Annotated in this window: 55 protein-coding genes (1 of these 55 running past the window's edge); 36 read left to right on the top strand and 19 right to left on the bottom strand. The window is 40.1% G+C overall.

Annotation, left to right across the window (positions count from 1 at the left end):
- The 4 genes from QNI22_RS35750 to QNI22_RS35735 form a co-directional block, all read right to left on the bottom strand.
- A protein-coding gene (locus QNI22_RS35750) for an epoxide hydrolase family protein (protein ID WP_314518858.1) crosses the window boundary here: on the bottom strand, positions 1-267 show its 5' portion. The gene continues 981 nt to the left of window position 1, outside the view; the window shows 267 of its 1,248 coding nt (coding positions 1-267); the start codon lies at positions 265-267; the stop codon falls past the left edge of the window.
- Positions 268-414: 147 nt separating this feature from the next.
- Positions 415-1,719, bottom strand: a complete 1,305-nt coding sequence (locus QNI22_RS35745; RefSeq protein ID WP_314518857.1) for a spondin domain-containing protein — start codon at positions 1,717-1,719, stop codon at positions 415-417.
- A 276-nt stretch (positions 1,720-1,995) separates the two neighbouring features.
- Positions 1,996-2,919: a helix-turn-helix domain-containing protein gene (locus tag QNI22_RS35740; RefSeq protein ID WP_314518855.1), complete on the bottom strand. Its 924-nt coding sequence runs from the start codon at positions 2,917-2,919 to the stop codon at positions 1,996-1,998.
- 4 nt (positions 2,920-2,923) lie between these two features.
- On the bottom strand, positions 2,924-3,442 hold the full coding sequence (locus tag QNI22_RS35735) for a YceI family protein (RefSeq protein ID WP_314518853.1): 519 nt from the start codon (positions 3,440-3,442) through the stop codon (positions 2,924-2,926).
- A 597-nt stretch (positions 3,443-4,039) separates the two neighbouring features.
- Here QNI22_RS35735 and QNI22_RS35730 point away from each other — a divergent pair.
- From QNI22_RS35730 to QNI22_RS35685, 10 genes are all read left to right on the top strand, one after another.
- A complete protein-coding gene (locus tag QNI22_RS35730; protein ID WP_314518851.1) occupies positions 4,040-4,450 on the top strand; it encodes a PAS domain-containing protein in 411 nt (136 codons plus the stop codon).
- Complete coding sequence (locus QNI22_RS35725; protein WP_314518849.1) at positions 4,447-5,208, top strand: sensor histidine kinase; 762 nt, start codon at positions 4,447-4,449, stop codon at positions 5,206-5,208. The genes QNI22_RS35730 and QNI22_RS35725 overlap by 4 nt, the downstream gene beginning before the upstream one ends.
- Positions 5,209-5,782: 574 nt before the next feature.
- Complete coding sequence (locus QNI22_RS35720; protein ID WP_314518847.1) at positions 5,783-6,757, top strand: sensor histidine kinase; 975 nt, start codon at positions 5,783-5,785, stop codon at positions 6,755-6,757.
- Positions 6,748-7,521, top strand: coding sequence for a LytR/AlgR family response regulator transcription factor (locus tag QNI22_RS35715; RefSeq protein ID WP_314518845.1), 774 nt, complete (start codon positions 6,748-6,750; stop codon positions 7,519-7,521). Before QNI22_RS35720 ends, QNI22_RS35715 begins: the two co-directional genes overlap by 10 nt.
- A 96-nt stretch (positions 7,522-7,617) precedes the next feature.
- A complete protein-coding gene (locus tag QNI22_RS35710; protein ID WP_314518844.1) occupies positions 7,618-8,004 on the top strand; it encodes a hypothetical protein in 387 nt (128 codons plus the stop codon).
- Entirely contained in the window at positions 8,001-9,305 is a 1,305-nt protein-coding gene (locus QNI22_RS35705) for a TolC family protein (protein ID WP_314518843.1), read from the top strand. The genes QNI22_RS35710 and QNI22_RS35705 overlap by 4 nt, the downstream gene beginning before the upstream one ends.
- Positions 9,302-10,411, top strand: coding sequence for an efflux RND transporter periplasmic adaptor subunit (locus tag QNI22_RS35700; RefSeq protein WP_314518842.1), 1,110 nt, complete (start codon positions 9,302-9,304; stop codon positions 10,409-10,411). Before QNI22_RS35705 ends, QNI22_RS35700 begins: the two co-directional genes overlap by 4 nt.
- Positions 10,408-11,643: an ABC transporter permease gene (locus QNI22_RS35695; RefSeq protein WP_314518841.1), complete on the top strand. Its 1,236-nt coding sequence runs from the start codon at positions 10,408-10,410 to the stop codon at positions 11,641-11,643. The genes QNI22_RS35700 and QNI22_RS35695 overlap by 4 nt, the downstream gene beginning before the upstream one ends.
- 16 nt (positions 11,644-11,659) lie before the next feature.
- On the top strand, positions 11,660-12,352 hold the full coding sequence (locus tag QNI22_RS35690; RefSeq protein ID WP_314518839.1) for an ABC transporter ATP-binding protein: 693 nt from the start codon (positions 11,660-11,662) through the stop codon (positions 12,350-12,352).
- Positions 12,353-12,657: 305 nt separating this feature from the next.
- A complete protein-coding gene (locus QNI22_RS35685; protein ID WP_314518837.1) occupies positions 12,658-14,169 on the top strand; it encodes a serine hydrolase in 1,512 nt (503 codons plus the stop codon).
- A gap of 222 nt (positions 14,170-14,391) precedes the next feature.
- On the opposite strand, the gene QNI22_RS35680 is transcribed toward QNI22_RS35685, so the two are convergent.
- Positions 14,392-17,991 (bottom strand): fibronectin type III domain-containing protein, encoded by a 3,600-nt coding sequence (locus QNI22_RS35680; protein WP_314518836.1) that lies wholly within the window; start codon positions 17,989-17,991, stop codon positions 14,392-14,394.
- 290 nt (positions 17,992-18,281) lie between these two features.
- Here QNI22_RS35680 and QNI22_RS35675 point away from each other — a divergent pair, with 290 nt between their 5' ends.
- From QNI22_RS35675 to QNI22_RS35655, 5 genes are all read left to right on the top strand, one after another.
- Positions 18,282-18,965, top strand: a complete 684-nt coding sequence (locus QNI22_RS35675; protein ID WP_314518834.1) for a TlpA family protein disulfide reductase — start codon at positions 18,282-18,284, stop codon at positions 18,963-18,965.
- Positions 18,966-19,059: 94 nt separating this feature from the next.
- The gene (locus QNI22_RS35670) at positions 19,060-19,617 is read left to right on the top strand and encodes a hypothetical protein (protein ID WP_314518832.1); all 558 of its coding nucleotides are present in this window, start codon (positions 19,060-19,062) and stop codon (positions 19,615-19,617) included.
- Between the two features lie 239 nt (positions 19,618-19,856).
- Entirely contained in the window at positions 19,857-20,462 is a 606-nt protein-coding gene (locus tag QNI22_RS35665) for a hypothetical protein (protein ID WP_314518830.1), read from the top strand.
- 602 nt (positions 20,463-21,064) lie between these two features.
- On the top strand, positions 21,065-21,424 hold the full coding sequence (locus QNI22_RS35660) for a hypothetical protein (protein WP_314518828.1): 360 nt from the start codon (positions 21,065-21,067) through the stop codon (positions 21,422-21,424).
- A 408-nt stretch (positions 21,425-21,832) separates the two neighbouring features.
- Entirely contained in the window at positions 21,833-22,381 is a 549-nt protein-coding gene (locus tag QNI22_RS35655; protein WP_314518827.1) for a hypothetical protein, read from the top strand.
- Positions 22,382-22,383: 2 nt separating this feature from the next.
- Here the strand turns inward: QNI22_RS35655 and QNI22_RS35650 are convergent, their stop codons facing one another.
- Positions 22,384-22,548, bottom strand: coding sequence for a hypothetical protein (locus QNI22_RS35650; RefSeq protein WP_314518825.1), 165 nt, complete (start codon positions 22,546-22,548; stop codon positions 22,384-22,386).
- A gap of 27 nt (positions 22,549-22,575) precedes the next feature.
- Complete coding sequence (locus tag QNI22_RS35645; RefSeq protein ID WP_314518823.1) at positions 22,576-23,205, bottom strand: hypothetical protein; 630 nt, start codon at positions 23,203-23,205, stop codon at positions 22,576-22,578.
- A gap of 823 nt (positions 23,206-24,028) precedes the next feature.
- On the opposite strand from QNI22_RS35645, the gene QNI22_RS35640 reads away from it, so the two are divergent.
- The 5 genes from QNI22_RS35640 to QNI22_RS35620 all read left to right on the top strand — a co-directional run bounded on the left by QNI22_RS35640 (position 24,029) and on the right by QNI22_RS35620 (position 30,217).
- Positions 24,029-24,343 (top strand): hypothetical protein, encoded by a 315-nt coding sequence (locus tag QNI22_RS35640; RefSeq protein ID WP_314518822.1) that lies wholly within the window; start codon positions 24,029-24,031, stop codon positions 24,341-24,343.
- 155 nt (positions 24,344-24,498) lie between these two features.
- The gene (locus QNI22_RS35635; protein ID WP_314518821.1) at positions 24,499-25,917 is read left to right on the top strand and encodes a hypothetical protein; all 1,419 of its coding nucleotides are present in this window, start codon (positions 24,499-24,501) and stop codon (positions 25,915-25,917) included.
- A 430-nt stretch (positions 25,918-26,347) separates the two neighbouring features.
- Positions 26,348-27,358, top strand: coding sequence for a hypothetical protein (locus QNI22_RS35630; RefSeq protein ID WP_314518819.1), 1,011 nt, complete (start codon positions 26,348-26,350; stop codon positions 27,356-27,358).
- Between the two features lie 843 nt (positions 27,359-28,201).
- Positions 28,202-28,441 (top strand): helix-turn-helix domain-containing protein, encoded by a 240-nt coding sequence (locus QNI22_RS35625; RefSeq protein ID WP_314518817.1) that lies wholly within the window; start codon positions 28,202-28,204, stop codon positions 28,439-28,441.
- A 267-nt stretch (positions 28,442-28,708) separates the two neighbouring features.
- On the top strand, positions 28,709-30,217 hold the full coding sequence (locus QNI22_RS35620) for a choice-of-anchor I family protein (RefSeq protein ID WP_314518815.1): 1,509 nt from the start codon (positions 28,709-28,711) through the stop codon (positions 30,215-30,217).
- Between the two features lie 152 nt (positions 30,218-30,369).
- Here QNI22_RS35620 and QNI22_RS35615 read toward each other — a convergent pair whose 3' ends face one another.
- Positions 30,370-30,708 carry an acyl-CoA thioester hydrolase/BAAT C-terminal domain-containing protein gene (locus QNI22_RS35615; RefSeq protein WP_314518814.1) on the bottom strand — a complete coding sequence of 113 codons (339 nt, stop codon included), beginning with the start codon at positions 30,706-30,708 and terminating at the stop codon, positions 30,370-30,372.
- A gap of 125 nt (positions 30,709-30,833) precedes the next feature.
- Between QNI22_RS35615 and QNI22_RS35610 the strand changes: the two genes are divergently transcribed.
- Positions 30,834-31,652 (top strand): oxidoreductase, encoded by an 819-nt coding sequence (locus QNI22_RS35610; RefSeq protein ID WP_314518811.1) that lies wholly within the window; start codon positions 30,834-30,836, stop codon positions 31,650-31,652.
- A 22-nt stretch (positions 31,653-31,674) separates the two neighbouring features.
- Positions 31,675-32,583, top strand: coding sequence for a helix-turn-helix domain-containing protein (locus QNI22_RS35605; protein ID WP_314518808.1), 909 nt, complete (start codon positions 31,675-31,677; stop codon positions 32,581-32,583).
- Between the two features lie 372 nt (positions 32,584-32,955).
- On the opposite strand, the gene QNI22_RS35600 is transcribed toward QNI22_RS35605, so the two are convergent.
- The 6 genes from QNI22_RS35600 to QNI22_RS35575 form a co-directional block, all read right to left on the bottom strand.
- Positions 32,956-33,156 carry a hypothetical protein gene (locus tag QNI22_RS35600; protein WP_314518806.1) on the bottom strand — a complete coding sequence of 67 codons (201 nt, stop codon included), beginning with the start codon at positions 33,154-33,156 and terminating at the stop codon, positions 32,956-32,958.
- Positions 33,157-33,207: 51 nt separating this feature from the next.
- Positions 33,208-33,912 (bottom strand): hypothetical protein, encoded by a 705-nt coding sequence (locus tag QNI22_RS35595; RefSeq protein WP_314518803.1) that lies wholly within the window; start codon positions 33,910-33,912, stop codon positions 33,208-33,210.
- 97 nt (positions 33,913-34,009) lie between these two features.
- Entirely contained in the window at positions 34,010-34,432 is a 423-nt protein-coding gene (locus QNI22_RS35590) for a hypothetical protein (protein WP_314518800.1), read from the bottom strand.
- 333 nt (positions 34,433-34,765) lie between these two features.
- The gene (locus QNI22_RS35585) at positions 34,766-36,016 is read right to left on the bottom strand and encodes a leucine-rich repeat domain-containing protein (protein ID WP_314518797.1); all 1,251 of its coding nucleotides are present in this window, start codon (positions 36,014-36,016) and stop codon (positions 34,766-34,768) included.
- Positions 36,017-36,249: 233 nt separating this feature from the next.
- Complete coding sequence (locus QNI22_RS35580; RefSeq protein ID WP_314518796.1) at positions 36,250-37,683, bottom strand: type II CBASS E2 protein; 1,434 nt, start codon at positions 37,681-37,683, stop codon at positions 36,250-36,252.
- Positions 37,676-38,770, bottom strand: a complete 1,095-nt coding sequence (locus QNI22_RS35575; RefSeq protein ID WP_314518795.1) for a CBASS cGAMP-activated phospholipase — start codon at positions 38,768-38,770, stop codon at positions 37,676-37,678. Before QNI22_RS35575 ends, QNI22_RS35580 begins: the two co-directional genes overlap by 8 nt.
- Before the next feature lie 901 nt (positions 38,771-39,671).
- Here QNI22_RS35575 and QNI22_RS35570 point away from each other — a divergent pair.
- Together QNI22_RS35570 and QNI22_RS35565 are read left to right on the top strand one after the other, a co-directional pair.
- Complete coding sequence (locus tag QNI22_RS35570) at positions 39,672-40,322, top strand: hypothetical protein (protein ID WP_314518793.1); 651 nt, start codon at positions 39,672-39,674, stop codon at positions 40,320-40,322.
- 131 nt (positions 40,323-40,453) lie between these two features.
- Complete coding sequence (locus QNI22_RS35565; protein ID WP_314518791.1) at positions 40,454-40,759, top strand: hypothetical protein; 306 nt, start codon at positions 40,454-40,456, stop codon at positions 40,757-40,759.
- A gap of 117 nt (positions 40,760-40,876) precedes the next feature.
- Here the strand turns inward: QNI22_RS35565 and QNI22_RS35560 are convergent, their stop codons facing one another.
- Complete coding sequence (locus QNI22_RS35560; RefSeq protein ID WP_314518789.1) at positions 40,877-41,710, bottom strand: hypothetical protein; 834 nt, start codon at positions 41,708-41,710, stop codon at positions 40,877-40,879.
- Between the two features lie 818 nt (positions 41,711-42,528).
- Between QNI22_RS35560 and QNI22_RS35555 the strand changes: the two genes are divergently transcribed.
- The 6 genes from QNI22_RS35555 to QNI22_RS35530 all read left to right on the top strand — a co-directional run bounded on the left by QNI22_RS35555 (position 42,529) and on the right by QNI22_RS35530 (position 46,546).
- Positions 42,529-43,614 (top strand): aldo/keto reductase, encoded by a 1,086-nt coding sequence (locus QNI22_RS35555; RefSeq protein WP_314518787.1) that lies wholly within the window; start codon positions 42,529-42,531, stop codon positions 43,612-43,614.
- A gap of 272 nt (positions 43,615-43,886) precedes the next feature.
- Positions 43,887-44,306, top strand: a complete 420-nt coding sequence (locus QNI22_RS35550) for a hypothetical protein (protein ID WP_314518785.1) — start codon at positions 43,887-43,889, stop codon at positions 44,304-44,306.
- A 148-nt stretch (positions 44,307-44,454) separates the two neighbouring features.
- Positions 44,455-44,709 carry a hypothetical protein gene (locus QNI22_RS35545; protein ID WP_314518784.1) on the top strand — a complete coding sequence of 85 codons (255 nt, stop codon included), beginning with the start codon at positions 44,455-44,457 and terminating at the stop codon, positions 44,707-44,709.
- Positions 44,710-45,073: 364 nt separating this feature from the next.
- Positions 45,074-45,376: a hypothetical protein gene (locus tag QNI22_RS35540; protein WP_314518781.1), complete on the top strand. Its 303-nt coding sequence runs from the start codon at positions 45,074-45,076 to the stop codon at positions 45,374-45,376.
- Between the two features lie 172 nt (positions 45,377-45,548).
- Entirely contained in the window at positions 45,549-45,839 is a 291-nt protein-coding gene (locus QNI22_RS35535; RefSeq protein WP_314518780.1) for a hypothetical protein, read from the top strand.
- A gap of 185 nt (positions 45,840-46,024) precedes the next feature.
- Positions 46,025-46,546: a peptidoglycan recognition protein family protein gene (locus QNI22_RS35530; RefSeq protein ID WP_314518778.1), complete on the top strand. Its 522-nt coding sequence runs from the start codon at positions 46,025-46,027 to the stop codon at positions 46,544-46,546.
- Between the two features lie 70 nt (positions 46,547-46,616).
- Here the strand turns inward: QNI22_RS35530 and QNI22_RS35525 are convergent, their stop codons facing one another.
- Together QNI22_RS35525 and QNI22_RS35520 are read right to left on the bottom strand one after the other, a co-directional pair.
- Positions 46,617-47,861 (bottom strand): cystathionine gamma-synthase family protein, encoded by a 1,245-nt coding sequence (locus QNI22_RS35525; RefSeq protein ID WP_314518776.1) that lies wholly within the window; start codon positions 47,859-47,861, stop codon positions 46,617-46,619.
- Positions 47,862-47,911: 50 nt separating this feature from the next.
- Positions 47,912-48,334 carry a winged helix-turn-helix transcriptional regulator gene (locus QNI22_RS35520; protein ID WP_314518774.1) on the bottom strand — a complete coding sequence of 141 codons (423 nt, stop codon included), beginning with the start codon at positions 48,332-48,334 and terminating at the stop codon, positions 47,912-47,914.
- Positions 48,335-48,440: 106 nt separating this feature from the next.
- On the opposite strand from QNI22_RS35520, the gene QNI22_RS35515 reads away from it, so the two are divergent.
- From QNI22_RS35515 to QNI22_RS35500, 4 genes are all read left to right on the top strand, one after another.
- On the top strand, positions 48,441-49,070 hold the full coding sequence (locus QNI22_RS35515) for a nitroreductase family protein (protein WP_314518772.1): 630 nt from the start codon (positions 48,441-48,443) through the stop codon (positions 49,068-49,070).
- A 40-nt stretch (positions 49,071-49,110) separates the two neighbouring features.
- Positions 49,111-49,407 carry a putative quinol monooxygenase gene (locus QNI22_RS35510; RefSeq protein ID WP_314518771.1) on the top strand — a complete coding sequence of 99 codons (297 nt, stop codon included), beginning with the start codon at positions 49,111-49,113 and terminating at the stop codon, positions 49,405-49,407.
- Positions 49,408-49,552: 145 nt separating this feature from the next.
- Positions 49,553-50,293: an SDR family oxidoreductase gene (locus tag QNI22_RS35505; protein WP_314518770.1), complete on the top strand. Its 741-nt coding sequence runs from the start codon at positions 49,553-49,555 to the stop codon at positions 50,291-50,293.
- Positions 50,294-50,851: 558 nt separating this feature from the next.
- A complete protein-coding gene (locus QNI22_RS35500; protein ID WP_313977878.1) occupies positions 50,852-51,610 on the top strand; it encodes a manganese catalase family protein in 759 nt (252 codons plus the stop codon).
- Positions 51,611-52,164: 554 nt separating this feature from the next.
- Here the strand turns inward: QNI22_RS35500 and QNI22_RS35495 are convergent.
- Positions 52,165-53,631 carry a S41 family peptidase gene (locus QNI22_RS35495; RefSeq protein WP_314518768.1) on the bottom strand — a complete coding sequence of 489 codons (1,467 nt, stop codon included), beginning with the start codon at positions 53,629-53,631 and terminating at the stop codon, positions 52,165-52,167.
- Positions 53,632-53,824: 193 nt separating this feature from the next.
- Here QNI22_RS35495 and QNI22_RS35490 point away from each other — a divergent pair, with 193 nt between their 5' ends.
- Entirely contained in the window at positions 53,825-54,118 is a 294-nt protein-coding gene (locus QNI22_RS35490; RefSeq protein WP_314518766.1) for a peptidoglycan recognition protein family protein, read from the top strand.
- Between the two features lie 75 nt (positions 54,119-54,193).
- Here QNI22_RS35490 and QNI22_RS35485 read toward each other — a convergent pair whose 3' ends face one another.
- The gene (locus tag QNI22_RS35485) at positions 54,194-54,982 is read right to left on the bottom strand and encodes a hypothetical protein (protein WP_314518765.1); all 789 of its coding nucleotides are present in this window, start codon (positions 54,980-54,982) and stop codon (positions 54,194-54,196) included.
- Between the two features lie 444 nt (positions 54,983-55,426).
- Here QNI22_RS35485 and QNI22_RS35480 point away from each other — a divergent pair.
- Positions 55,427-57,671, top strand: a 2,245-nt coding sequence (locus QNI22_RS35480) for a PAS domain-containing protein (RefSeq protein ID WP_314518763.1), incomplete at its 3' end; no start/stop codon positions are given.

Below are 57,671 nucleotides of genomic sequence, written 5' to 3'. Positions count from 1 at the left end.
CTGTATAGTTACTTTGTAGTGAGAAAACTGATTCATCTGCTGTTCTACTTCACGCCAGTTATAGGAGGTAATCCAATAATTTACAAGCGTTTTCAGATACCTGCCATTGACGCCATATTTCCAGTCTTGATTGTCTGGATCATCCGGCCATTGAGTATGTTGCAATCTGTATTTCAAATCAGTAAGCTGGTCCTCACTAAAGTTAATTTGAAATCGAAATAGTTCTGGAGTGTGGCTGGACTGTTGCATACTGTATACCTGTTTCATTGTAAAGTAATAGTCTCTTATTCTGCACAGTTAAAATGTGCAAATGGCTAATGTCTGATCAGTGAGTTACTAACGCAAAAAAAGACTGGTCTTGAAGACCAATCTTTTTTTCTAAAACTGTATTTTCAGCTATTCCTGTATTAAAGCCTATTGAAGCGTTACTTTAATCATTGCTGTAATATCAGGCAGTGTTGTAAACGCATTGGGATTCGGCACTTCGGCAATGGCTTGGGACTCTTTTAAAGGAGTACCTGCCAGATTAAACTGAGTGATTCCAGCTCCTGGGAACTGATTAATGGCTGTGCCATCATCATAGAGTTTGATTGTGGAGGTAATATCTCCTTTTGTGGTGGCATCCACTCCATTATCAGCCGACGCAAAGAACCAGTCGTTGGAAAAGCCATACATCGTGGCAATAGCTATTCTATCTCCCGCTGAAACAGAGATCTGCTGTGAAACCATTCCACCCTGTTGATTGCCAATAACAGGAAGCAAGACTTTGGTACTGGGAGCTGGCAATACATACACAGCTTTAATCCCAGGCTTTCCTTTCAGATAAGCCGCTAGTGTATCTGCGTTGCCTTGCTGAGCCAATGGTCTTAAACCTTGTCCCCGATCCACTTCACCTGTCTTATAGATAGGATTATCTATCCCATTATAAACCACTACCAGCACAGGTGAAAGAGGCGTGAAAATACCTGTCATATCTTTGATATAGGCACTCAATACAGAATTGTCACCAGCCTCTGCAATATTGGTCAACCCATTGGCCGTAGGCTGTCCGCTGGTGTAGAGAGGATTCGCATCCAACAGGTTTCCCCCAACTATATACGAAACCGCCCATACACCAGGACTAAGAGGTGTTTCGTTGGCTGTGCCACCAGAGATGTTTTCAAGGGTAAGTGTAAACTGAGAATTACCTTTGTATTGCAGGGTAGCTTTTACCAGTTTGGATGCAGGAGTATATGCATTGCCTTGTGCATCCGAACCGTTTACTTCTGTAACAGACTGGCTGTCTACAGTGCCCGGATGGTTCACTGTAGATCCTGGCTTTTGATTGATTCGTGTACCATTGTCCCATAATTTAATCTGTGCAGAAACATCCCCTTCTATTGGCATTCCATTGGAGTCATATAGCAAAATACCTGGGTTTGCTGGGGCAAAAAACAAGTCATTGGACCATCCATACATGGTAGCAAATGTAATAGCCTCTCCTTTGGCTGCTGAAAACGAAATGCTAACCATCTGTCCCGGAAGAATCACAGCCGGAGAGCCCGTTCCCTGAAAAGTACCTGACTCTACCAATGGTTTTGAGTTGAGCACATTCTCTACAGTGATAGTTGTTTGCTGTGATGGTGTTACAGCATTGTCCTTATCATCTTTACAAGCTGAAAGATTACATGCTAAAAATGCCACTACTGCCCAGCGGCTGATGTTTTGAAAATGGTTCATAAGGAAAGTTTTTCCTTCTTTGTCGGGATAGAGTTGTTTTCCTTACAAATCTTCTGTCAAAAAATGTAAAGATGATTACAGGTGAGGATAGTGAGAGGATTTGTATTTATTTTTTGTATTTTCTATTTCTTAAAAATAACAACAGAAAACAAAAGTTACGATTAGTTTTTCTGCACATGATAGACATGTAGATACAGGGTTGTTTACAAAAAAATCGAGTCTATTTCTGGTCCTTAGTTGAATATCTTAACTATCCTACAAACTACAAGGAGAGGTTTAATCAAATGAAGCCCTAAACTCCAGCGGAGACATGTCTGTTTTGGACTTAAACAGTTTGCTGAATGATTGTGAATATTCAAATCCTAACTGATAGGCAATTTCACTGACAGATAATTCAGTGGTAGACAGCTTTTCTTTTGCTTTTTCAATCAGCATGTTATGTATGTGCTGTTGGGTGTTTTGTCCTGTCAGCATTTTGAGCAGGCTACGCAAATAAGAGGGAGATATAGCAAGTTCTTTTGAAATATACTGAGCTGTAGGCAATCCTCTACTTATCAGGTTCTCATTATTGAAATAATCGGTAAGCAATATAGTTACGCGTTCCAAAATCTGATGGTTCGTTTTTTCACGGGTAACAAACTGACGATGGTAAAATCTTTCAGCATAACTAAGCAATGTTTCAATTTGTGAAATAATAATCTGTTTGCTGAATTTATCGATGTTTGTGTGGTACTCCTGCTGAATGTTTTGAATGATACCAGTGATTAGTATTTCTTCCTTTTCAGAAAGAAACAGTGCCTCATTCACGGAATAGGTAAAATATTCATACTGTCTGATGTTTTTAGCTAATGGCGTATTCCACAAAAAATCAGGATGAATAAGCAATGCCCAACCTGACTTTTCCGGCTCCTCATTTTCAGTATCAGGAGCGATACTAAAAATCTGGTTGGGCGACATAAATGAGAGGATGCCTTTGTTGAAATCATAAAGCTGTTGTCCATACCTTACTTTTACATTGGAAGATCTTTTCAATGCAATCCAATAAAAATCCAATGTCAGGGTTGTATATCCATCTATATGTAAATGCCTGAGACATTCCAGGTCGATGATACTGATCAATGGATGTTCAGGGGCAGACAACCGTCTGAGTTGATGAAACTCGCTGATGGTTTTAATGCTATAAAATTTCTGGCTTGTCATCAGACTACATTTGCTTCACAATCTGTATGCTGCTGTAGAGTTTTATCTCATCACCTAAACCTGGATTTACAGGACCTACACCAAAGTCATGACGGTTGATCTTTGTATTTATTGTAAAGCCGACTTTTTTGTTTCCAAAACGATCCTTTTCGACAATGCCACCATGTTCGACATCGATCACTATTGATTTGCTAATGCCTTTTATCACAAGACTGCCATGTAATTTATAGCTTTCCTCATCGATTCTTTCCATTCTGGTACTTTCAAACGTAATTGTAGGGAAGTGTGCGGAATCAAAAAACTCTACTGCCTGCAAGTGCTTCTCACGTTCGGGATTATTTGTATCAATAGAATGTACATCTGCTATAAAATTAATTGTTGCATTGGTAAAGTCATCCCCATGTGATTCGACCATTACTTCAAACTTTTTAATAGATCCTGTAACTGTTGAAATCATCAAATGCTTGATTTTAAATTGTAGTTCGCTGTGAGCAGAGTCTGAAATCCATTTTGTTGTTGCCATAATTTTGTTTATTTCCTGATGATGCAAAATTGCCATACTGTCAGAAAAAAGATGTAGCTCAAACGACTGTTGTTGTATTCCAAACGACTCTTATAAGTACCAAAAAGTTATATTCTTTCTGTTCACAAGTAAGCTGCACAATCAGCCTCTTTAAGAAAGATGGTATTTTCCCCATCGTTGGTTTTGCGACTCTGGATGAAAGTGGCTATGTAATCCGTCATTGATTTTCAACATACCTATTGTCTTTCCCAGATTGATGTTATCCCCAAGCTAAACGATGGTGAAAATTCATCTGTAGTTGGCAGGATACTTTCATTTTCAACCGATGCATTTCCAGGAACGGTTTCTTTGCACAAACTCTGTCAATGTCCTCCCAATGTCCTCCCATTCCTCGCAGAGCGGAAACTAATCTTGCCAGCTGAATGTTCCAAAAGCTAAGCGTACTATTGCCAGGCATTACAACGGCAATGCCATTATAACTTTGTAACTATCATTTTGTAATTTCATTTTCCTCTTCTTCTCAAAGGTTGTGTCACACTAGCCAACGTGCTGTACTCACAACATCAAGTCGATCTGGATACAAACCCAATCGACGCTATGGACGCACCCTTGGATTTTTACTCTGCTGCCTTTTTATCTCAACTGGCACAACAAAGCAGCTTTATTGTTTTCGCTTTCGATCCGGATCTTCAGCAGTTTTCCTATTTGAATCCGGCATTTGAACAGGTATTTAACTGTAGCCGCCAACAATTGAAACTCAGCCAGTTGTGGGACCTGGTTCATCCCGAAGACCGATCCTATGTAAGCGATATCTACCAGCAACTGCTTAACCAGCCAGCTACTGGTCAACAAACGCCGGATAAAGAGACTAGCCGGCAGGAGGAAGCTATCCGGCAACCCATTGAGTTTCGTATTCAGCTTGAAGACCGGACAATTAAATGGCTGCGTCTGCTGCCCTTGTCTATTCCGGTTGGCTTAGATAAAACAAACGCCTGCTGGGTGGTATGATAGAAGATATCACTAAATTAAAATACTACCTGGATGTAGAAACCAAGTATTCCAACAAGAAAAATGCTATTCTCCATATACTTTCCCATGAACTGGCCGGACCGTTGGGCACAATTCAGTCGCTATCCTCACTGACGATCAGTCGTTTGAAAGAATACAATGATGAGGATCTGATACGGGTAGTCAGCCTGATTTCCCAGACCAGCAAACATTCACTCAAGCTGATCCGCGACTTTGTCGAACAAGAATTTTTAGAATCTTCCGAGGTAGATGTAGTCAAAGGGCGTGTGGATCTGGTGCAGAAGACACGTGAGTTGATAGAGCAGTTTCAGCATACCCCCCAGCAAAAGCTACTCACCTTTCAGTTTACCAGTTCAGACCCGTCAATCTATGTAGCGATTGACGAAGTTAAGTTTATACTGGCAATTACCAACCTGGTTTCCAACTCCATTAAGTTTACTCCTGAAGGCGGACTGATTGCTGTTCATATCGAAGACCAGCCCGAGTCAGATTCGGTATTGGTACGTGTGGAAGATAACGGCATCGGTATACCAGAAAAGTACCACAGTTCACTGTTTGACAAGTTTACCAAAGCCCGCCGGCCGGGCCTGCACAACGAGCCAACCACCGGTCTGGGCATGTCAATCATCAAGACCATTGTAGAGTGGCATCAGGGCAAGATCTGGTTTGAAAGCCAGGAAGGTAAGGGAACCACTTTCTTTGTGCAGATTCCCCGTTATATAGAGAGCAAGCCGTGAAAGCGTATTCTATTCCATCTCTTTTCCGGAAGTAAAGGAAGTCTCTGGCACAAGCATCCGCTCAATGATGTCAAGCAACGCTGTCAAGCTAAGAGAGTTTGTTTCTTTTTCTCTGTTTATTTTTTGCCTTTCTGAAAGAAAATTTTTCTTCCTGTTCAAAAACACTATACCCTTTTTTGTTCTTCAGAAGGACAGGGAGGAAAGTTCCCTACAGGTAGTATAAAAGGGAAGTGACAGCCATTCAGAAGACGAAAAAGAGAGATTGCGATGGGAATAAAATGGGAGACAGAGCAACAAAACAAACTAGCTACCATTTTTAAAGCTTTAACCTTCAGGCATGCATAGCGATCCTTTTAGGATAAGACACTCTCTGGATTGCCTACATGATCAGCTGAAACAACTGTGGTCATTCCCTTGGTTTGCTCGTAGTAAAAGAAAGAATAAATTTGCAATCAACTCATATAAATTATGGAGTTTTTCAGGTAATCCCTCAACCTGTCAAACAAAAAAAGAAGGTGCTATATGTGTAATAGTTATCTCTGTATGGCTTTATTTGTGTAGTAATCAAATCTGTATGGCGATTAATAAAGAATATAAATTACTACTACTTGCCTCACCATTGATTGCCTTCTATGGTATTGCTCCGGTGTATCTCTTTGCACACATTAAACCAGCATACATTGTTGTGAGCTATCTGGCACTGACGCTAATGATTATGTTTTTTTGGTTAGCCAACAGTATGTTATTCAAAACATCTTTAACACAGGTAACCAAATACATTATCAGCTACTCAGGATCATTGGTATTTCATCTGGGTATTTTGTTATTTATTCCTATCCTATCTGAAAATCTACAGACATTATCTTTCTTTATCTATCCATTGATTTCAACTTTAGCCATCAATAGCATCATTTTAATCATCCTTCGGTTGCAACGGCTAAAAGAAGACAAAGTATCAGTTGAAGTAGAACTAGACAAAGTGAAACTGGAAAATCTGGAAGCTCAGAAAAAAGCACTCACACAACAGTTGCAGCCCCATTTTTTATTCAACGCCTTAAGCACCCTCAAATCCCTCATTACCCTCGATCAAGATAGAGCAGTACAGTATACCCTTAGCTTATCTGAGTTTTTACGTTATACCAATCAGGCCGGTAATACACAGATAGTGTCCCTCAAAGAAGAAATTGCGTTTACACAGGAGTACTTACACCTTCAGGTAACTCGTTTTGGAGAGGCACTCCAGTATTCGGTTCAGATTGCCCATCCGCTGCTGCAATGTCATGTCCCTGCATTTGCGGTACAGTCACTTGTAGAGAATGCCATTAAACACAATGCCTTGTCAGTCAAAAAGCCATTGCTGATTCAGATCTTTTCAGAAGATAAACATGTTGTCATTACCAACCCAAAACAGCCCAAACACTTGCAAGTTACCTCAGGAACCGGTTTGGCCAATCTCAGCAACCGTTATAAGCTTATGTTTCAAACATCTATAGAGGTTACCGATCAAAAGGATACATTTACTGTTAAAGTTCCTGTTGTATGTCTATAAGGGTCCTTATCATAGAAGATGAACGGCTGACTGCCAGAGACCTGGCAACAACCATCCGTTCAGTGGATGATAGCATTGAACTATTACCTTTTCTACATTCAGTAGATGAGGCCATCTATTTTTTTGAACAAAAGCCCATCGTTGATCTCATCTTCTCAGATATAGACCTGGGAGATGGTTTATCCTTTGAAATTTTTAAAAAATGTGCTGTTGCGGTACCGGTTATCTTCTGTACCGCATTCGACCAATACCTGTTGGAAGCCTTCCAAACCAATGGAATCGAGTACATTTTAAAACCATTCAAACGAGCGGATGTCGAACGCTCTCTTGCCAAATACCAACTCCTGAAAGAAAAATTCACCCGCTCAGGTGTAACCTTACCCCAAACCATAACTCCCTTACCTGAGTTTACTCCAACTTCAGAGCAATCACTGATTATTCAGCGGGGCGATAAAATTCTGCCAATACCCTTTACAGATATTGCTTATTTTGCGATTGAAAATGAAGTAGTCTGTGCGTATACGTTTGCCAATGAACATTATAAGCTCACCCATACCTTAGACGCCCTCGAAAGTCGTTGCTTTCCTCAGTTTTACCGTGCCAACAGACAAATTCTTGTCAACCGAAAGACGATCAAAAGTGCTTCCCGTTACTTCAATCGCAAACTTTTATTGCATCTATTGCTGCCCTACAAGGAAAATGTTTTAGTAGGTAAGTTAAAAGTGACCGAGTTTTTGATGTGGCTTCAGAACACACACGCCTAGTCCGGTCCAATTGGCAGATCATTTGGTCCATTTCGCCTGGTCTACATTTCTTTCCAGTACAGTTCACTGCATTTTTGTATCCTAACCTATGGAATTATGATACAAAAACTTCTCACATCTATGCTGCCGGCTCTGGGGCTTTACCTGACTCTAATGCCTTGTTTGCGGGCACAATCTCATCCCTCTCTTTTGGGCATTTGGCAGGATGAAACGCATCCGGATAAATTGGTACAATTTTTCCCACACAATGGAGGCATTCAAGGTAAGGCTGTTTCGAATGATCCTGCACAAAATGGAAAGCTTGTATTGAAAGATCTGGTCTGGAACAACAATACACGGTCTTATCAGGGAGTGCTTATTAGTCCCGATGATGACAGGCAATTTCTGGTTTCACTCACAGTCAAAGATGTCGATCATTTTTACTTTAAAGTGAAGGTATTGCTGTTCTCCAAATTTTTTCACTTCAAACGAGTCAACGGATGAGACGATTAACATTATTTATTGTGGGTTGGCTAGGAATACTTTCGCATGCCAGGGCCCAGATTATCCTTTCATCTTTTGCTGATGTGGTGTCTGTGCTGGAGCAAAAAAGTTATCTGATTAAAAACGGTAAGCTGGAAGAGGAAAAAGCCAAAAAGTCCAGACTTGCTGGTATCCTAAGCATTCCAGAGCCGACAGGAAGTATTTCGTTAGGCTATACAAACAATACCCGATTGCCTGTTACTGTTTTTCCTGCTGAAATTCTGGGAGGTACACCCGGTACATATGAAAAAGTAGCTTTGGGTGTCCAGTACAATACTAATTTTAACAGTACCATCGACATTAGGCTGATTAACCCAACCGGAATCCAGAACTTTAAGCTGAGCCAGATCAACAGTCAGTTGGTGGTGACAGAAAATGCCCTTCAGAAAAAAAGCCTGTACGAAAATGCCGCTACTGTCTATTATAACATTCTTATTCTGCAGGAACAAAAAAATGCTACTATGCAATTCATAGAAAATGCAGAACAGTTGCTTCAGGCAGTCACCAATCAGTTTGCCAACGGATTAGCTACTCAACAACAGGTAAACGAGGCCACCATTTCCCGACTCACACAGCAAGATAATCTGAAACAGATTCAATATCAGATAGAGCTTCAGATCAATACACTGCAATCATGGATGGATATTCGTGAGCCGCTGGAATTTGTCCCAAATCCTCCTCCCGTTGTATCTGCATCAGCTGAACCGTTGAGCCGAAACCTGCATCAGCGAAATGCCCTGTTGTCTTATGAATTTGCCAGGACAGAATTCAGAAAGGAAGCATATACAAACCTGCCTTACTTATCGCTGATTCTGAGTAATCAGAGACAATTGTTTGATACCCAGGCTAATCCATTTACTTCAAGCCAGTCATGGGTTCCCAGTAGCTATTACGGTTTTCGTGTGTCTATACCTATTCCGGGTAATGCCAGTGTAAGTGGCTATTATCGCCAGAAGTATCAGGTCAAAATTAATCAGTTTAACCTGGAAAAAGCCATAATTCAGGATGAACTGGAAGTACGCAAGTTGGAAACCAACCTGCGTAAGGCACAGAGTGAGCATGCATCTGCCCTTGAAATCGAACGACTACGAAAAGAAACCTATGATAAGAATTTGCTCAACTACCAGGTGGGTCTGGTGACACTGGAAGATACAATTAATAGCTTGAACGCCAGTATAGATGCTCAGTATACACGTATAGCATCCGCACAAAAAGTAAAACTTCAGGAACAATTCATTCTCATTCATAACTCCATAAAATGAAGACCCGATTTCTTTATTCAGCTATCATTGCTGTGCTGTTTCTTCTCTTGTCTTGTTCCCGGCCACAGGAAGAAACCAAGCCAATCCGAAAAGATGTCGTCGAATATGTGTTTGCATCCGGTACGTTGGAAGCTGAAAACGAGTATACACTTACTGCCTTAACTGATGGATACCTCACAGAAATCTATGTGCACGAAAATGATCAGGTAACTGTCGGTCAGCTCATTGCTGCTATACGTAACCCACAGAATGATATCAACACAATCTATGCAGAAAAACTGCTGATACTGGCTGCGAACAATACACGGTCCAATGCTCCGGCTCTCCAGCAGGCACGCGCCAGGCTGGAACAGGCCAGATCTACAGTAGCTTACGACTCGATAAATCAGATTCGTCACCAAAACCTGCTGGAATCCAACAGTATATCCCTAGATACCTATGAGAAGGCAGAACTACAGCTTAAAAAAAGTACATTTGAGTTAATGGCGGCTTCACAGAACTACACTCAGTTGCTTAATGAAGCACGGGAAAATGTGGTAGTTAACCAATCCCAGCAAGCTTTGTATCAATCCCTGCAATCTCAGAATCAGGTCAAGGCCCTTGCGGCAGGTAGAGTCCTGCAAAAGTTAAAGAATACAGGTGATTTTGTCCGGAAAGGTGATGCCATTGCTGTGATCGGAAGCATCGACCAGTTGTATGTACAAACCGATGTAGACGAAACCAGTATTCAAAAAGTAAAAGTAGGCCAAAAGGTGCTCATTCGCCTCAATACTGTTTCTGATTCGGTTTACCAGGGAAGAGTATCCCAAATTATGCCCACCTACAACGAAGAAAAGCAATCATTTACTATACACATAAAACCAGAAGGCGAGCTGGATTTTAAAGTAGTCAAAACCCAGGTACAAGTCAACATTCAGGTTGATACTGCTAAAAACGCCTTACTCATTCCTAAGAAATATATAAACTATGCCAACCAGGTATACCTTAAAGGCCACAAAGAACCTTTATCTGTGAAAGTAAGCTATGTAAGTAACGAATGGGTGCAGGTTCTCTCTGGCCTGACCGAAGAGTCAGCTCTTGTCTTACCTAATTATGACTCCCAATGAAACTAAGTGTCAACTATCAGATTGCCCTTACTCACATACTCACCCGCAAAAAACAAACCCTGGTGGCAGCGTTGGGGGTAACTGTGGGTATTGCTTTGTATATTTTCTCCAATTCCATTGTGGTTGGCGTAAGTACATATTCCAAAAAAAGCTTGTTCAAGTCTGCTCCACATATCCGGATTTATAGTGAAGATCAACTAAGTCTGCCTCTGGCCACAAGTAAACATCCACAGCAGATACCAGTTCTTATCAATCCACAATTTGCCAATCGCTCCCGCCTGATCCTAAACTCAGAGGAGTTGGCTAAAGATATTGCATCCCTAGACTTTGTCGAGCAGGTAGCTCCGTACGTCAAGGTTGATCTTTTTTTGAAAAATGGCAAAACGCAGGTAAAAGGAGTAGCGGATGGGATTGTAGTCGCCGAAGCAGATGCAATGTTTAATATTGCAGGCACCTTGCTGGCAGGCTCCGTCCAACCCATCAGCTATGCTCCTAATGCCATTGTGATTGGCAAAGGAATTGCCGAAAAATTAAACCTCAGACTCAACGACCAGGTGACTGTTGTGTCTTCTGAAGGGGTTTCGCGGCGATTAAAAGTAGTCGGCATTTTCAGTACAGATACCAAGGATTTGGATGATTCGAAAGCATACATGCATATTGGCACAGCACAAAAGCTGCTTAGAAAAAGCCCATCAGAAATTACTGATCTGTATGTTAAAGTTCGTAACCCCGACTCAGCCGGTTACTTTTCGACACAGATTCAACAATACACGAAATACAAGGTAGAAGATTGGCAAACCTCCAATGCCGAACAACTGGCCCAGAACAAAATGCTGGGTACGATGACCCCGCTGATCTCCTTTTCAATCCTATTGGTTGCTGCTTTTGGTATTTACAATATCATCAATATGACCATCAGCCAGAAGATGAACGATATTGCCATCTTGAAAGCCAATGGATTCAATACAGGAGATATCATAAAGATATTCGTGTCCGAATCATTGATCATGGGGAGTGCAGGTACATTGGCAGGACTATTGATCGGTACAATACTCGTCACGCTTCTGCGAAATGTGTATATAGGGCCTCCAGTAGGTTACTTTCCTGTTCAGTTGGAGGGTGGTTTGTTGATCAGCGGATCGGCATTTGGCATGTTGGTTTCAGTAGGCGCAGGCTATTTTCCAGCCCGCAAAGCTGGAAAAGTAGATCCGGTCACCATTTTCAGAAAATAATACTATGTATCAGCCAATGAAAAATAATGTAGTGTTAGCCACTCGGTCTTTAGAAAAATACTTTCACGATCCGGTTCGGTTTAAGGTATTGGACGATATCTCTTTTGAGATACACACCGGAGAGTTTGTTACTATTGTTGGTAAGAGTGGCAGTGGCAAATCCACACTGTTGTATTGCCTCAGTACAATGGATACTAATTACAGTGGAGAGCTATATATCCAGCAGCAAAAGGTTACGGGGCAGAAGCTGGATACTCTCGCCCAAATCCGCAATCAATCGATTGGGTTTGTCTTTCAGTTTCACTACTTGCTGCCCGAATTTTCCTGTCTGAAAAATGTGATGATTCCGGCATTGAAACTGGGCAGATTATCCTATCCGGAAATTGAAGCCAAAGCCTATGACAAACTACGCATGTTGGGTATTGCCGATCAGGCACTAAAAGACGCCTCCAAGCTATCGGGTGGACAGCAACAGCGAGTAGCTATTGCCCGGGCTTTAATCAATGATCCGGCGATTGTTATGGGAGATGAACCGACTGGCAATCTGGACAGCAAAAATACTGCAATCGTGTTGGATATGTTCAGACAATTGTCTGAGGAATTTGGGCAAACGATTGTCGCTGTAACCCACGATAACGACTTTGCCAAGGCCAGCCAACGCACCATTGAAATGGCTGATGGAAGAATTGTCCAGGTGTTAAATAATTAATAACTCTTGACCAAAACAAACTCCTGTAGTTTCCCTGAACTTTGTATTATCAATATCAGGAAATAAAGAAAAAGGCTTTCCCATCAAAATTGACATTCGGGATGAACCCTGGGGCAACAGGCATTTTGCTATTCAGGACTCTAACAAATCTTTAGTAGCTGTTCAGAAATGAATACCACGTGTTCGAATCTGAACACGTGTAAGAGTAATAGTAAGCCTTAATGATAAATAAAGCCCTGTTTTCAGTTATGGCACAAGCCTTGTTGAGAAAATCTACGAAATATTTCGTACTATATCACTACCTTATGAAAACATTGATTTATCTACTGACCTTTACTTGTTTTATGTATGCAAATACGCTCTGTGCTCAGCCTGATCTGCAACAGATTGATAGCTTAGTAGCAAGACAATTTGCTAATTATGAGCTTTCGGGTAATATTCTGATCGCCCAAAAAGGAGCCATCATCTACCAGAAGTCACTAGGGTTGGCGGATGTGAGAAATCACGTGCCTGTGGATGAGCACTCTGCTTTTCAATTAGCCTCAGTCTCTAAACTATTTACCTCGGTGGCTATTCTTCAGTTGAAGCAGAAAGGAAAACTCAAGCTGGATGATCCAGTGAAAACGTATCTTCCCACTTTCAGGTATTCGGATATAACCATTCGGCATTTACTTTCTCATACGTCCGGATTAACCGACTTTCAAATGTTGGAAAAACCCTATGCGGCCGACACTGCTAAACAATTTACCATTGCTGATTTAGTGCCTGCCATTAATCAGGATGATAAAGCCATTCTATCTAAACCCGGAGAGAAGTGGAGTTATTCCAACAGTGGCTATGGTTTGCTGGCTTTAATCGTGGAAAAGGTGAGTGGTATTTCCTTTCCGTCCTACCTGACCAAGTACATATTTCAACCAGCGGGTATGAGACATACCTATGTCAATACTCCACTTCTGAAGGTGGCAGACTCGCATCGGGTGAAAGGATATGATTATCCTTCCTATGCTCCCTGGATTCGGTATCGGGTTGATTCACTACCCCACAACCGAATTGAGTTGTATAACTTGGGTGGAATAATCGGGCCGGGCAATGTGATTAGTACTACCAGCGACTTGCTCTTATTTGATCGGGCGCTGTATGATTCTAAATTACTCAAGCCTTCCACCTTACAGGAAGCCTTGACACCCACCCGACTCGCTAATCAGGAGCTAGCCACAGCCGGTTGGGGGAAAACGGACGCTTATTATGGGCTGGGTTGGATGATTTTAAAAGATACAACATATGGTAAAGTAGTTTTTCATAGTGGAGGTATGCCTGGAGCTGTTACGCTGTTTTTACGTAATATCACCAAAGACCAAACGGTGATTCTGCTCAACAATGTAACGCATCGTGGCACTCATCCTATTGGGGTTTATTTGTTTGAGGTGTTAAATGGTGGCTCTCCGACAGGGAACAAACAATCTCTGGCAAACCTATATACCCGAACGCTGTTCAAGACCAATGCTGAAGAGGCTCTGGCTAAACTCAACATACATAAAACCGATACAGCGCATTATTATCTGAATGAACAAGAGATGAATCGGCAGGGACTCCAACTGTTCTATACTGGGTATCAACCGGCAGGCTTGGAAGTCTTGCGATTAAATACGATTTTGTATCCTTCTAGCTGGAACGTTTACGATAGTTACGCCCAAGTGTTAAAAGCCGTTGGACGACGGCAAGAATCTATTCTGATGTACCATAAATCACTAGAACTAAACCCGAAAAATAAAGGGGCTGAACGAGCATTGGCAGAGTTATTACCGGATAAAAAGTAGACTTGTACAAGCTTTCGTTTGTCTTTATTTGTCTCCCGCCGTTAGTGATAACGCCAACGACAGGAGACAAATAAGTTGGAAAGATTCGATGCCTTACAAGCTCTTTTTTTAGAAGGCTTATTGCTTTTTAGACCCTTTTTCTATAACTCATTTTCCACTGATTGCCAATAAAAATGCCCGACCTTACGGACGGGCAAAATTCGGGATGACTCATGTTATTCATTACTGAATTACTATTTTTTGCTGGCTTATCGTACCATTTTCTTGTACAGAAAGTATATAAACTCCAGCTTTAATTCCCTCCAATGATATATCCGTTGTGCCATTAAGTAGTGAAGACGTAGTGTTGTATACGACTCTTCCTGTTAAATCAACAATTTTGATTACTACAGGGTTATTCTTGTTGCCATACACAATAGATAGTGACTTATTAGAAGTAGGGTTCGGATATACCGTTAGAGAGTTTTTACTAACATCACCATTCTCTAAACTTTTACGAGCTGCTGGCAGATTCTTAAAGAGAATCGTTTGCGGTATAAGATAAGGAGCCTGAGTAGTGCCACGTCCTGGGTTCTGTGTTCCTGCAATACTGCTGTACAACTCAACAGCAGCATGATTCCAGGGAATAGTATTGAAAACTTCTATTGGATAAAATCCTGCTGATGGGAAACTCACACGAGCTGAAGCTGATGAAAACGTCCAGTTGGCTTCATTGATAATAACCTGGCTTCCATTGATGGTTAATGCAGCCAGTCCCTGAGTAGCTAACAAAAAGTCTACTTCAATAGTGTTGTTTCCTGCAAGCACATCGTTTTCTGCTTTAATCTGTATGTATCCTGAAAGACGGATCGTAGAAGTTTGTACCTCTTGTAAAGGTGCAGTAGGTCCATCCACCCCAAGGAAGCTTCTCCATGAACTATCCAGTTGAGTTACAGTGGCTGTTCCATTTGGATAGTCAACAAGTGTAGAAGAGAAAGTATATAAAGGAGTTTGTCCGCTAATCTTAGATCTGCCATCTGCAACAGAAACACCAAATTGCGAATACATTTCGCCTGATAATCCATTAGAAAGTGTAGTAACAGTTAAGGCTGTGCTGGCAGCAGAAACATTATTAGCTGCATCTTTGGCCTTTACTGTCATTACATAACTTGTACCAGAAGCTAAACCAGTTAGAGTAAAGGTAGTAGAGGAAGTTGTACCTATTGAGATACCATTACGAAATACTTCATAACTACTTACTCCAACATTGTCAATAGATGCGTTCCAGGATAATGTAAAGCTTGTTCCTGTAATAGCAGATGCAGTTACGTTTGTAGGAACGCTAGGTGCTTGAGTATCCACTGCTGGTAGACTCTTAAAGAGAACTGCTTGAGGTACAAGATAAGGAGCCTGAGTAGTGCCACGTCCTGGGTTCTGTGTTCCTGCAATACTGCTGTACAACTCAACAGCAGCATGATTCCAGGGGATGGTATTGAAAACTTCTATTGGATAAAATCCTGCTGATGGGAAACTCACACGAGCTGAAGCTGATGAAAACGTCCAGTTGGCTTCATTGATAATAACCTGGCTTCCATTGATGGTTAATGCAGCCAGTCCCTGAGTAGCTAACAAAAAGTCTACTTCAATAGTGTTGTTTCCTGCAAGCACATCGTTTTCTGCTTTAATCTGTATGTATCCTGAAAGACGGATCGTAGAAGTTTGTACCTCTTGTAAAGGTGCAGTAGGTCCATCCACCCCAAGGAAGCTTCTCCATGAACTATCCAGTTGAGTTACAGTAGCTGTTCCATTTGGATAGTCAACAAGTGTAGAAGAGAAAGTATATAAAGGAGTTTGTCCGCTAATCTTAGATCTGCCATCTGCAACAGAAACACCAAATTGTGAATACATTTCGCCTGATAATCCGTTACTTACTGAAGGGGTGCCAGATGTGGTAGTAACCGCTAAAGCTGTGCTGGCAGCAGAAACATTATTAGCTGCATCTTTGGCTTTTACGGTAAAGCTATACGTTGTATTTGCTGTTAATCCTGAAACTGTATAAGAAGTAGTATTACTAGTTCCTACCACTACAGATCCGTTGTAAATATCATATCCAGTCACACCTACATTATCTGTTGACGCTGTCCAGGACAAGTTTACAGTCGTTTCGGTTTTGCTTACTACACTCAGATTAGTAGGGACACTTGGTGATTGAGTATCACTTGGAGATGCATCATTGTATTCAAAAGCGCCTATATCAGGTGAACTACCCGCATATGTCATTGCTATATAACTAGTTGGCAAGGTGCTGGTTCCGGCATTTATTAAGGCACTACCTGTTGTTGTAGATAAATAAGGTAATGGCAATGCCCCGGTATGTAGTACAGCAGGAGTAGTTTGTAAATTATTTGATACTACAGCACCAGTAGGGATATTTGCTATTGGCTTACTGTAGTGATTATAGATAAAATTAGTATTGGTAGGTTGTGGCAGACTCGCACTATTAGATTGATAACTTATTAATGAGAAAGTTCCTGTTGTGGATAGATCAAAAACATTATTAATAGCCTTTAGATTTGTGCTTACTGCTGTACCTTGCGCAAGTCTTATCTCAAAAATAGATGGGTTACCAGTACCCGTAATGGTATTATTGTAGAAATACACACCATTTACAGGACTTTCTAATGACCAGATTATAGGAGAGCGATCACCCAGTAAAAAATAATTTTTACGTACGTGAATATTGCTTCCTCCCTGTGATTTATGGTTATATTCACCCAACACATTCCATGCATTGGTAGTATTACGACAATCAAATGTGTTTTTTTCAATAATAGCATTACTTGCTGCAATCTCAAGAGACTGTTCACGACCTACAACAAATCTATTATCATGTACCCAAAAAGAATAACTTCCTTTTAATACAGGAGGTTCATACTCTAGTGAAAGCTGAGTTGTAAAGTCACAATTATAGATTTCTACTTCTTCTCCGGCAATGCTCCAGAATTCAACACCTAGGTTATTTTTAGATCTTAACTGTCCATTACTCTCCGTCCATTCAACAGCAGGCTTACCATATTCTTTTACATTAAAGATTTTTGAATGGCTGATGTAATCATTTTTATTATAGGTTGAATTATCTGATAGCAAAGATGGTACAAATTTAATCGCATATCCGGATGCATTAAATCCTCCTAATGCAGGAGTATTTGTTTGATGATAAATGGTTCCATCATGAATGAAGACCCTATCCATAGATCCATTCATTCGAATATTTCCTTCAGAAGATACATACGCTGATTCACGAGAAGACTCTCTAATATCAAAATTATATATTTCAATATCATGAATACTATTTTGGTACGTAGATAAAACTTCGATTGCTGCCTGATAAAAAGAAACTATTTTGATATTAAATATTTTCACATTATTGCGATTTTCGATACGAATACCATCAAAACTGGATTGACTCATCCCATCCATTGTAAAGTCGCTTAGGGTTTGATTCCCATCTGTTACGCTAGAGCTATACAAGCGGATAGCTCCATTATACCAGACAAAATCACCATGTTTGATAATTGTTTGATCAACACCTGCTCCTTTTAAAGATACACCTGGAGCAACAGCCATGTGTGTTGTTTCTATATATGTCCCCGAAGCTATATTAATAGTATGTGCTCCTTGTGGTACTACTGTTGTGGCTCTTGCTATTGTTTTAAAAGCGCCAGTTGAGGTATTGGTTTTGCCATCATTATTGTCATTTCCATCTGGACGAACATAATATTCTGTTGCATAGCTGTAAATAGTTAACATAAAGAACAAAATTCCTAAAAAACTTTTTTTCATTGTCATTAACTGGTAAAAGTGAAAGAATAAATTTTGTAAGGGTTATTTGATGTATAAAAATCCTTGTTTTGAACAAGTTACTTTAATAACAAATGAAAGATAAAGTGAACATGTATAAACTTTATATTTTTGTATTATATATTAATGCACAGATTATATTCTATTATACCTATGTTAATTTATAATTTACAAACACCAAAGTTTTACACAAAAATTATATACTATAAAACATATAAATTATTATATTTTAGAGGTTTTATATAATAGATAGTAAACTACCAAAATAGGAAATGAACAAAATAGCATTGCTAACACTTCTGGTTATATGCATTAGTATAGTAGAATCTTCTGCTCAAAAACCTAAAGTAAACAACTCAACTGTTTTTATAGATAGTAATGGAAAGTCCATTTCTAAAAAAGAATTTCGAGACAAGTTAAAAACAGGTCAATACGTTGTGGGAGACTATAAAGCCAGTGGGTTGTCAATCACAGAAATATCTTTGAGAGGAATTAACGAACCGGAGAAAGAAAAGCTTGAATCTAATTCTCCCAAAAGACAATATCATATGCAAGCCCCTTCATTTATAACAACAGATATAAATGGCATAACCTATTCTACAGATCAGCTAAAAGGAAAGATAGTAGTAGTGAACTTTTGGTTTATAAAGTGTCCTTTTTGTATAGAAGAAATGCCTGAATTAAAAAGACTAGCTGAGAAGTACAAGAACGACCCAACTATTGTGTTCATTTCCTTTGCCCGGGAAAAGGCAGATAAATTAAAAAAATATGTACAAGAGAAAGGCGATTTTGGATTTGCCATTATCCCCCAGACAGAGCAAATAGCCACTCAATATGATATCAATAGTTACCCTACAACCATTGTAATTAATCAGAAAGGAGAATTCGTCTATGATTTTGAAGGGTATCCAGGCAATATCAATGGGTTAGAAAAAGCCATCTACAAGCTCAGGTAGAAACTTTTAGTCCATTGTGGTGACCTTTTAACATTTTACACATTTTATCCCATCGTTGGTGTTATCCCCAAGCTCAACGATAGTAAAAAATACTTTGAAGAAATTTCTGACTCTTATTTTGATAGTTGTAATTGCCTCGCTAATTGGCGGACTTTATGGCATTTTACATGACCAGTTGACGTATACAATTTCACCTGAGTATTACACAAAGTTTAAGTTCTATCAATTCGGGCTTATGGACTTAGGTACAGAAGCTATATTCCCATCCCCAAGAATTGAAGTTTCTGTTGTTGGTTTTATGGCAACCTGGTGGATGGGATTACTTATCGGACTTATTCTTGGGCTTGTTGGGTTAGTACACAAAAACAACAAACAAATGTTTCGTGCCACAATGGGAGCAATTAGTGTGACCATACTCATTGCATTTGTAACTGGTCTTATTGGGCTTGTATACGGTAGACTTTTTTTGGCAGATACAGACATAAATTGGTGGATCCCTGAAGAAAACCTGGTTGACAAAAAAAGTTTTATTGCAGTTGGTTCCATGCACAACTTCAGTTATGCAGGCGGGCTGATTGGATTACTAGCAGGAATAGTTTATAGTATCAGCCAAAAGCGAAAACATGTATCTGCTGATGGAGAAGCTCAGTAATCTCATATTTTTCTGCCGTTGACGTTATCACCAATCTGAACGACAGGAAAATCAAAAAACATAGCATTGATATATAACAGATCAAGGATACATTGAAGTTATTTAGTATTAATTAAAAGGTTAAATTTTACATTAAACGAATAGAGAAGGCTATATATACTAGAGCATTCTATATATGAGCCTTTATCACTTTTAGCTTTGAGTTTGTCAGATACAATTATATATAACTTATGGATGATATGAATTTCTCACCTGGACTTGGAATTATCGTTCTGATAATGACTATACTTTTACCTATTCTAAAAACAGTGCTTATTGTTTTTTTATGTTATTATTTTTCTCAGCTTTTCACTCCTGTAATGGCTCGTCAGCTTAAGTATGAGCATAAATTAACAGGATCTTCTTTGTATGATGTATTTACCTTCCAATTGACATGGTTGCTTGTATCTGCATTGGTAATTGGGGTAAGTGATATACTTTTTTTTAAGGCTCTTTCTTTGATAAAAGATTCCTATTCCGGCAGTTTTCCTGCTTATGTAAACTATTGTCTTTTTAGTCTGACATTGTGGTATTATGATCAGGAATTAAAAGAGTTTGAACTTAAATCTTTTCGTATTGCACTGATACAATGGGGCTGGTATATAGCGATAATTGTAGTAGCATCCATTCTGAGGTTTAATGGGTCATCATTTGGCTGGATGCTATCTGGAATTAGTTATCCTGTTATTACAGTAATACTGACAATCTATCTTATCAGTAGAAATCAAAGAAGCTCAATAGGCTATGACTCTTCATCTCAAGCTGTTGACTCTGAAACACACACCATAGATTCAGAAGAGTCGTAATGGATTAAAATACTTAGCGAAATGGTAGAATTATACTAGCACTAAACCTTCTTCAATAAAAGAGCTAAAAGTTATCCTTGAAAAGGAATCAATAGGAGAAGATTCTTACGAACATTTTTAACTTGTTCCAATTTTGAGGTGAGTTAAAATCTATAAAGAGGTAAGTCGAGTCGCAAAAGCAAAATCCTTGCTGATACATATGGAAAACTTACCCTTAAACAACAGAACGAATGAAATTCAAACGGATATTTCTCAGATATTGTGATGTGGCAGCTTTTGGTATAACTTTTCTTTTTCTTCTATCTATAGTAACAAAGCTTTTACATACTGATCCTTTTTCAATTTTTGAAACCAGCTCTTCAGGGTTTAATACCCTAATTGCATTTTCAGTAATGATTCTGTTTACTTTATCCTATTTCAATGTTTTTATCCTCTTTTTCGGCTTAATTATGAGTTGGTTTGAGAAAAAATTCGGAAAATTTATATTTTATATACTAGCTATTATTTTTGAAATGGGTATAATCAAGCTATTTACTGACTCAAATTTACCATAGGCTCATTGAGAGGAGTCACCCATTGTTTAATTCACTATATGTTGCGGTATGGTATGCCATAGAGACATTAAATTTACAGATCCACCTCCTTCTATAGAAGAGTTTATTGCAAAAATCAATGAAATTACTGGAATAGAGGTAATTTATGATGAATATGAGATAATAAATCCTCACTATCCAAGTGATAACTTTATATACACGTACCAAGGAGAAACTATATCACTTACTGTATTCGGATATTATACTATAAGTTATCTGTTGGGAGTTGCTCTATATGCACTCGTGCAATTGGGCGGAGATTTTGGCAATGGTTTTATACCTGCCTGGGCTTCTCTAAAATGGGAAGATATCAAAGATAGAGTAGACAGGTTACCCAATTATCCCTATCCAAAGAATCTGTTGAACTGATAGGTTAGTAATGCTTACCAACAACTATGAGAATAAGACCAAAGTGGGATAGGAAACATGTTTACAAAGTAGACTTGTCAGTAATAAATAGCAAATTTGTACTTATCCTCAACATTGCCTGCTTCTGGTTCATATGAAAGCACTTCTTCTGTTTTTACTGTTTTCTTTATTGGGTTTTTCCTGTGGAAAGAAATCAGATCCTATCCCCAAGGTACCACAGCCACCAGAGCCAGGATTACAAACATCCCTAAACCTCCCTTCATAGTTTGAACTGATGAGGCTAGCTAGTATATCACTTAACCACTCAGGACGGGTGAGGTTATTGTGCTGACAGAAGTCCGGAAAAAGAGTAGTATATTTAGGCTAGCTGGCAATAGAACTTGTATCAGGCACATACCATTAAACCCAATGATGAAAAAACTTTTCTTGCTTTTTACCTTGATAACTGCCTTAGTGACTGCTTTTTCACCTGTAAAAGCACAGCATTGCGGTTTTGATCATGCTTTCGCTATCATTGTGGATGTGCGAGACAGTATAAGCGGCCAAATCATTGACGGACTGGAGGTTTTTTTGGCAGACTCTGTGGGCATTCCATATAAGAGTGAATGGAATCTGATAAGGGAGACAACGCTGACCATTTATCAAAAAACGGAGCTTTTCAAATTCGGGCAGAATCTGCAAAAAGGACCACAGAGCCTTTTCGAACCGCTTACTTCTTTTCCCTTTGCTATAAATCATTACATGAAAACACTCGGAAGCGATTACGACTTCAAGCAGAGTGACCTGATTTTAATTAAAGACACAGATGGTGAAATGAATGGGGGGTATTACGGAACACATAAAGTAAAATTTAAGGATAAAAACATCGTCAGTCTCTGTAAATCGCAGCAAATCTGGCAAAGCACAGAAGCAGTCAACAAAATTAAGATACTTGTGACTCTAAACCCTGCAAAATAAATTTACCAGAGGAAGACCGCCTGAATATACCCTGGAATCTTATCTGAATGATTTGGAGTGGTCATCTTTTGCCCTGCTGCTAATAGTAGTGTCACCATAGCTGCAAAGTGGTGAAAGATCGCTGGTAATAATACCAGCGAGGGAGAAATGTCCAGCCAAACTTGCATAAAACCCACTATCATCTGTAATTTTTTCTACGCAAGTTCTTCTGCTAGCACTTCTATTTTTCTGCCATTTTCAGTTATGGCAATTATTTGAAACACATCAAATGCATTTCGTTTTGCTTTCTCAAATTCCATTTTTGATTGGTCTGCGAGTTCTATAAAGCCATTCTCATCAACATCTTCTAAAAAGCCCTCACTTTCATCATCAAAGTCAATTTGATAGTAAGCAGAAAGGATTATTTCAAAACTGTCATTTTTGTTTCTGTCAATGTACCAGTTGTCCAGTGGTCTATTCGTAATTTGCTCACTAGTAAACTCATCACAAAACATAGGATTAAAACCATTTTTACAACCATCAAAAAGTAAAATCTCCTGTCCACTTACAATGTCTTTGGCAACCACCAAAGCGGGTGCAAAATCTGTCCCAACAATCAAGATATCACACATAGCATGGAGTAGTTGTCCGTAGTACTTGATTTTAAATTTTGAGTTTCCTGCTGTAGAGATTAGCTTTCTACGCCACTCAAAGGGATAAACTTTTTTGGCACCTGCAATATGTTCAGTATAGTCGGCTAAATAGGTTGGTCCAGGCCATCCATTGTCTGTTGTTAGTATAGAAGAAGTGGTGTTGTCTTTTTTCAGAAAGTCAAATAGTCCCATAGTGCAGAATAGTGTTGCTCCAAATATAGTACAAACGTGAAGGAAAGAATAAATGCTGGTATACGTCTGTCAACCTCCATTTAGGCAATATGTTCCCCGATCATTTATGTTATCACCAGAGAGTTCTTTCCACACACGTAGATTGGTAATACTATCAACGGCTCAATACCAGTCAACTTGATTCTGTAGGATAAATCCTGACATGTTTATCAGTATCACTTATATTCTTCTCCATTTTCGCAGTTATAAATCTATAACTGAATATCTCCCTTTGAAATTGCAATAAATGGGGATTAATAGGATTGATTTTACAAGATAATACTTCCCATATATCCAAGAAAAATCATATAAATTTTATTTTTAAATAATTTTTTATTATTTCATTTGCACCTCTTATTGGTTTGGGTTATTTTTGCTTTTAGAGATTCACATCTGAGAAATGATCAAAACCAGGGGCTTAATTTTGACCAGTCTATTTACTTTTTTAGTGCTTCAAACCCATACAACTTTCATGAAAACTGTAAAATCATCCACCGAAAAAGGTGTTCCTATTGGCCATTTACCCACAAAAATCACTTTGTCTCACTATCAACCCTTATCATTTTTAGTACACACAAGTTTGTCACTTGTGAACAGTTTGTTAGTGATTGCTTCATTTGTATCTGATAGTACCCCGTTATTTTTTAGTATTTCCCCGAGTACCCCACGCCGACCGGGACACTAACCTGCCCTCCACAAAAAAGTACAATTGCTCAGTTGTACGCCCTGCCTTTGCATTATTTTCTGTTTTATTCATTTTTTAATTCGTATCCAGGTATATACTATGGACGCATTGCGCCTATCCCAGCAACTAGAACAGCTACAAACCGAACTAGCCTGTTTGCAGGCAGAGGTCAAACGACTAGAAGCCCTATACATCCATCAGGCTACAGGTCAGACTACACGCATCACGATGGCCGATGTGGAAAATCAACTGGGCGTTTCGCGCTTTCATATCCATAGACTCATAGGAGCTGGAGTGATCCAGAGTGGTCAACGGGTGGGAGCTGGCAAAAATGCTCAGTGGACATTTGAACACGCCGAGATTTTGAAGCTGGTCGACAATCCGTCATACCTCACTATCGAACCTGTTTCCTAAGAGCAGGTAATCCTTTTATCGTTTCTCATTCCCAATGCCCAGGTGTGATCCTAGCTGCATTTGCCTGGTACTTACACTGGGTGGTGGAATTCTATTGCCTAACGCAAATCGTCTGTTTATTCATCTATTCACTCTTTATCTTATCACATACCACTATGCAATACACACTTGTTTATCATGACCTGCTTGACCACTTTGATCTTACAATGCCTGAATATGCGCTGATATATTTGATTGATGGATTGTCGGCTCAAAACGGATGGTGTTTTGCCTCACGGGAAGAGTTGGCTAATCGGGTTCGGATGGGTTCACGCTGGGTATTTAACTCCTTGAATCAATTAACAGAAAAAGGCTTGATTGAGGTTGATGAAAAATCACGCTTTGTCCGGGCAAGCAAAGCCTGGAAAACCGCCTTTCGTAAATGCCAGAAAGAAGGAGGATTACCTATCCCTACTTCTGAGCCAGATGCCGAGCCTGATATTGAAGCTTTGTATAAAATTCACAAGCGAAACATCCAGTTAAAATACAGAGAGTCGGTGCATAATTCATCTGGTGGTCATGCACAACCTACACATGTACAATCTATACAAGAGGCTGTGAACAGTTTGCCGACTGGCACTGAACAGAATCAGGATACTATGCCGTATTTTCACACTACCCATGCAAAAAAGAATACTCAGCCTATGCAGTCTTCACAGAGTAGTTCTGTCCAAACTATGAACGTACCTGTGAAATCTATGCATACATCTGAAATGAGCAAGCAGACAGGCTCTGAAATTCAAACAGAGACCACTGATACAATCATGCAGTTGGGTTATGAACAAACTAGTGAGCAGCTTATGCATTTGGATCGCCTGGCTTCTGAACCAAATGCACACTATAATAACATATATAGTAACAGTAATAATAACACCTATAAAAACAAAAATAATAACAATACAATAACAGAAAAAAGCGCATACGCGCAAAGTTTTCAATTTTCAAATGAGCAGGAGATTTTTAAAAATGAACAAGCAGGGGAGAAGAAAGAAAATTTTTTGAATGACGAAGAACGGAACCAACCTGTTGTAGAAGCCGCTATAATAACCCCTCCCCAGGTTCCGCCTCCCCCCTCCCCTAAGGCTGTACAGATAGAAAATGCTATGCAAAACGTGCATGGCCTTAAAAACGATTCTAAGGCTACTCCAGTCGATCCATGTCTTACGCCCTGTCGAGAGGTCTATCAGCTATACTTCGGGGCTTACAAGTGGGTCTATGGGCGTGACGACAAGTTTCTCAAACAGGTATTGGAACAGATCCGCTATAAAATAGCTGTTCAGTGGCAGCAACCCAATCTGGATCTGGCAGAGATTCCTGATGAGTCAGTGATCCATTCCTTCCAGAGCTTGCTGGAAAAGATTCCTACCTGGTATCGCGACAATGGTTACACAGCGCCAAACGACCTGAATCGGTTTTTCGAAAAGTACTATGCGGCTATCAAGTCAGGTAATGGTGGCGGAGCCCGTTCGTCGTTTGCACCACCCAGAGATCAGGATGAGGAATACCTCCGTCTGATGCGTCTGTGTCGGGATTAAAGTGGATTGTTTGAATAACGGGTCGGACTATAAGACCACTTCCCTTTATTGTCTTCCTGAAAGGATATTCTCTCTTCGCTGTCCTTCTGAAAGAATCTCTTGACAAATAGAGCCGTGTTTGGTTTGTGAGCGAAAGAATATTCTCCAATCGGAGTGGCCGCCGGTCTTGCCACGAGTTCCTTTTAGGAGGACAGGGATAGGGGCAGAAGGACGAGAAAAGATAGATTCTTTCAGAAGGACAGGGAGAGGACGAGAAAAAAAATCTTTTGCTCCCCTTGTTGGTGTTTTCTCCAACCTGAGGGAAGGAAGTCTGGAAAAGGAAGATCCGGGATTCAGACAATAGGTCAATCAGCAGGCAATTTTTTTATGTGTTTTATTCAATAACCAGCTAATTTTTTATCATGTCCCTGATTCAACATCCGTCATTGCCATGCTTGGCAAGCAGTCCCAGTCTTTGAATCTGATTCAGCAAGCTCAATCGCGTATCACAAATCTGCTCGAATGGCTGCAGCAAAACAACCTTCCGGCTCAGCTGACCGTAGACAAAAAATACCAGATCTATGCCCAAACACTGATGGAAGGGCTGCAGGCTATTCCGCAACAAAGTGAAAGTCTGATTTACAACATGCAACCTTTACAGGCCGACTACAGTGTGCTCGTCGGACAGATGCACAAGCATGCCAATGAGGAGATTGCCTCCCGTGCTCCTGCTTTGGAGGTATTTGCTCGTGCCCAAGGCGATGAAATCACCAATCGACTGTTGTTTGTGCTGATCAAAAAGTTTACTGAGTCGGTTACTATCAAACAAAAGCTGACTGTGAAACAAACCACTGCCATGGCAAGTATGGTACAGGTCGATTTTCGGGATCTGTCACTCACCGATGTGCTGCTATGCCTTCGCAATACCCAGAGTGGCAAGTATGGGCAGCTCTATGAGTCGTTTGACTTTGTGAAGCTGGGTGAATTTCTGCGAAAGTACCGTCAGGAAAAAGAAGCGTTACGCGAGCAGAAACACAAGGATCTGAAGTATTCGCAGAGTTCTATTCTGTATGACATTGTGAGCAACCTGGATAAAGCGCCTGAACAGTTCAGAGAACCTTTCCAAAGCCTGTCTGCCCAGAAAATTGCCCAAAGCTTATCAACAGAACAGGATACCCACTCAGCCACACCCGACAGACCCGAGATAGGCGTAGACCTGGATGCAGTGTTTGCAGACACAGGCAAACCTGCTTCTAAGCTACCTCGTCCCAAGCAACTGACAGAGACCCAAAACCGCCAGCGAATCATGGCTGAATTAACGCTGTATCTGGACCATATGACAGAAGAGGAATTCCTCTATTATGTAGATTACTATGAAACCTACCGACAACCCGAACTGGTCGAATGGCTCAAGGCAGAGTGGAAGAAGGTGCAGGAGAAACAGAAAACCAAAGCATCGTAAACAGAGGCTGGCAAAATGTCAATTCTAACAACAATGATTTCGATATCCAGTAGGGGCGATTGGCAGATCGCCCAGACGTTTCCCCTCCGAACGATTGAAAATATACCGAACCAATGCAGGGGCGCACCCATGTGTGCACCCGGTTTCCCACAGACCCGGTTTATGTTTATAAACCAACGTCGGGAAATGTAGGGGTGCCCCTTGCGGGTACCCGTGTTTCCAACAATGAATGTCTGGGATTAATCCGAAATCGTCGTCTAACAGACCCAAATCATTCGTGAACGGAAACCGGGCAGGGGCAAGCCCAGCCCCTACAATATCGTATTACCACAGACATTGTTTGCGGGAAACCGGGCGCACACATGGGTGCGCCCCTACATTGGTTCGGAAAATACCTATGTGTTGGATGGCAACAATCAGGTGATTTGCCATGTGTGAACAGATCTCAGGTCACACAGAAGAAATATCCGAAGTATGGTCAGAATTGTAATGGAAGACAGAATGATTGGGCAACTGTTCAGCAAGGCAAGTGAACAGAAATCGAATCAGTTTACAAAATGACTGGAAGTCTGTTCGCTTTTGGTTTTGACCATACTTCCGGTCGCTTTTTAGTTTGACTGGAACTATGATCACTTTCCAGAAATATTCGAACTCTGTTCACTTTTAATTTTGACCGGAAGTATGGTCAATTTATCCAATGACTGGTATTCTGTTCACTGTCAAAAAATATCCGAATACCAGTCAACTTATTGGCTGACCATAGTTCCAGTCACCAAGTTGTTAGACCAGAATTCCGGTCAGCAGACAAGCAAACGAATGTACACAAAAGAAACCAGTTATACTATGAACCTAAAAGATATCGGCGAACGCATCCGCCTCTTTCGAATGGACATACTCAACCTTTCCCAACGCGAATTTGCTCAGCGAATGGGAGTAGCTCAGGGCAACCTATCCTCTCTGGAAAAAGGTCACCAGCTACCAAGTTGCTTCTTTCCCTGGTGTTTGCATGCCACCTATCAGGCCAATGTGCATTGGCTGTTTACGGGAGTGGGCGAGCCTGTAGTGAAGGGTGTTTCTAGTTGAAGATCACTATCATTTAGATTGCATTATGGTCTATAAATATCAGCGGGAAAAACCTCTTGCATGGTGCACAAGTTGTAAAACCTTTTTCCAGTTCCTGATGAGCAGAGGCTTCCAGAATCGGCGTATTTTTGCATCCCATCCGACCAGGATAGACTTTTGATAGTATGTAAAGTAAGTGTGTGAAAGGAATTATGTTAATGATTTGTTAAAAAGCCAGAAATAGTAAGGTAACAAAAGGGGCATACTTTTGCTTCAAAAACACTTACCATGAAAAAAAGAGTACTTATTATTGCTGTCTTTGCTACTTTTTTATCTTGTTCAAAAGATGAAACTCAGCCATTGGAGTTTATAGTAAATGAAGATCTGTCTACGTATCAAGAAATTGCATCGATTAATTTAGGGGGTGCTGGTGCAGCTGAAATCACTACGTATGATGATGTTACGAAAAAATTATTCGCTGTGAATAATGGTACTACAAATAAAATTGATGTGATTGATTTATCAGATCCCAAAACGTTAAATGTAGTATATTCTATAAGCATGAGTCCTTATGGTGGGTTTGTGAATAGTGTTGCAGCATATAATGGAAAAGTTGCAGCAGCAATAGAATCGACGGACAAGCAGGCAAACGGAAAAATTGTCGTTTTCAATGCGTCAACCTATGCCGAAGAAAAAGTAATTACAGTAGGTGCTTTGCCTGATATGGTCACATATAGTCCTAACGGTAACTATATCCTTTCGGCAAATGAAGGAGAGCCAAATGCTACCTATACAAATGATCCGGAAGGCTCCGTTTCTATTATTGATGTTCAAAATAATTATGCAGTAAAAACAATTAATTTCTCAGGCTTTGCAAGTCAGTTAGCCGACTTAACCACAAAAGGATTCCGCGTTTTTGGTCCTGATAAAGACTTTGTCAAAGATATTGAACCTGAATATATTACCATATCTGAAGATTCGCAAACAGCATGGGTAACACTTCAGGAAAACAATGCGATTGCTGAAATTAATTTAGTAACAGGCACTGTCGCCAAAATTATGCCTTTAGGGTTTAAAGATTATTCGGCTACCGCTAATGCCATTGATGTAAGTGATAAGGATAATGATGTGGTATTCAATACCTGGAAAGTATTTGGCGTATATATGCCAGATGCCATCGCGTATATGAATTTTAATGGCACACCCTATTTATTTACAGCCAATGAAGGCGATGCACGCGAATATACCGCCTTTGCAGAAGCGAAACGGATTTCAAGTTTAAAGCTGGATGAAACTGCTTTTCCAAATGCCACAACACTTAAAACTGAGGCTCAGTTGGGAAGATTAAATGTAACAACCACACTGGGAGATACCGATCAGGATGGTGATTACGATGCTTTGTATAGTTTTGGAGCCAGGTCATTCTCTGTTTGGAATGCTGCCACAGGGCAACAAGTATTTGATAGTAAGAATGAATTAGATGTAAAGGCTAAGGAAGCAAACCTGTATGATGATGGCAGGAGTGATGATAAATCTATTGAACCAGAAGCTATTGCCATTGGTAGAGTCGGAAGTAAAACGGTAGCTTTTGTGGGTATGGAAAGAGCAGATGCTGTTGCCATTTACGATGTGACAAATCCTTTAGCACCCAGCTTTATCAAAGCTATCAAAACGGGTGATGCCCCAGAAGGGGTCTTATTTATTCCCGCATCAAAAAGTCCTGTTCAACAAAGTTTGCTGGTGGTTAGCAGTGAGAATGATGGCTTGGTTAAACTGTATAAAGCCAATAAATTATAAGCCAATCAGGTAGACATAATCTCAGTAGCCGACCAGATACTCTGGTCGGCTTTTTTTGTCTAATGAATTTATTTACGTAAAGAAAAGTATCTGTCTGCTCCTGTACATGGCCAAATGAATCCAGGTGTTGGGAGCAGTACAATGAAAGAGTTTTACTTAAACTGCTTTAAGAATTGAAGGGTTTCTTTTCTTGCGTTTCTTCGAGCAACCATCGTACCCCAGGCAGTACCTCCGTTCTCAAACTGATAGTGTTTGCCATTAATATTCATGCCTCCATTACGGAAAAAACTACTGGCAATGATGGGATAAGAGTCCTTAAAGGAAAGTAGCCAGTGTCCAGCATCTGGGTAAATGACATTGCGGACTTCGTAAGGATAATTTTTATCCTTCAACCAGCCTTCAATTAAGATGGCCATCCGTTCCGAGGGCCACCGCTGATCATCCTGGCCGGAAAGTAACAGAATAGGCCCTTTGCTATTATTAGAAGTCATATTGTGTTATTATATCTTTCTGTAATTTGTGTTATACCTTCCTGATCGTGTGTTAATGCAAGCCAGCAGGTTGATCTACCTTTGTAGTGTAAATAATTCATCACACTAATTAAAATGTAGAAATCATGCAAAAAGTAGCATTAATTACCGGAGCAAGTTCAGGTATGGGCAAATCTACCGCCCACATACTTCATAGTCAAGGATATATCGTATATGGAGCCGCCAGACGGATGGAAGAAATGAATGATCTGAAAGAAAAAGGAATAGGGATAGTTTCGTTAGATTTGACCAACGAAGATTCAATCGTCAAGGCTGTAGACACTATCCTGAAAAAGGAAGGTAGAATAGACATTTTGATAAACAATGCCGGCTATGGTTCGTATGGAGCCGTAGAGGATGTGCCGCTTGAGGAAGCCCGCAGACAGTTTGAAGTAAACTTGTTTGGTATGGCCAGACTGACACAATTGGTATTGCCCAGTATGCGCAAACATCGCTATGGAAGAATTGTCAATATCTCTTCCATGGGAGGTAAAATCTATACTCCGATGGGTGCCTGGTATCATGCGACCAAACATGCCGTAGAAGGTTGGAGTGACTGTTTACGACTGGAAGTGAAAGCATTTGGAATTGATGTGGTAATAGTAGAACCCGGAGGGATAAAAACACCCTGGGGAATCATTGCGGCTGATAACCTGGAGAAAACTTCCGGAAAGGGTGCGTATGCAGACTTTGCCAATAAGGCTGCACAGGTTACCAGGAAAACGTATAGTGGAGACCAATTAACGGATGTAGAAATTTTGGGCAAAACCATTGCCAAAGCAGCAACCGACAAAAAACCAAAAACCCGGTATGTAAAAGGCTATATGGCAAAACCTGCCATCGCTATCCGAAAATGGTTTGGAGATAGATTTTTTGACAGAATGATCATGAGCCAGGTTAACTAAAAACCAATAGCATTCAGAAAAAATGAATCAGGAAATTCAAAACATACGATCCATCAGCCAGTTGCATGAGGTATTTGGATTTGACAAACCAACCCATCCCTTGATCAGCATCATCGATGTGTCAAAATGGGAAATTCCGGCAAGATTTGTAGGTGTAAAATATACCTCTGAATTGTATTCCATTGCGTTGAAAGATAAAAGTTGTGGGTTGCAGTATGGAAGAAACTCGTATGACTTTCATGAAGGTGTCTTGATTTTTACGGCTCCCAATCAGGTGCAGTCTGTAATGAAAGCGCAAGAGCTGAATGAGATTCAGGGATGGATGTTATTTTTTCATTCCGATTTAATTCGAAACACTTCACTGGGACAAGCCATCGAAAACTACCGGTTCTTTTCCTATGATGTGCATGAGGCCTTGCATTTATCAGATGCAGAACAAAAAACAATTACGGATTGTATGAGCCTGATTCAACGGGAAATTTTGGAGCGTATCGACAATCATAGCCAAACGGTTATCTGTTCCTCGTTGGAATTGTTGTTAAATTTATCAAAACGGTACTACGAACGACAATTTAACACTCGTTCCGCACAAAATTCGGATGTGATCAGCCAATTTCATTCCCTATTGAACAGCTATTACAAAGGGGGAAAGTTTACCGAAATGGGGATACCCACAATCGAGTATTTTTCAGATAAGATTCATCTTTCGGGGAATTATTTGAGTGATCTTTTGAAAAAAGAAACCGGATACAGTGCCAAAGATCAAATCAATAACTTTATCATTGAAAAAGCGAAAACATTATTGTTGAGTGAGACCGAACCCGTTAGTGGAATCGCCTATAGCCTAGGATTCAACTATCCCCATTACTTTAGTCGCTTATTCAAAAGCAAAACCGGAATGACACCACAAGAGTATAGAAAGTTGAATTGAGATATGTAGTTGATCAGATAGCACTATGCTGAATTGAAATTGTGTATGTAGTTTCTTTCTCTGGTGCCTGCATGCCATCTATCATGCTAATGGGCATTGGCTCTTTACAGAAATGGGGGCGGTAGTGAGGTGAGAAGAACTTATATGAACTCACAGAATGTTTGCCATTATTCTTGGGAACACATTAGGGATTATATAGGCATTGTGGTTAGTCCAGTTTGTGGGATTCAACCCAGGTATTTTCTCACACCCTTGCTGGTACTTTTATCGGCAAGGGTGTGATGAATGAAGAGGAATTAGGTTTGATAACTTTCAGCTAAATCTACACTCATTGATCAGTGATAGACGCTTACTCTTAATCCGATTAATAAGTCAGACTCTTTTCAATGGCTGGATTCCTGCTATTTTGCCTTTGCTATCAAACACAACCTTTATTAATAGTTTTGGTGGGTTATTTGAATCAAGAGTATCCTTGTATTGTAACATGGTGAAAGAAGTTCCATCAAGTCCTATTTGTACACCACTAAAGTATACTTCGAATGTTTTGGTAAAATCGGCACTATTGGAAAGCATCTCAAGTTGTTGACTGGTTACTTTATCCACTACAAGCTCAGAAAGAAATGACTAGGCCTGTTCAAAATTTTTGTTGGCAAGTGTTTGAAACAGGCTGCGGGCAACCAGAGTTAGTGAATCAATTTTGCCTTGAGACAATTTAGGTGAAGGAGTTAGTTTCTGCTGGGTATTTCTAACATAGAGTCTGATCCTATGAGATGGATTGGTGGTAACCATATTTTTCTTCTCATAATAGTTGGAAATAACTGTGGTTAGCTCTATTTCCGTACTATCATCAGGATTCCAGACATCACGTTTTGTCAATCCACCCTCTTTTTCACTTTTTGATAAAGGACTTAGTTTTCCTTCGCTCTTACTCTGTCCAAACTCTTTTGAGATAAGTTTCTCAAGATCATTATACTTTTGAATCAGGTTTTTCATGAATTCCTGACTCTTCTTGTTGTTTTCCAGATATCCTGTTTTATTACTTTCATCCCACTCATATACTATAGAATAGAAAGTAGAGTCCTTTTCATAGTAAAAATACAGGACTTGTAAATCAGGTATGTTATGTTGCTTTCTTGTAAAAAGAATGGGTTGTGCTACTCCCGCTGGTAGCATATGTTTATAGTTGGTTTTGCTGGGTTCGCTTCCAAGTGTTTGTTCCAGTTTGATTACATCGGACAATTTTTTACGATGTATATCAAATTCATATTCCTGAGAACGTGCGTGAAATATTATTAGAAATAAGAATATAATAAGGGATAGACTTTTCATTTTAATTTGCTTTGTAGAGTAGATAGTTGTGCAATTTGCCTTGTGTTTATTGAATCAAAGTAGATAGATTGATGGCAAAGTAAGAATAGAGATAGTTTTAATCTGATTTAATTTGCCGGGGAGGTTGTTCGTGTAAAGTGGCTCTGTATACATAGCCTCTCAGATACCATTGTCTTGACTTGCCTCCTCCGTTCCAGTAGTTAACTACATCTACCAGAGACGAATCTTCACCTATATAACCCATTATATAAACAGGTTCATCAGTTGGTAAGCCTTGTATCCTGAAGTTAATTATTGGATTTTTACCTTGTTCTACCAATTTATAGTAGGCAATCAACTCTTTTCCATCACTTACATCATCTACAATTAAAGCTGAGTTAATCGGTCCCGAAAAAGTCTCATAACAATACATTTGTTTGTGACGCTTTACGTTCTGATGATAGTAAGAGCCGAAATAATATCCACAGCCTAAAAAAAGGACGAAGCAGATTACAATCAAAACCTTTGTTCCAAATCTCACTTTATATTCAGTTTGCTCTACCAATAAACAATTAGATATAACTATTTGTCCGGTATTTGCTGCCAATATATAGAAATAAATAAAACAAAATAACTGCTGTCAAATTGTGTAATTCTCCTATCAGAAGAAGGAATTGATCTTTCAAAAGTTTGATTACACAAGTGGCTGTAAATCAGAATGAGGTAAATTTTTATGCTACCTTTTTTTCTTCTTCTAGTGCCTACATGCCACTTTCAGGATAATATGTATTGGTTCTTTAACAGAGTGGGGAGTCAGTAGTGAAGTAAAGAATAAATTATGAAGGCCACCCTTCTAACAGGTTGACCTTCATAGCTAAAAATAAATCTGGCAATTAGGCAACCATGTTTTAACATTCGCCTTTGTCTCTTTATCTAGTAATGTATCGAATAAATTTAACTCTTTGAGTGATTGAAGCCTGGAGATTTCAGATGGAATGGTTTTCAATGGATTTTTATTTAATCGTAAAGCCTTTAAGTTACTTAGCTCCAGAACTGCCATTGGAAATTCTGAAAACTGGTTGTCTTCTAAATCTACTATTTCAAGGTTGATCATTTGAGCAACTTCATCCGGTAAACTGGTAAGTTTATTGTGTGTAACGTAGAACTCTGTTAAATTGGATAAATTACCTATTTCGTCAGGAAGGCTTGTAAGTTCATTGTAGTCTATATCCAATTCCGTGAGATTGGGTAAGTCGCAAATTTCATCAGGCAAATGGGTAAGTTGACTATTGTTTACATTCAATCTTCTTAATGAGGTCAGATTACCAATAGTACGAGGGATCGATTGTAGTTTGTTGTATCTTAGGAGTAATTCTGTAAGATTGGTTAAGTGTCCAATCTCTTCTGGTAATGATTCCAGGGGGTTGTGGGTTAGATCAAATTCTTTAAGATAAGCCAGGTTCCCAATCTGAGAAGGCAATGTCTTCAATTGGTTTTCCTCTATATACAATCGCTCCAGATTAATGATTTCAGTTACTTCCAGGGGCAATTCGGTCATCCCATTTCTTCCCAAACTCAAACAACGCAGTTGTGTCAGACTGGCTACTTCTCCAGGTAGGCTGGAAATCTGGTTTTCATCCAAAATCAAGTTTTCCAAATTCCTAAGTTTACCAATTTCAGGAGGTAGCGTAGTTAGTTTGTTATTATTCAGACGTAAGGTTGTTAAGCCAACCATATTACCTATTTCGGAAGGCAAACAAGTCAGATGGTTATCTGGAATATCCAATTCTTTTAGCTTAGGAAAGCTGGTAAATTCAATGGGCAATCTCTCTATTAGAGCAGATATATGTAGAGTAATCAGTTGATCCAGGTTCCAGAATTCCTCTACAAGAACCACGTTTTTATGGATCGTAAATTCTTCCATAGTATAGATATCTACTATCTTTTCAGCTAAGTCTGCTTTTGAAAACCCATGCTTAGCCTGATACAATTGGTTAATATCCCCAACAAACGATTGAATATCTGTAGACGTTGATTCTGCCAATGCTAATCCGAGTTCGATGTTACCTTGATCCCGAGATCGTAGCAGCCTCAGTATATTTTCCTTGTCTGTTAGTTTATCCATTGGGCAATGATTTTTTCCTGGCAATATACAGGACTTTCTTTTCAGGAAGTAATAGAAATGATTGTTCCTAGCTCTCATGTTACCTTATCAGGTCAATATGTATTGATTCTTTACAGAAGATGAGAAGTCTGTACGAGAGTAGTAAAAGCAAGCCTTTTCTGATGAGATTTAGATTGTTATCAATTATAAAACAGCTACCTGAGTTTGGTAGCTGTTTTGTCTGAATTACCTGATTAGTGAATATATTCTCGGCCTTCCCATTTACCAGTTAATTTCCATAATTCATAAAAAACTAACCATTCTACAATCCAAGGAACAATCCACTCTGAGATTTTGGTTGGTAATTTCCAGTCTAGATCACTTGGGTGATGAAGACAAAGGCTATTATCTGCATGAACATGTATCTCTGAATTATACTCAATCAAAGGATCTTCTATGAATACTTTGGGAGTATAACCTGCTTGGTACTCAATTCGTATCTGATAAGATTGGTAGAAGTTCAAAGGCTTAATTATTGCTTTGCAGATTAGCTTATTGCCTTTGATTATACATTGAAAGGCAGGAAAGCTTGCTATCAGAAATATTTTTTGCCTGATCAAACTATATTGTTCAATGGCATTTATATGTTCTGCTTTTGGCAATGCATGTCCTGCTGATCTGAAAAATTGATGAGGTTGATTTTTAACGCCTATAGATTGAACACCAACTTTAAAGTCAGAAGAGGTATAAGCTATACCTGATGAAATAATTTGGCTGTTCTGTCGTAGGCTTTCCAGTTTTTCTTTTATTTCTATCTCTGGAAATCTGGTTCCTAAATTCTCTGCCCATAAATCAACCGCCTCTTCTTCAGATTTAGTAGAGATAGCTTCTTCTCCGTCCTCAATCAAATCATCAAGTGCTTGGAGAAAGTTTTTTTTGACCGTCTCAGTATACTTTTCGAATAAATCATCTTTAGGAGTGGTGGGCATTTTACATTGCCAGTACGCACCTAAGAACTTTTGATCATCTACCTCCTCCTGAATAGCTTTAAGCGTGTTTAATAATGCCAAGTCATCTCGCTTATTGTAGCAAATATGATTTGCGGCTAAGACACTCATACAAAGTCCGCTAGGCATTTTAAAAGATTGATAATCACACCAGGCTTTAAGATATTTGATTATACGGACTAGTTGACCTTTTTTGTCCTTCTTTCCTTTGAGCCATTCAACAAACTCTTTTGGATCACTTTTTATCCATCCTTCATTTTTTACAGCAAGATAAGGGTGTTCATCTCCAGGAGCTAGATAGTATACTGGAATATCTATGTGATATTTTGCTGAGAAAATAACCCGAATACATTTTTTTCTGTGTTCTACTTTGAATGAAGTGTGGCCATCTACCGCCTCCAGTATCCATTTCTGAAGAGTTGTTGGGGTTACATCTGGAGTACAAAGGAAATAAACTCCATCATCTAAATCACACCAATCATCTTCTGTCCTTGTACTTGAACCATGTTTGTACGATCCCTGAATATAAAAATATGGCTTATATTCAGAATGTAATTCTTCAAATGTTTCTTTGATTAGTTTTCTGATCGCATTTTTTGAAGTCATCATTTTCTGCTTTTTGGAAGGGCAGATAGAAATATTATTATGGAATATTTCAAAAAGTGTATGAAGATTAGCCATTGGTTACATACGTTTTAAAGGTTTCAAAGAAAGGATTTACTAAGTAGCTTTGAGCTGCTCTATAATCATATCCAACTCTATTACCAAAGAAACATAGTGTCTCAATAGCTCTAGGTGTAGCCAAGTCAAGATCAATATCTTTACAATGTTGTGCAGATAAATCTTGTGGAGAGCAAATCCGATGATAATATCCACCTAGTTTATTGTTGACTAATCGTTTACAGAAATGATCTGAAAATTGCATTTGTCCTGTTATCCCAATACTTGAAAGTGCGCCACCCCATTGTAAGAAAGACCTTTTAGGATTACTTTTCATTGATTCACCACTAGGGGGATTAATACAGGCAATTGACAGAACTTGTATTTCTTCAAATTGAATGTGCCTATCACCTGTATGGATAATCTTGTCTTGTACAACAAAATGATCTATAGCTTCACAAATACCTGCCAACACAGGATTATTAAGCCATACACCGCCATCAATACATTGCATCTGATCTATAGTATGAATGGGAAAATATGTTGGCGCTGCACTTGTTGCTAAAGCAACATCAACCATCTTGATATTACCATCTCTATGATAGTTACCTTCCTTGTGTGGATACTTAAATACAATAGGTCCACCACATCCAATGTTAAATGCAGGAATGCATAACAGATTATGAGCATCCTTCATTTTTCGATCAGTTCCAAGCACATTTTCAATAGCAGTTTTTAGTACTGTATTATCATATTTTCCCTTATGCAGAATCTGTTTGATCTTGCCAGATACTCGTTTCACTAAAGACTGACGATGAAAGATCTTAGGCCCATCTGCTTTATAAAAGTTAACAATTTCGGCAGCAGGTACTTTTGAAGTTAGAGCTAATGCCATTAATCCACCTGTAGATGTTCCTGTTATCAGATCAAAATAATCTGCAATAGGATTTCCATAGGCTTCTTCAAGATGTTGGAGAATAAGAGCAGTATAAAGTCCTTTAATTCCACCGCCATCTAAAGAGAGGATTTTGAAAGGCTTTTTCTCAATAATAGGTAATATGATTTCATCTGAACTCAAATCTGTGAGTCCGGTTACTGTGTTTGACATTGTACGATAATTTTAGTTAATGTAAGGCATGCTAATACACTTATGTAAGCGTACATAACCTCCTTGCCTTCTTTACAGAGGCATAGGCAAATCGAAAGCGAACTTGAGGGAGAGAAGAAAGATTTTGCCTGATTGTTATTGCAAATGTCGAAATTGAAGATTTACTTTGGTGCCAATCACGGTTTCTTCCAGGTTCTCCTTAATGATTCTGTGGGTCTTCCTCAGCAAGAAGAATAATACAGGGTATCGGACTCCGACCTCCGATACCTATACTTCCCTTAGTGTCTTTGTTAAGTCATATCTGTAAAGGTTATAATTAATTAATACTTCTCTTAACTTCTACTACAAAGGTAAAAGTGAGCCTAAAGATATTACCCACAAAATATTGTGGATAACTTGAGGATAAGTGTTGTTTGTTGTTAATATGCTTATAATCAATAATATGAGTGCTACTCATTTTAACAAAAACTTAACACTAATTATCATATATGGTAATATCTTGGCAATTACACCTCATTTCTTACACTGTAATATCTTTATCTTTTATTGCATGATGTATCATTTTTGGTTATAATATACTGTGATTTTATGCTGTATTATTAAAGGTTATTATACTAAATAATTAACTCGCTAATTTGTAACTACGATATTAATAAACCCCGCTGACCATAGATTGGATCATCCGAGCTACGGTCAGTTTTGTCTTCTCCAAATCCCAATCTTTGTATCACTCATCCGGTCAGAAAAAGACAACGCAATACACATTTACCAAGCTATCTCTGGCTACTTTTTCAGACACAATCACCTATCTACTACTGGTCGTCGATTTGTAAAGTGATTTTGTAAGGCTTCTTAGAAAGTGGAGAAAGAATTACCTTTGACTAATCACATTCTATAGAAAATGAATAAACCAGTAGAAACAGTCACTTTACAAACCTTAGAGTTAGGAGGCATCTATAAGACCATTTATGATTCAAGGCCGTATCGAGTGCTGGCGTTTGATGAAATAGAAGTACTTTGTGATTGTTCAAATACTTCCCTTTCTTACTGGAAGTTTGTGAATCCAAGGGCTCGATATTATTATTATCGTATGCCAACAGCTTTATTTCTGGATAATGTTACATTTCTGAAAAGTCAACCATTATCGGAAACTGAGAGCAATATGTATATGCCTCAACTTCCTTTAAGAGCATGCCGCCATCCAACATGGACATGGACTTCTGAAACTTACTCTTTTAATGATATTCTAAACCACCCAGCTCTACTGGATGTCAAAGAAGCTAAGACTCTCGTTTTGCCTGTTCCTGAAATAGTTATCTATCCCTATGGTCCCAAAAGAGGGTTGCGGAAACCTGTTACTGTTCAGGCACTGGATAACAAAGGATTTTCATGGATAGAACTACTCTGGCAGGCACATCTTGTGCAAGCTGCTCATATTCATCAACCACAGTCACCAGGTGTAGGTATTTACCGACTAGGATCTGAAAAACGAAAAGCATCCTATTACATTGAGGGATATTATGATAGAGCAGGCTTTATTCCGAAAGAATGATTTTGACTGTTTCGGATCAAATAAAAACTTCCATATCAATCTTTCTTGTGTGTAATCCTATATATTGCTACAATACTCGAAACTACTAAAGGCATTTTGGGTGTAAATATGTTGGTGGTAATTGAAAAAAGATGATAAAAATACTTTTGCAAAACATCCTAATTGAATTAATGACCTTTGTTTTAATGGGTTATTGGACATCAGGCTTAAATCCATTTTTAGCTACTATCATCGCAATCAGTAGTGGAGCTATCTTAATTGTTTTACTTTTTACAAGCATAAAAAGCATTGTCAAGGCTATTGGAACAAAAAACAAACTAGTAAGGATAATGCTTTTGGGAATGGCTCTACTGACTCCAATTATCCTTTACAGCTGTGAAACGAGCCAAAAGTGGCAAAATTCTTTTCCTAGAAGGTATTATATGAATAAAAAGTAAAACGTATGCATCCGAGCAACTACATGTCCTCGCTTGGATGCATACGTTTCTACCTGTTGTATTTGAGCTTTGGAGAGATACAATTTCTCTGGCAGCTTTGGTTGTATGTAAACCCATTTAATGCCGAATCTTTTGTTTCTGGCTTCTTCCCCGGTATAAAATCAATAGTTTGTTTAATGATTTTAGGTTTATGTCATAATCGTCTATCGATAATTTTTCGTGACCGCCAGAATACTGGTAGATTAAATAATAACGGATATTTTTACCAGTGCCTTCGCTAATGGCTTCTTCGTCGGTTATCTCACTCCACTTGTAGAACGGCGTGTTAATGGTCTGTATTCCCTGCTCATTCAGAATAATCTGAGGAGTTGTATTGGTTGCTTCTCTGAATTCGCGATAACTCAAAAATGCCCCCACTACTGTCATAAGGGAACCGAAGATGTAGCTATCTGTTCGCACCAGCATAAAGATACCACCAACCATCAAAAGCAGCATAAGGGCCATTTCAATGAAATTTTTACCCTTTGCGTAGTAAATAATGGTTTCGTTGGGTACACTGGGATCGTCATGGAAAATATCATCCTGGTCAAACTTATATTGCAAAGCAGTCCATCGTTCTTTGTCCTGTGCCCCACGGATTTCTGTTTTTTCATAAAAGCTACCGTCCGGCCAGATCAGTTTTTCCCGAATAGCACGTTTTTTTAATTCATGTACATTACGCACATTTTCAAAGGCCCATAGTCGCCATTTGGTAATCATAATGCTCCAGTACAACCACCCCAGTACTAAGGCAAGAATAAATCCTAACGGAAAGACCCACCAGGGTAGAATAGCTTGAGTTCCTAAATAGCAAGTAATGCCAATAGTCCCGACTATAATTCCAACAGCGGGATAATTGACCATTCGATGACCTTTGGCAATAGCTTCGTCAACAGTTATGGTTTCGTACATATCAAATAAACTAAAAAGAGGATACAGGGTAAATGCTACTTACTCTTAATTGCAAATGGCCTTGAAAAGTAAACCATGAGCGATTCGAAACTATACATAGGAGAAGTTTTTACTTTTTCAGAGATACTATTTTAACATAAGCATCCGATTCGTACCGTCCCTACTCACAAACGTATTACCTTGAGTAGTAAGAGTCAAGATGGTGTTGCTTGGACAGATACGTTGGAGCAACCATTTTTGCCTACTTAGTTGAAGACTGGTTATACATGAGTCATCCCAAATTTTGAGGAGAAGATTTTGACTTTGAAGTGATAATAGTAGCATAGAATAAAGAAGCTACAAAGAGAGTTGCGATCATTTCAATCGCGAGTGGTGGTATAGGTGCGTGAGGATAAAAATTCCGCGGGCCTAGCGTTGGCCCTGTGGGGCGAAGCTTGGGAATTTTTTGCCCTTTTTTGCTTCGTTTTTTGGGCAAGCAAAAAATGAAGAAGCCTGTGGAAGAGCAATGAAAGGAACAATAAACAAATTTGGGAAAAGACAAGCAAAAAATGAAGAAGCTAGTGAAAGAACGATGTAAGGGACAATAAATCAACGGGGAAAGAGACCCAAGCCCACATTGTTCAAAATTATAGGCTTGGGTTGTACTCAGATCCAACATTCGGGACGACTCATATTACAACAGACTAATCTTTTTGTGAGTGTACTTTACCTGACTTATTGTAGAATATTTGATAGCCGTATCCGTCTGCTAACCTATTGAATGGCAATCTGTTTGTTTCTATGCCAAACTAATTTTTAACCTTTACACTTACTTCACTATGCCATTAAACCACTATGTTACGATGGGCCATTCAGGCCTGCGAGTGAGTCCGTTCTGCCTGGGGACTATGACCTTTGGAGAAGACCTGGGTTGGGGAACCAGCGTTGAAGATGCCAATACCATCATGGATTATTACCTGGATGCGGGCGGAAACTTTCTGGATACTGCCAATGTATACACCTTTGGTCACTCCGAAAAAATTATCGGGGATCATATTGGCCGACACTCGCACCGCCGGGACCGGGTGGTGATTGCAACTAAGTTTTTCGGAACCCTCTATTCCGGTGACCCGAATGCCGGGGGAGCCAACCGCAAATCGTTGATGACCGCTTGCGACAATTCCCTTCGCCGCCTTCAAACGGACTATATCGATCTGTATTGGCTACACTGTTGGGATAAGTTTACACCAATTGAGGAAACGTTGCGGGGATTGGACGATCTGGTAACGGCTGGAAAAATACGGTATATTGGCTTTTCAGATACACCCGCCTGGAAAGTGGCCGAAGCCCAGACGATTGCCCGCTTACGGGGATGGGCTCCGTTGATTGCGTTACAGATTGAATACAATTTATTGGAACGCACTGTAGAAGGCGAACTCATGCCAATGGCAAAAGAGATGGGACTAGGCGTAACCCCCTGGTCTCCGCTAAAATCAGGTGTGTTGAGTGGTAAATACCGGCGAGAAAATGCTGGACAGCTTAAAGCCGACCGGGGTGCCTGGGTAGAAAATAACCTGAATGAACAGACGTATAAAGTAATCGATGTATTGATTTCTATTGCCGAACAACTGGGTACTACTCCGGCCCGTGTAGCGCTGGCCTGGCTACAAGCACAACCCGGTGTCACGTCTACCATTCTGGGAGCCCGTACACTTGACCAGCTAAAGGATAACCTGGCCGCTCTGGATGTTCAACTGCAACCCCAACACCTGGCAGCCCTGCATGAGGTCAGCAAGCCTAAGTTAAACTTTCCTTATGATTTTCTGGCTCGTTCTGGTGCCTTCTCCAGCAGTGGCACCACCATCAATGGGGAAACTAACCCAATCAATCCGCTGACTCCCACTAACGACCAGCAACGGTACTAAGTCTGAATATACGTTTGTGCTGTCGCGTTGGCAGATCTTTCGTACTAACTCTGGATCTGCCTGTTATACTACCTTACTAATTACCCTGACCATAGATCGGATGATCCGAACTATGGTCAGTTTCATATTGCCCAAATCCCGATCTTTGTATCACTCATCCGGTCAGAAAAAGACAACGCAACCGCAACTTTTTAACCTGTCCATTCTTCTGTATCCGGCTATTTTTTCATCTATTTTTTAACCATTTTTTTCATCTAACCATTTAGTAAACTATGGCACTAAGTGTAACCCTATTAACCTCCCGAGCCGATTGTGACAAAGTTCTTAACGAGCTGTCAGACATCAAAGGCAATCTGGAATTCCGTCAGATCTCGCTCACACGTAGCAAAGACAATGCAGCCGACCGAGCATCCAGCATTGATGCCGACCTGGCAGCTGCCGAAGCAGAAGTTACCTCGTTGATTGCCATCATCGCAGCCCTTCCCGAAAGTGCGACCAAAACCGAGATGGAAAACCGGAAGGTACGTGCTGATTATCGGTTGTTCACCTTACAGCAACGGAAGGCACAGTTTGGTACAACGGCTGTGATTCTGTACGAATCTGAGTTGGGAGAGATTGAACAGCGTTTGTCTGTGATTGATGGCTCGATGAACGACGTTACCGTTCGCAAGGCAGCTTTGCCAGCAGGCTAAGTGTAGCTGTAGAGGCAGCGTAGAGAAGGTACATACGGGATTGGTGTGGTTTGGGAAGCAGCTTAGGTCACTGACCGGCTGCTTCTTTTATACCCCTTCTGTGTGTCTACCTGAGTTAGCTTTGTTTTACTCTTTATTCATTCGATGTATGAAACTACTGATTCTGATTTCGGCGTTGTGTTTTGTGGTGGGTTTGGCTGGTGGCTTGTTTGCAGAACATCATTTCAATCCACCGGAAGTATACGATTGTGAAGTGATTGATTACAGCCAGATCGAAAAGATTGTTGCCAAACAGATAGCCAGTCATCCGGTGCAGATGCTGGATGTAGAGAAGATCAAACATGTACGCCAGTTTACGTATGCGCCTGTGTTTTGTGTGAGAGATACCTGTAAAGGACCCTGAATCTCTCGGAATGGCACAAAAAAGGTCTGGGAAAATCCGACACTGTAGGGGCGCACCCGTGTGTGCGCCTGGTTTCCCACAAACCATGCCTGTAACAATCGGACACATGTAGGGGCGACTGGCGGTCGCCCACAATGCCATCCGAACGATTGGGATATATCCGAATTCTGGTTGTCGCAAACTGCGTTTGTGCATTTCCGATATCGTAGGGGCTGGGCTTGCCCCTGCCCGGTTTCCCAACGCGAATGTTTGGGTTTATTAGACACGGTTTCGGATTAATCCCTGACATTTGTTGTGGGAAACACGGGTACCCCACGCCACGGCGTGGTAAACGTCAGGGGCACCCCTATACCCTAATCAGGGTTTGTGGGAAACTGGGCGCACACATGGGTGCGCCCCTACATTGGTTCGGTATATTCCCAATCGTTCGGATGGCGATGGCCTGGACGATCTGCCAATCGCCCCTACATTTCACAATGGTGATTTACAAATCCCAAACCGGGTTTGCACGAAACATGGGTGCACCTGTGTGCGCCCCTACATTATTACAACTCTAACCCTTAAAATCTCTATGGCAAAATCGATATACGACTACATCCAGTTTGTGCTAAATAACTGGAAAACATCCACCCTTGGGCTCTTTACTTTTTCAGGATATCTGCTCTGAATAATCAACCGGATCGATACCCAATCGTTTGTATCGCTGCTGGCTTTTATCTCTACCGTTGGATTCTTCTCGATGCGAGATCCCAAGTAATACCCCAGAGGACAGACCTAGCGTTGTCCTCTGGTTTTTATCCTTCTTATTCGAATACTCACTTTTAACAAACCATACGCCAATGACTATCGCATCTACCGCCGTTCAACCGATTGCTACTACCAAACTGATTGTTGACAACATCTGTCTTACCCTTACCAACGAGTATCTGGCATTTGAGAAACAACTGCTTGAAAATGAAAATAAGCACCTACAGCTACTCGTAGAAGACATCCAACTGGAAATAGACATGCTTAGAGAAGAGAATGAAGAACTGGATGGTGAAAACCAGGATCTGCATATGGAAGTCGCCGACTTGCAGGACGAGATCATTGATCTGACCGAACAGGTGAATGACTTACTGGAAGAGTAATCATTCACAGGATCATGACACTATCTGTCCATACTGACATGATCCTTTCCTTCGGTCCCGTCCTTTCCCCAAGTTGGTTTTATCACCAATGACCACTTTCCCATCGTTCATGCCAGTGATAAAACCAACTTGGGGAAGAAATTGTCGTGATCCATTCCTTCACCAGCTAAATTGCACACATACCTATGAAATTTCAATACCTGATCATACACTGCACCGCCACACCCGCCGGACGCTGGATCTCCCCTGACGATGTGAAACGCTGGCACACCAAACCCAAGCCTTACGGCAATGGCTGGAAGCAAGTTGGCTATTCGGATCTGATTCTGCTCGATGGCTCTCGTCACCAGTTCGTCAAACACAACAATGACCAGATTATTGACTCTTTCGAAATTACCAACGGGGTTGCAGGTATCAACTCCATTTCCAGACATTTGTACTATGTAGGTGGACTGGATTCTTCCCATAAATCACCACTAGATAGTCGCACCCCTCAGCAGATCTCTACTATGTTAGATATAATCAGCGAGGTGCTGGGCTATGCAGCTAATGTAAAAATTGCCGGACATAACCAGTTTGATAACAAAGGCTGTCCGAGTTTTTTTGTCCTAACATGGCTCAAGCAGCTAGGCATTCCCGAGCATACCATCGAGTGGCGCGATCCGTTTGGCTATGAACGCTATTTTAAACAAGTCTGGAAAAAGTAATAAACAAGAGGTTACAGTGTACAGTAGCCTCTTGTTTCCTGAGCTATTCATGGTTGTGTTTTCGGGTAAGTCAAGCCATTTTGCCAAATGCCTGTTCAAAGTCACCGATAAGATCTTCAATATCTTCTATGCCCACTGATAAACGGATCATAGACTCCGGAATTTGCATCTCAGCCCGTCGTTCAGCTCCTAATTCATAAAAGATCGTTTGCGCCACTGGTATGGCAAGTGTTCGCGTATCTCCCAGATTACTCGACTTGATAACCAGTTGCAACTGGTTTAGAAAAGCCAGACAATCTACCTGATCCTGTAAGGCAAAACTCATCAGAGCTCCGGAACGTTTGAAAAGTTGAGTAGCCAGCTTATTCTGAGGATGAGTGCTCAAACCTGGATAATATACTTTATCAATCAGTGGCTGGCTTTGCAGGTATTCAGCCAAAGCCAGCGCATTATTACAAGCTCGCTCCATTCGTAAAGCCAGCGTTTCAGAGCCAACTGAGAGATGGTGAGCGGCTTCAGGTGATAAGGTTCCTCCACTGTCACGCAGTCCCCTTTTTCTGATTTGTGTAATGCCTACTAGTTCTGGCTTTATCTGTTCCCGTAAAACTGGCGCAATGTTCGGAAAGCTAGCCCAGTGGTAAAGTCCTGTGTCAGTGACACTGCCACCCAATGCATTTCCATGTCCACCAATGTATTTAGTCAGCGAGTGAATAATCAGACTTGCCTGTACTGCTTTGGGAGAAAACAGATAGGGAGAAGCCATTGTATTATCCACTACATAAACCAGTCCCTTTTCCTGGCAAAACATCCCAATCATTGCCAGATCAGCTATTTGTGTAGCAGGGTTGGCAATGGTTTCTACAAAAACCATTCGGGTGTTTGGCTGGTAGGCATCCTTAATCTGCTCTCCATCAGTAGCATCTACAAAACTGATCTGCAGGCCCATACCCATAAGGGTTTGCATCAGGCTACGGGTATTGCCAAATAAATACGAACTGGCAATTATATGGTCTCCTGCTTTCAGTAAAGCAAGCAATGTAGCAGATACAGCAGCCATACCTGTAGCAAATGCAACTGTGGCTAGACCCTGCTCCATTTGTGTGATTTTGTGCTCCAGAGCGCTAACCGTTGGATTTCCTTGCCGTGAATAAGCATATCCTTTTGCCTTATTCTGAAATACATTTACTAAGTCCTCTACCTGTTCATATCCCCAGGTAACGGCATTGTGTACTGGCTGGTGTAAGGCTCCAAATTCAGGTTTTGCTAACCGATCCGAATGTAGTGTACGGGTAGTAAACCCTTTTTGACTGTTCATAGTGTATTGAAATAATAGAGATATAGAATAAAATCCAGATCGGCCATTGGCTATGAGGCCTGGAGAAGACGATCTTTTAACTTTTGCTGGAAATTCCGGATGGTTCCATCCTTGTCTGTAGTAAGCTGATCCAGTAGTTGTTTATTCAAGCCTGGCGGATTGAATACAGATCCCCAGATTCCCATTTCCATTATAATCGGAACCAGTGCAATCCCTTTTTCCGTGAGGTTGTAAAGCAGTTTAGATTTTTTGTCAGGAGACACCTTTTTGGTGACAAAACCATACTGCTCCAGCGTAGTAAGCCGGTCTGCGAGAATATTTGTTGCAATTTTTTCTTCGGAGGCTAGAAATTCTCCATAGGTCGACTTATCACTAATGACCATGTCTCTCAGAATCAAGAGTGTCCATTTATCACCTAAAAAATCCAGTGTGTAACTCACCGGACATCCTGAACGGGTTTTTATCTCTTTCATAAAAATAGTTGTGAAAATACTTGCAATTTGCAAGTGGAAAGATTTATCTTTGCTAACTTGCAAATTGCAAGTAAAATTATAAAATAGTTAGTAACTCACCAAATGTATGTCACTTGTAAAAGCATTTCAATGGCGTTATGCCACCAAGAAGTATGATACTTCCAGAAAAATAAGCCCTGAACAGTTTGACGATCTGCTCACTACCTTACAATTGTCACCATCATCTTACGGATTGCAGCCGTATACTTTTTTCATTCTGCAAGACCCCTCCATTCTCGAACAAATCAGCAGAGCTGCTTTTGGTCAACCACAAATCACAACGGGGGCCTATGTACTGGCCGTTACTGTCCAGACTGACATTGATGAAAATACAGTGAAAAAGTATATTGACAAAGCCGCTAGTGTACGAAATATCGCTCGTAAAAACCTTGAAGCAAGAGAAGCTTTTGTGAATTCCAAACTCAGCTTATTATCTGCAGAGCAAAAAATTGAATGGGCTGAAAAACAAGCGTTTCTGGCTGTTGGCGTATTGGTTAGTGCAGCTGCAGAAGCAGGTATTGATGCTTCGCCTATGGAAGGATTTGACCGTGTTCAGGTCGACGAGATTTTGGGACTTAAAGAAAAAAATCTGAAAACCACCTTACTTTTTGCGCTGGGCTACCGCTCTGCAGAAGATGAGTTTGCGACGATTCCCAAAGTTCGCAAAACCAAAGAGGAGTTATTTATAACCATCTGATTTCAAATCTCTGATCTAAAAATTATCTGAATAGCTAATTATGAGCCAGACAAAACACATTATACTGGCAGAAGTATCGGTATTACCCGGTTACCTGCCAGAAGTGAAAGCACTTGCAGCCGCTACCTTACTGCCCACATTGAAAGAACCTGGATGTGAAGCCTTTTATCAAACCTCAAAAGCAGATGATCCTACTACTCTTATCTTCTTTGAAGTATTTGCTTCGCGGGAAGCTTTTGATATACATATGAATGCCTCCTATACCAAAGAGTTCTTTGCAGGACTACAAGGAAAGCTGGCAGGAAAACCCGTTAGTAGAACTTTACAGGAACTATAAACATACAATCACCATCTACCTTTTCTAATTCCAAATTAGTATCTGCTGGATGATGGCAGTTCAGTAGTTCTATGCCTTACTACATAGCAGGCGTACAACTCTTACTTATACAATTACCTATTACTCAATTTAACTATAACACAAAATGAATATTACAAATAAAACTATTCTGGTTACAGGTGGCGGTTCTGGTATTGGATACGAAATTGCCAAACTATTAAAACAACAAGGCAATACCGTTATTATTGCAGGTCGTAATGCAGACAAAATCAAAAAGGCCGGTGAAAAGCTGGGTATAACAGCCATTGCCTGTGATGTCACTCGTGAGGCTGATATTGAAAAGCTGGTTACCAGAATTCAGCAGGAATATCCTGCACTCAGTGTACTGGTTAATAATGCCGGTGTGGCAAATCTTTATAAACTTGGTGAACAGGCAGGTGCCTTCCAAAAGGCAAAGCAGGAATTTGAGGTAAATTATTTTGCTCCACTTTTGCTGACTGAAAAGCTGCTCCCTGTTTTAAGCCAACAACCCGAAGCCGCCATTGTAAATATTACGTCCAATGTAACCTTCCATCCATTGATACTTTTGCCTACTTATTCGGATGCAAAAGCTGCATTGCATTCTCATACAGTAGCGTTGAGACATACGTTAGGCAAGAATAGTTCGATAAAGGTGTTTGAAGTAATGCCTTCTCTGGTCAATACAGAAGCTACCAAGGATATGGGAGGTTCCAATGGTATGCACCCACAAGTAGTGGCCGAAGCTCTACTGAAGGGTATGCAGACAGATCAATACGAGATTTATGTAGGAGCTACTGCTCAACAGCGCGCTGATTATTTCGCCAACCCGGTAGCAGCCATTGAAAACTTCAATGCAGGGTTATAATAAATTACCAGATAATTTGATGTACGGAGAAAAGACTTCAAACTCTTTTTTCAGTTCATCAAATTATCTGGCACAAAGCTTCCAAAATTCCAGGCATTAAGCACTGGATTTACCTACTCCACTTTTCCCCACGTTCTATTCGTATATATTTTTTCATACTTAGCTGGATAATACCTGTAGCCAGCATATCTCTGCATATCCCGGAAGAAATAACTTTATTCGTGCCAATCCCTGTTGGTGAAAGAAATAGCCTTTGTATAAGTCTATTTATGTAGAGCAAGGAGTACCGCTTATAGATGAGACTTCTGTTCCGGTACGATTATTTAAGCTATTCATACATAAGCTATAAAGCTTGCCTGGATTTTTTCTAGGTAAACTTTAGTTGATCATAGCTTTCAATGGCATTTGTATATACCTAAACAGGCTTTTGCCTTTACATGTTTCATTGAGAGCAGACACTAGTACATAGAAAGATTTGGGTATGCAAGCTTGATGAGCTTATTACGGTAAAAACGTAAAGACAATTTCTTTAATTTATCAACTTCAACCAGAATTAGTATGTATCATCACATCAAAAAATTAATGTATACCGTTAGAGTTGGTACACCAGATCCACGGTTTGGCAACATGTTACTAGAGCAGTTCGGTGGCGCTAATGGCGAACTTGCAGCTGCTATGCAGTATTCGATTCAAGGTATCAATTGCGAAGATTCCGGGCTCAAAGACTTACTGATGGATATTGGTACAGAGGAATTGAGTCACCTGGAAATTATTGGCACTTTGGCTCGTATGCATCTAAAGCCAACTAAAACGTTACGTCAGGCCGCAGAAGCTGATCCACTTATTGCCATTGCAGGTGGAGGTGGTGTAAACCTGTATAATTCGCAGGGAAGCGCATGGACAGCCGACTATTTAAAAATTACGGGTGAGCCTGATGTAGATCTGCGAAGCAATATCGCAGCTGAAGCACGCGCTAAAATCGTCTATGAGCGGTTGATTAACTTTTGTGATGATGCTGGTTCCAAAGATGCGTTGCAGTTTTTAATGACACGAGAGATTACGCACCTGAAAGCTTTTATGACTGCATTGGATAGTATGGGAAAAGATCCTCTTTCAATAGGACAGATTCCTCCTACATCGGGTATTGTAGAACAGTTTTACAACGATTCAACAGGTGAAAGTGAGTATGGAGATAAGGATATGCGGGGACCTTGGAATCAAGGACCAGATATTAAGTATGTGGAAGCTCCTGCCAAAATGGAAGCACAGGTGACACAACAACAAATTATTTCAGAGATAAACAAGGCCAGCCGATAAGTAGGATACTATTCTGAAAATAAACGAGTAGGCTCAATGCCTGAATACCAGCAAACCTTAGTAAGACTAAGGTTTGCTGCTTTTTAGCTGAACCAGCTGAAAAATGAGCAAAATCGCAACAGATGTGTTTTTCCTTCTTCAGTAACTTTATTATTATCTGCCTACTGGTTTATTAACTGCCAAAATTCCCTTTCCTTTTCGTTATGCCAATACTAAAGCAGGTGGAAAAATATTCCCTGTATTACCAGAATTTACCACAATAAGGTTGCCTATGCCAGATACTTTGAGTTTTATATCATATAGAGGTATCTTCAATTTTCTGGATAATGGCATTAGACTAAAAGTCTTATCCTGACCATAACTTTTTCACTTTTGAATGTTTTAGGGAAAAATCTCTTTTCTGCTCCTGTATTTCTTCGCTAATCTTTTACAAGATTGGCTTTCGCATTTTCCGGTTTAAAGATAAGGCTTACACTTTGGATCAATGATAGACTATTCACAGACTAATTATCCCATCAGACAAATATGACAGAAAGAGAGTAAGGAAAGATAGTTTATCTGGTTTCTATCCTGTGTACTAGTTTCCTGACAGCCTCTTTATGTCCTCCGAAGATATTTTCTTTCCTGAAAACCGTTATCATACTATCTGGCTCTACTCCACCAACCTCATAGTATTTTCCATTGGGAGTCAGTAAGCGTTGATTGGACAGGGTTGCATAAAAGTTACCAATAGATTTGCCTAACATACTTGATAAGATTCCTAAGGTATGTGTGCCGACAAGCTTTACATTTGAGTTGGCCTTCATCGTCATGGCAAAACCTTCGGCTGCACTGCGACTAATATCCGTCATCAAAACATATACAGGTTTTGTGTAAGCGATTTTACTTACAGGCTGTATATATACCTTTGATTCATCATGAAATTTCCCATTGGTATATACTTGACTGGTGTATACAAGCGTAGGTTTGTCTGTAAAGTAACTTGCCAGGGCCAGCATAGCCGCATCAAAACCGCCAAAGTTGAAACTCACATCTACAATAATCGCTTCTTTATCTTTGAATGAGCCAATGATTTGTTCCATATGGTAAGCGAGCGAATCTATCTGCTGCTTTCGGGTTGTGCCTTTTGAGGCAAAATCAGTAAAGGAATAAATACTCAGGTAGCCAATCGTATTTGTGAGATTACCCCATTCCAATTGTCCATTGGCTACCTTATGTCCTTTTCCTGCTAATAAACTATCTGAAATATTTTTGTAGTTTGTTGTAAAAAACAGATTGAAATAGTCATCCAGTTTCTGAATCTCAGATTGACTTCTGAAAGCCTCGGCCACAATTTCGGCTGAGGGGGTTATTCTGTATTGCAAAGTTTGTCCGTTCTCCGCAATAATTTTTGTATGCTGGTCTTTGGTACGGGTAACAATCTGTCCGAAAAACTGAAATAACTCACTCTCAGTAGTACTATCAGATATTTTACTTTCAAATTCAGTTTTAATGTATTGCCAGTTCACATTTCTTTCTTTACTAAAGGCATAGTTCTCTTCATAGGTTTCAATAAAAAGATTGAATAATTGCTTTGGAGATAACTTTTGCATCTTAGAAAAGCTGATATGATTTTGGGGAAGTCTATCTATTCTGACATAGTCATGCTTGATTTGAATAGTTGTTGTTTTATCTCCAAAGTCGGTCTTGTAAATATGGAGAGTATCCTTTTGTAAGCTGAACCGAGCCTCATTGTTTAACAGACCTTCCAGATAATCATTTTTTTCTTTGTAACAGAAGTTGGTAGTATAGCTGTAAAGAAGAATACTATCATGTCTTGCCTCCAGAATATACCCATTTCCAATAGATTTCCAGTACCCTCTGATCGCAGGATTAACAATACTGCCTTCTCTTAAAAAAGAAACTTCCTGCCTTGTTACTATTTTGTTTGGGGCCTTTGTTGTAGTGCAATTAGTCCAAATGAGTATAACAGCAGACACAAAAAATAAATATACTGCTCGAATTGTAGATTTGATCAGCATTGGGATAGTGAGGAGGAGGTGATTTTACTAGCTAAAACAATCTGTCGACATGAAAATAGTGCTTTTAACAATGAATATTCTTTGATACTCAAGAATTTAACAATTATTAAGAATAATTAACAATTGCCTTGCAAATCTTATGATTTCAGATCTTTCAGTTTTATAGAATCTTCGAGAATAGTAATGACATAGTATGCATAAAAGCTATATACGTTTCTGCTATATAGGTGACCTGGACTCCTCCTATAAGATGCCACCAGATAGTCGCACGCCACAGCGGATCTCTACTATGTTAGATATAATCAGCGAGGTGCTGGGCTATGCAGCTAATGTAAAAATTGCCGGACATAACCAGTTTGATAACAAAGGCTGTCCGAGTTTTTTTGTCCCAACATGGCTCAAGCAGCTAGGCATTCCCGAACATACCATCGAGTGGCGTGATCCCTTTGGCTATGAACGCTATTTTGAACAAGCCTGGAAGAAGTAAAAAGACAGATCAGTCTCAAACTGGCTGACCTGTTGTATAATGTAGGTCTATTACAATGAGACTGATTGGGATCACTTATCTCTGCCTTATCTTCTGCCAATCCGTAGGAGTGATATTTTGTATACCATTAGTATTGTCACGAGTATACGTTGTCGCATCAATTACATAATAGCCTGGCTGGAAGCAAACTTCATTTATCACACTATTATAGATATCTTTTACCAGTATAGACATTACTTCTTTTGTGTTCTCATTTTTAAACTCAAACAGAAGTGTAAACGAAAATCCTTTATTTCTGAAAACCAGAGACTGAAGATCTTCAGTTAGAAGAAAAGTATACAGATCTTTTATTGAGATGTGTATTTTTGGATTGTTGGGATCTGGTATCTTTAGTACTGTATCGCTGGCATGTTGGTAAGCCTTTTTTTCCAAATAATCAGCAAGTTGGCGATAGTCGGTAAGCGTTCGGGATAATTGCGTATCGGCTCTAAGGCTTCTCATGTAGTCGTCCAGAAAATCATTCCCGAATTCCTCGTTATAAATCCCGGATCGTATAGTTTTTGTTGAATCACTCTCCTCAAAATTATATACCTTAAGAGAGTATCCTTTCGTACTAGGAATAGGATGGTTGATATGCACGCCTATGCTCTTTGCGATAGTGAGATTAGTAGCATCATCTGCCCGTTTTTTATATTTTTCTTCTATGGGGACTGTAAAAAAGAAGATCACCTCTCCCCGAGAATCACAAAATTGTTTAATTATCAGAGAATGTGGAGGCCCAGGCTGACCCATACTGGATGTAACCCAGGAAAGAGATAGGAGTAACACCAATCCTACCAAAAGCAAAAATCTATGAAAAAACATACCGTTCTCTAATTAAAACAAGCATAGTGTCTTGCTGTTTCGTTCTTATAGACTAAATACATGAGCCTGTAGAGTGCAATAAAGTGAATTAAAACCGGAAGAACCAGAAAGGCCCTGAATAACAAGACACTTAGGCAAATACAGTCCCTTATCTACTGGAAACGAGCCCAGCTATTGAACAGCTATAAGAAAACATCATATGCTATAGTAAGTAAAAGTTCAGTGCAAACGTGTATCTCAAAGGAGTAAACTTTTCTGTCTGTCAATCTGAACAAAATAGTACAACTTTGCTAAAGTTTTTTAAACAAAACAATAAAAATCTGGTTATAGCTGTGTCCTGATTAGTATCTACACAAAACATGGGTAGGAAGTCGGATAATGAGAAACTGTTTACACTAAAGTGTGTATCTTCGAAGCAAATTACACCAACTTTTGATTTTACCTATGAACTTTGATCGCTTGGAAGAGCACGCCCTACAGGAAATACAACGATATCAGAAAGCACTGGAACTTGCTGGGGTAGGCATGTGGGAGGTTGACACTATAGAACAAAAAGTTTACCTGGATAAACGAAGCAAAGAATGCTATGGTTTTTCAGAAGATGAGCAGGTTTCCTACCACAATCTACTCAAATACATCCATCCTGGTGATTTGGAAAGAGTAACAGAGGCTATTTCCCAGGCAAACCAAACAACACAGACCCATCTGCTGGATATGCATTTCCGTACCCTATCCTATACGAATACGTTACGCTGGGTTCATGTTAAGGGAAACGTGTATGCCGGAGATCTGGTGGAAGGCTCTCGTTTTGGAGGAATTGTAACCGATGTAAGCGAGCAGATTGAGCTTCGGGAGCAATTTACGAAACAAGGACTACGGGCTGAACAAGCACTGGAAGGCGCATCTGCAGGTTGGTTTACTCTTGAAAGAAATAGCGATAAGATAGACTATTCTGCTACCATAGCCAGAATCATGACAGGTTCTGAGCAAATTGTCAGTCGTAGTACGCTCATTGAGCACATTCATCCCGAGGACCTGTCTTTGTGGAACCTAGCCTACGAACAGGCGGCTATTACCGGAAAGCTACACTACCAGATTCGGTTTGTCTGGGATGATGGCTCTGTACACTGGATACGGGTAATGGGCACCTATGGCTATGACGAGGAAGGTGAACCGTATCTGTTTTCCGGTATTGCCCAGGAAACTACCCAGGAAGTAGAATCCCGGCTTGAGCTTAAAGTAAGCGAGGAACGATTCCGCAGTGTGGTAGAACAAGCTCCGATGGGAATAGGCTTGCTAAGAGGCAGAGAGATGCGGATTGAAATAGTGAATGACAAGTTAGTTGAACTGTGGGGGAAAGACGACTCTATTCTGGGAATGCCTTTGCAACAGGCTTTACCTGAACTTGAAGGACAAGCCTTCATGACTTTGCTCGAGCAAGTGTATGATACAGGTAAACCCGTTACAGGGAGAGGCATAGCCGCAAACCTGCAACGCAATGGCCGGCTGGAAGAGGCTTATTTTGATTTTGCATATACCCCTTTACGCCATGCAGACGGAACTATTTCCGGTGTGATGGTACTTGGAACAGAAGTCACTACTCAGGTTTTGTCTCAAAAAGCTATTGAGGCCAGTGAAGCTAAATTTCGTTCTCTTATAGAAGAAACTCCTTTTGCCACTGCCTTGTACCGGGGTGAAGAACTAATTATCGATGTTGCCAATCCTGCTATGATTAAATTATGGGGCAAAGATGAAAGTGTACATGGGAGGCGATTGGCAGATGCCTTACCCGAACTGGAGTCACAACCCTTTCTGGATATATTGGCTCAGATTTATAAGACAGGTCAGGTGTATCATGCCCGGGAGATGCGAGCAGATCTTGTAGTAAGAGGCAAATTGGACAGTTTCTACTTCAATTTTATCTATAAGCCACTGAGAGATGAAAAGGGGCAGGTTTATGCCATATTGAATATGGCCATAGATGTGACCAATGAAGTATTGTACCGCAAAAATCTGGAAGAAAGTGAGCTCTTCAGCAAAAGTATTATTTTCAACTCACCGGTAGCCAAAATGGTTGTGACAGGCAAGCAAATGATCATTCATACTGTCAATGAAAATATGCTTCAGATGATAGGACGGGATGAGTCTATTATTGGTCAGCCATTTATGGACGTAATGCAGGAACTGGAGGATACCCCCTTATTCAACAGGCTCCAGCATGTATATACCACAGGACAAACGTTTCATGAGCCGGAAGAACGGTTTGACCTGCTACGGTTCGCAAAGCCTTATACAGGCTATTACAATTACACGTATAAGGCGCTTACCAACACAAATGGCCAGATTTATGGAGTGATCATTGCTGCTACAGAGGTAACCAATCTAGTACTTGCCCGCAAAAAAGTAGAAGAAGCAGAAGCCATGATGCGGGGAGCCATTGAATTGGCACAACTGGGAACCTGGACCTATGACCCTGCTACCAACCGCACCACCTATTCAGATCGGCTCAGAGAATGGTTTGGTATCTTGCCTGAAGAAGAGGATCTGGACGATGTATATCCGGTATTATCCAACGCAGATCAGGAGCGTATCCGTACGGCTATGTCCTGGGCTCTCAATCCCGAATCGGGGGGTATTTACAATGAAGAATATGCAATAACCAACCGAACCACTGGCCAGAAATATATTA

The organism is Xanthocytophaga agilis, from assembly GCF_030068605.1.
GTDB classification, from domain to species: Bacteria; Bacteroidota; Bacteroidia; order Cytophagales; family 172606-1; genus Xanthocytophaga; species Xanthocytophaga agilis.
Note: the sequence above shows the minus strand (reverse complement) of the source record. Positions and strands in the feature narration are given on the sequence as shown.

Bases quoted from the DNA above. Each gene is read 5' to 3' on its own strand.
- QNI22_RS35745 (WP_314518857.1), bottom strand. From the start codon at position 1,719: ATGAACCATTTTCAAAACATCAGCCGCTGGGCAGTAGTGGCATTTTTA.
- QNI22_RS35740 (WP_314518855.1), bottom strand. From the start codon at position 2,919: ATGACAAGCCAGAAATTTTATAGCATTAAAACCATCAGCGAGTTTCAT.
- QNI22_RS35735 (WP_314518853.1), bottom strand. From the start codon at position 3,442: ATGGCAACAACAAAATGGATTTCAGACTCTGCTCACAGCGAACTACAA.
- QNI22_RS35730 (WP_314518851.1), top strand. From the start codon at position 4,040: ATGGACGCACCCTTGGATTTTTACTCTGCTGCCTTTTTATCTCAACTG.
- QNI22_RS35725 (WP_314518849.1), top strand. From the start codon at position 4,447: ATGATAGAAGATATCACTAAATTAAAATACTACCTGGATGTAGAAACC.
- QNI22_RS35720 (WP_314518847.1), top strand. From the start codon at position 5,783: ATGGCGATTAATAAAGAATATAAATTACTACTACTTGCCTCACCATTG.
- QNI22_RS35715 (WP_314518845.1), top strand. From the start codon at position 6,748: ATGTCTATAAGGGTCCTTATCATAGAAGATGAACGGCTGACTGCCAGA.
- QNI22_RS35710 (WP_314518844.1), top strand. From the start codon at position 7,618: ATGATACAAAAACTTCTCACATCTATGCTGCCGGCTCTGGGGCTTTAC.
- QNI22_RS35705 (WP_314518843.1), top strand. From the start codon at position 8,001: ATGAGACGATTAACATTATTTATTGTGGGTTGGCTAGGAATACTTTCG.
- QNI22_RS35700 (WP_314518842.1), top strand. From the start codon at position 9,302: ATGAAGACCCGATTTCTTTATTCAGCTATCATTGCTGTGCTGTTTCTT.
- QNI22_RS35695 (WP_314518841.1), top strand. From the start codon at position 10,408: ATGAAACTAAGTGTCAACTATCAGATTGCCCTTACTCACATACTCACC.
- QNI22_RS35690 (WP_314518839.1), top strand. From the start codon at position 11,660: ATGAAAAATAATGTAGTGTTAGCCACTCGGTCTTTAGAAAAATACTTT.
- QNI22_RS35685 (WP_314518837.1), top strand. From the start codon at position 12,658: ATGAAAACATTGATTTATCTACTGACCTTTACTTGTTTTATGTATGCA.
- QNI22_RS35680 (WP_314518836.1), bottom strand. From the start codon at position 17,991: ATGAAAAAAAGTTTTTTAGGAATTTTGTTCTTTATGTTAACTATTTAC.
- QNI22_RS35675 (WP_314518834.1), top strand. From the start codon at position 18,282: ATGAACAAAATAGCATTGCTAACACTTCTGGTTATATGCATTAGTATA.
- QNI22_RS35665 (WP_314518830.1), top strand. From the start codon at position 19,857: ATGAATTTCTCACCTGGACTTGGAATTATCGTTCTGATAATGACTATA.
- QNI22_RS35660 (WP_314518828.1), top strand. From the start codon at position 21,065: ATGGTATGCCATAGAGACATTAAATTTACAGATCCACCTCCTTCTATA.
- QNI22_RS35655 (WP_314518827.1), top strand. From the start codon at position 21,833: ATGATGAAAAAACTTTTCTTGCTTTTTACCTTGATAACTGCCTTAGTG.
- QNI22_RS35650 (WP_314518825.1), bottom strand. From the start codon at position 22,548: ATGCAAGTTTGGCTGGACATTTCTCCCTCGCTGGTATTATTACCAGCG.
- QNI22_RS35645 (WP_314518823.1), bottom strand. From the start codon at position 23,205: ATGGGACTATTTGACTTTCTGAAAAAAGACAACACCACTTCTTCTATA.
- QNI22_RS35640 (WP_314518822.1), top strand. From the start codon at position 24,029: ATGGACGCATTGCGCCTATCCCAGCAACTAGAACAGCTACAAACCGAA.
- QNI22_RS35635 (WP_314518821.1), top strand. From the start codon at position 24,499: ATGCAATACACACTTGTTTATCATGACCTGCTTGACCACTTTGATCTT.
- QNI22_RS35630 (WP_314518819.1), top strand. From the start codon at position 26,348: ATGCTTGGCAAGCAGTCCCAGTCTTTGAATCTGATTCAGCAAGCTCAA.
- QNI22_RS35625 (WP_314518817.1), top strand. From the start codon at position 28,202: ATGAACCTAAAAGATATCGGCGAACGCATCCGCCTCTTTCGAATGGAC.
- QNI22_RS35620 (WP_314518815.1), top strand. From the start codon at position 28,709: ATGAAAAAAAGAGTACTTATTATTGCTGTCTTTGCTACTTTTTTATCT.
- QNI22_RS35615 (WP_314518814.1), bottom strand. From the start codon at position 30,708: ATGACTTCTAATAATAGCAAAGGGCCTATTCTGTTACTTTCCGGCCAG.
- QNI22_RS35610 (WP_314518811.1), top strand. From the start codon at position 30,834: ATGCAAAAAGTAGCATTAATTACCGGAGCAAGTTCAGGTATGGGCAAA.
- QNI22_RS35605 (WP_314518808.1), top strand. From the start codon at position 31,675: ATGAATCAGGAAATTCAAAACATACGATCCATCAGCCAGTTGCATGAG.
- QNI22_RS35600 (WP_314518806.1), bottom strand. From the start codon at position 33,156: ATGCTTTCCAATAGTGCCGATTTTACCAAAACATTCGAAGTATACTTT.
- QNI22_RS35595 (WP_314518803.1), bottom strand. From the start codon at position 33,912: ATGAAAAGTCTATCCCTTATTATATTCTTATTTCTAATAATATTTCAC.
- QNI22_RS35585 (WP_314518797.1), bottom strand. From the start codon at position 36,016: ATGGATAAACTAACAGACAAGGAAAATATACTGAGGCTGCTACGATCT.
- QNI22_RS35580 (WP_314518796.1), bottom strand. From the start codon at position 37,683: ATGGCTAATCTTCATACACTTTTTGAAATATTCCATAATAATATTTCT.
- QNI22_RS35575 (WP_314518795.1), bottom strand. From the start codon at position 38,770: ATGTCAAACACAGTAACCGGACTCACAGATTTGAGTTCAGATGAAATC.
- QNI22_RS35570 (WP_314518793.1), top strand. From the start codon at position 39,672: ATGAATAAACCAGTAGAAACAGTCACTTTACAAACCTTAGAGTTAGGA.
- QNI22_RS35565 (WP_314518791.1), top strand. From the start codon at position 40,454: ATGATAAAAATACTTTTGCAAAACATCCTAATTGAATTAATGACCTTT.
- QNI22_RS35560 (WP_314518789.1), bottom strand. From the start codon at position 41,710: ATGTACGAAACCATAACTGTTGACGAAGCTATTGCCAAAGGTCATCGA.
- QNI22_RS35555 (WP_314518787.1), top strand. From the start codon at position 42,529: ATGCCATTAAACCACTATGTTACGATGGGCCATTCAGGCCTGCGAGTG.
- QNI22_RS35550 (WP_314518785.1), top strand. From the start codon at position 43,887: ATGGCACTAAGTGTAACCCTATTAACCTCCCGAGCCGATTGTGACAAA.
- QNI22_RS35545 (WP_314518784.1), top strand. From the start codon at position 44,455: ATGAAACTACTGATTCTGATTTCGGCGTTGTGTTTTGTGGTGGGTTTG.
- QNI22_RS35535 (WP_314518780.1), top strand. From the start codon at position 45,549: ATGACTATCGCATCTACCGCCGTTCAACCGATTGCTACTACCAAACTG.
- QNI22_RS35530 (WP_314518778.1), top strand. From the start codon at position 46,025: ATGAAATTTCAATACCTGATCATACACTGCACCGCCACACCCGCCGGA.
- QNI22_RS35525 (WP_314518776.1), bottom strand. From the start codon at position 47,861: ATGAACAGTCAAAAAGGGTTTACTACCCGTACACTACATTCGGATCGG.
- QNI22_RS35520 (WP_314518774.1), bottom strand. From the start codon at position 48,334: ATGAAAGAGATAAAAACCCGTTCAGGATGTCCGGTGAGTTACACACTG.
- QNI22_RS35515 (WP_314518772.1), top strand. From the start codon at position 48,441: ATGTCACTTGTAAAAGCATTTCAATGGCGTTATGCCACCAAGAAGTAT.
- QNI22_RS35510 (WP_314518771.1), top strand. From the start codon at position 49,111: ATGAGCCAGACAAAACACATTATACTGGCAGAAGTATCGGTATTACCC.
- QNI22_RS35505 (WP_314518770.1), top strand. From the start codon at position 49,553: ATGAATATTACAAATAAAACTATTCTGGTTACAGGTGGCGGTTCTGGT.
- QNI22_RS35500 (WP_313977878.1), top strand. From the start codon at position 50,852: ATGTATCATCACATCAAAAAATTAATGTATACCGTTAGAGTTGGTACA.
- QNI22_RS35495 (WP_314518768.1), bottom strand. From the start codon at position 53,631: ATGCTGATCAAATCTACAATTCGAGCAGTATATTTATTTTTTGTGTCT.
- QNI22_RS35490 (WP_314518766.1), top strand. From the start codon at position 53,825: ATGCATAAAAGCTATATACGTTTCTGCTATATAGGTGACCTGGACTCC.
- QNI22_RS35485 (WP_314518765.1), bottom strand. From the start codon at position 54,982: ATGTTTTTTCATAGATTTTTGCTTTTGGTAGGATTGGTGTTACTCCTA.